Annotated in this window: 33 protein-coding genes and 1 pseudogene; 16 read left to right on the top strand and 18 right to left on the bottom strand. The window is 72.0% G+C overall.

The window, feature by feature from the left end; all coding sequences use genetic code 11:
• Both GFD30_RS21535 and GFD30_RS21530 read right to left on the bottom strand, forming a co-directional pair.
• Positions 1-422 (bottom strand): annotated as a pseudogene (locus GFD30_RS21535) (hypothetical protein); the annotation flags it as partial.
• A gap of 617 nt (positions 423-1,039) precedes the next feature.
• The gene (locus tag GFD30_RS21530; protein ID WP_153027230.1) at positions 1,040-1,999 is read right to left on the bottom strand and encodes an alpha/beta hydrolase; all 960 of its coding nucleotides are present in this window, start codon (positions 1,997-1,999) and stop codon (positions 1,040-1,042) included.
• A gap of 49 nt (positions 2,000-2,048) precedes the next feature.
• Here GFD30_RS21530 and GFD30_RS21525 point away from each other — a divergent pair, with 49 nt between their 5' ends.
• Complete coding sequence (locus GFD30_RS21525) at positions 2,049-2,432, top strand: MerR family transcriptional regulator (RefSeq protein WP_153027229.1); 384 nt, start codon at positions 2,049-2,051, stop codon at positions 2,430-2,432.
• 200 nt (positions 2,433-2,632) lie between these two features.
• On the opposite strand, the gene GFD30_RS21520 is transcribed toward GFD30_RS21525, so the two are convergent.
• The 5 genes from GFD30_RS21520 to GFD30_RS21500 all read right to left on the bottom strand — a co-directional run bounded on the left by GFD30_RS21520 (position 2,633) and on the right by GFD30_RS21500 (position 10,548).
• Positions 2,633-6,163 carry an ABC transporter ATP-binding protein gene (locus GFD30_RS21520; RefSeq protein WP_153027228.1) on the bottom strand — a complete coding sequence of 1,177 codons (3,531 nt, stop codon included), beginning with the start codon at positions 6,161-6,163 and terminating at the stop codon, positions 2,633-2,635.
• 184 nt (positions 6,164-6,347) lie between these two features.
• On the bottom strand, positions 6,348-7,391 hold the full coding sequence (locus GFD30_RS21515; protein WP_153027227.1) for a DUF4034 domain-containing protein: 1,044 nt from the start codon (positions 7,389-7,391) through the stop codon (positions 6,348-6,350).
• Positions 7,285-8,979: a M48 family metalloprotease gene (locus GFD30_RS21510; protein WP_153027226.1), complete on the bottom strand. Its 1,695-nt coding sequence runs from the start codon at positions 8,977-8,979 to the stop codon at positions 7,285-7,287. The genes GFD30_RS21515 and GFD30_RS21510 overlap by 107 nt, the downstream gene beginning before the upstream one ends.
• Positions 8,979-9,599, bottom strand: a complete 621-nt coding sequence (locus GFD30_RS21505; protein ID WP_153027225.1) for a hypothetical protein — start codon at positions 9,597-9,599, stop codon at positions 8,979-8,981. Before GFD30_RS21505 ends, GFD30_RS21510 begins: the two co-directional genes overlap by 1 nt.
• On the bottom strand, positions 9,535-10,548 hold the full coding sequence (locus GFD30_RS21500) for an EamA family transporter (RefSeq protein WP_153027224.1): 1,014 nt from the start codon (positions 10,546-10,548) through the stop codon (positions 9,535-9,537). The genes GFD30_RS21505 and GFD30_RS21500 overlap by 65 nt, the downstream gene beginning before the upstream one ends.
• Before the next feature lie 72 nt (positions 10,549-10,620).
• Here GFD30_RS21500 and GFD30_RS21495 point away from each other — a divergent pair, with 72 nt between their 5' ends.
• A complete protein-coding gene (locus tag GFD30_RS21495) occupies positions 10,621-11,535 on the top strand; it encodes a LysR family transcriptional regulator (protein WP_153027223.1) in 915 nt (304 codons plus the stop codon).
• 48 nt (positions 11,536-11,583) lie between these two features.
• On the opposite strand, the gene GFD30_RS21490 is transcribed toward GFD30_RS21495, so the two are convergent.
• Positions 11,584-12,327 (bottom strand): GAP family protein, encoded by a 744-nt coding sequence (locus GFD30_RS21490; protein WP_153027222.1) that lies wholly within the window; start codon positions 12,325-12,327, stop codon positions 11,584-11,586.
• 317 nt (positions 12,328-12,644) lie between these two features.
• On the opposite strand from GFD30_RS21490, the gene GFD30_RS21485 reads away from it, so the two are divergent.
• Positions 12,645-13,949, top strand: a complete 1,305-nt coding sequence (locus GFD30_RS21485) for a BNR-4 repeat-containing protein (RefSeq protein ID WP_322633479.1) — start codon at positions 12,645-12,647, stop codon at positions 13,947-13,949.
• Between the two features lie 97 nt (positions 13,950-14,046).
• On the opposite strand, the gene GFD30_RS21480 is transcribed toward GFD30_RS21485, so the two are convergent.
• A complete protein-coding gene (locus tag GFD30_RS21480; protein WP_153027221.1) occupies positions 14,047-16,293 on the bottom strand; it encodes a rhamnogalacturonan lyase family protein in 2,247 nt (748 codons plus the stop codon).
• Positions 16,294-16,681: 388 nt separating this feature from the next.
• Here GFD30_RS21480 and GFD30_RS21475 point away from each other — a divergent pair, with 388 nt between their 5' ends.
• The 3 genes from GFD30_RS21475 to GFD30_RS21465 all read left to right on the top strand — a co-directional run bounded on the left by GFD30_RS21475 (position 16,682) and on the right by GFD30_RS21465 (position 20,195).
• Complete coding sequence (locus GFD30_RS21475) at positions 16,682-18,340, top strand: serine hydrolase domain-containing protein (protein ID WP_153027220.1); 1,659 nt, start codon at positions 16,682-16,684, stop codon at positions 18,338-18,340.
• An 80-nt stretch (positions 18,341-18,420) separates the two neighbouring features.
• Positions 18,421-19,089 (top strand): response regulator transcription factor, encoded by a 669-nt coding sequence (locus tag GFD30_RS21470; protein ID WP_322633478.1) that lies wholly within the window; start codon positions 18,421-18,423, stop codon positions 19,087-19,089.
• Positions 19,086-20,195, top strand: a complete 1,110-nt coding sequence (locus tag GFD30_RS21465; protein ID WP_153027219.1) for a HAMP domain-containing sensor histidine kinase — start codon at positions 19,086-19,088, stop codon at positions 20,193-20,195. Before GFD30_RS21470 ends, GFD30_RS21465 begins: the two co-directional genes overlap by 4 nt.
• 292 nt (positions 20,196-20,487) lie before the next feature.
• Here GFD30_RS21465 and GFD30_RS21460 read toward each other — a convergent pair whose 3' ends face one another.
• The 6 genes from GFD30_RS21460 to GFD30_RS21435 all read right to left on the bottom strand — a co-directional run bounded on the left by GFD30_RS21460 (position 20,488) and on the right by GFD30_RS21435 (position 25,605).
• Entirely contained in the window at positions 20,488-21,507 is a 1,020-nt protein-coding gene (locus GFD30_RS21460; RefSeq protein WP_153027218.1) for a WXG100-like domain-containing protein, read from the bottom strand.
• A complete protein-coding gene (locus GFD30_RS21455; RefSeq protein WP_153027217.1) occupies positions 21,504-21,821 on the bottom strand; it encodes a type VII secretion target in 318 nt (105 codons plus the stop codon). Before GFD30_RS21455 ends, GFD30_RS21460 begins: the two co-directional genes overlap by 4 nt.
• Positions 21,818-22,174 (bottom strand): YbaB/EbfC family nucleoid-associated protein, encoded by a 357-nt coding sequence (locus GFD30_RS21450; protein ID WP_227996800.1) that lies wholly within the window; start codon positions 22,172-22,174, stop codon positions 21,818-21,820. Before GFD30_RS21450 ends, GFD30_RS21455 begins: the two co-directional genes overlap by 4 nt.
• 92 nt (positions 22,175-22,266) lie before the next feature.
• Positions 22,267-23,265: a 2-dehydropantoate 2-reductase gene (locus tag GFD30_RS21445; RefSeq protein ID WP_153027216.1), complete on the bottom strand. Its 999-nt coding sequence runs from the start codon at positions 23,263-23,265 to the stop codon at positions 22,267-22,269.
• A 99-nt stretch (positions 23,266-23,364) separates the two neighbouring features.
• The gene (locus GFD30_RS21440; RefSeq protein ID WP_153027215.1) at positions 23,365-23,529 is read right to left on the bottom strand and encodes a hypothetical protein; all 165 of its coding nucleotides are present in this window, start codon (positions 23,527-23,529) and stop codon (positions 23,365-23,367) included.
• A 117-nt stretch (positions 23,530-23,646) separates the two neighbouring features.
• Positions 23,647-25,605, bottom strand: coding sequence for a phosphatase PAP2 family protein (locus GFD30_RS21435; RefSeq protein ID WP_153027214.1), 1,959 nt, complete (start codon positions 25,603-25,605; stop codon positions 23,647-23,649).
• A gap of 308 nt (positions 25,606-25,913) precedes the next feature.
• On the opposite strand from GFD30_RS21435, the gene GFD30_RS21430 reads away from it, so the two are divergent.
• A complete protein-coding gene (locus tag GFD30_RS21430) occupies positions 25,914-27,695 on the top strand; it encodes a bifunctional metallophosphatase/5'-nucleotidase (protein ID WP_153027213.1) in 1,782 nt (593 codons plus the stop codon).
• Between the two features lie 154 nt (positions 27,696-27,849).
• Complete coding sequence (locus GFD30_RS21425; RefSeq protein ID WP_153027212.1) at positions 27,850-29,040, top strand: M20 metallopeptidase family protein; 1,191 nt, start codon at positions 27,850-27,852, stop codon at positions 29,038-29,040.
• Between the two features lie 64 nt (positions 29,041-29,104).
• On the opposite strand, the gene GFD30_RS21420 is transcribed toward GFD30_RS21425, so the two are convergent.
• Entirely contained in the window at positions 29,105-29,608 is a 504-nt protein-coding gene (locus GFD30_RS21420) for a gluconokinase (protein WP_153027211.1), read from the bottom strand.
• Positions 29,609-29,702: 94 nt separating this feature from the next.
• Between GFD30_RS21420 and GFD30_RS21415 the strand changes: the two genes are divergently transcribed.
• The 4 genes from GFD30_RS21415 to GFD30_RS21400 all read left to right on the top strand — a co-directional run bounded on the left by GFD30_RS21415 (position 29,703) and on the right by GFD30_RS21400 (position 34,505).
• On the top strand, positions 29,703-30,410 hold the full coding sequence (locus GFD30_RS21415) for a FadR/GntR family transcriptional regulator (RefSeq protein WP_153027210.1): 708 nt from the start codon (positions 29,703-29,705) through the stop codon (positions 30,408-30,410).
• Between the two features lie 287 nt (positions 30,411-30,697).
• Positions 30,698-31,732, top strand: a complete 1,035-nt coding sequence (locus GFD30_RS21410) for a hypothetical protein (protein WP_227996798.1) — start codon at positions 30,698-30,700, stop codon at positions 31,730-31,732.
• Positions 31,733-31,807: 75 nt separating this feature from the next.
• Complete coding sequence (locus tag GFD30_RS21405; protein ID WP_153027209.1) at positions 31,808-32,692, top strand: dienelactone hydrolase family protein; 885 nt, start codon at positions 31,808-31,810, stop codon at positions 32,690-32,692.
• A 133-nt stretch (positions 32,693-32,825) separates the two neighbouring features.
• The gene (locus GFD30_RS21400) at positions 32,826-34,505 is read left to right on the top strand and encodes a helix-turn-helix transcriptional regulator (RefSeq protein ID WP_153027208.1); all 1,680 of its coding nucleotides are present in this window, start codon (positions 32,826-32,828) and stop codon (positions 34,503-34,505) included.
• Between the two features lie 106 nt (positions 34,506-34,611).
• Here the strand turns inward: GFD30_RS21400 and aceB are convergent, their stop codons facing one another.
• Both aceB and aceA read right to left on the bottom strand, forming a co-directional pair.
• Positions 34,612-36,228, bottom strand: coding sequence for a malate synthase A (gene aceB / locus GFD30_RS21395; protein WP_322633477.1), 1,617 nt, complete (start codon positions 36,226-36,228; stop codon positions 34,612-34,614).
• A 79-nt stretch (positions 36,229-36,307) separates the two neighbouring features.
• Entirely contained in the window at positions 36,308-37,627 is a 1,320-nt protein-coding gene (aceA, locus tag GFD30_RS21390) for an isocitrate lyase (protein WP_153027207.1), read from the bottom strand.
• A gap of 131 nt (positions 37,628-37,758) precedes the next feature.
• On the opposite strand from aceA, the gene GFD30_RS21385 reads away from it, so the two are divergent.
• From GFD30_RS21385 to GFD30_RS21370, 4 genes are all read left to right on the top strand, one after another.
• Positions 37,759-39,273 carry a helix-turn-helix transcriptional regulator gene (locus GFD30_RS21385; RefSeq protein ID WP_153027206.1) on the top strand — a complete coding sequence of 505 codons (1,515 nt, stop codon included), beginning with the start codon at positions 37,759-37,761 and terminating at the stop codon, positions 39,271-39,273.
• A 182-nt stretch (positions 39,274-39,455) separates the two neighbouring features.
• Positions 39,456-39,710: a hypothetical protein gene (locus GFD30_RS21380; RefSeq protein WP_153027205.1), complete on the top strand. Its 255-nt coding sequence runs from the start codon at positions 39,456-39,458 to the stop codon at positions 39,708-39,710.
• 5 nt (positions 39,711-39,715) lie between these two features.
• Complete coding sequence (locus GFD30_RS21375; RefSeq protein ID WP_153027204.1) at positions 39,716-40,555, top strand: alpha/beta hydrolase; 840 nt, start codon at positions 39,716-39,718, stop codon at positions 40,553-40,555.
• Positions 40,556-40,753: 198 nt separating this feature from the next.
• On the top strand, positions 40,754-41,365 hold the full coding sequence (locus GFD30_RS21370) for a hypothetical protein (RefSeq protein WP_153027203.1): 612 nt from the start codon (positions 40,754-40,756) through the stop codon (positions 41,363-41,365).
• The last annotated feature ends 83 nt before the right edge of the window (positions 41,366-41,448 follow it).

Raw genomic sequence — 41,448 nt, 5'->3', positions numbered from 1 at the left:
TCGAAGGGGGAGGGGACCGGTGCCCGGAAGGGGGTGGGGGCGAACCGGCGCGCCGCGGGGGTCTTGTCCAGTTGCCGGACCGCGTAGGCGACCTGGTCGATCCTGGCCGCCCCGGTCACGGCGGCGTGGGTGAGGGCGGGGAACTTGGTGGCGAGGCGGGCGATGGCGGCGATGTCGGCCGCGGTCTGGCGGTGGAAGTCGAAGGCCGAGACCAGCCAGTCGCGCAGGGCCGAGAACCCGAAGCAGGTGCGGTGCAGGTTCGCCCGCTTCGCTGCGATCACCGCACCGAGCACGGTGGCGTGGTGGGCGTTGATCGCCGCCGCGGCCTCGTCCAGGGCGGTGCGGACCGCTGCCGCCTGCGCGGGTGCCTCGGTCCGGGAGGCGAGCGTTGCGGGGTTCGGGGCGGGGATCGCGGTGTCCACGGGGGTTCGCCTCCCTTCGGCTGTTCTCGAATGCGGTGCGGTTTTCCGTCAGCGTGTGCGAATCGTGTGAGTCAATAGTGACTCGATGTGACTGGTGGTGGCAACACCCGGTGGAGTGAACTTTGATGAGGGAGTTTCATCGGCGCGGGCCAAGATGCTTGTAGTGCAACAGGAACCGTGACCGGACCACGCCCGGACCGCTGCCACAATGGACCGGCATTGCCGCCGTCCGCCCCGGATCGGCACTGACCTCTCCGTCGCCGCCGCCCGAACCCGGAACACCACTGCCCCGGCCACCGCAACCGACCCTGCGACCGTCCCCGCCCCGCCGTCGCCGCCGCCCGAACCCCGAACACCGCGGCCCCGGCCACCGCAACCGACCCTGCGACCGTCCCACCCCCGCCGTCGCCGCCGCTTGAACCCCGATCACCACCATCCCGGCCATCGAATCCGGACGGCCCCCCAGTGACGCGAGAGCCGTCCGGCATGTCGGCACTGAAATGTGAAGATGCCGACAGCCGATCACCGGTCGCCGCCTTCCCAGACCGTTCTGGGTGATCCGCGGCGTTGCGACCGCGCGTTCCGGCTCCTCCTCACTTCCACTGTACGGACCGGATTCACCTGCTGAAGGCGGCGCGCAAAGCCGCAGCGGCGTCTTGGCGGGCCCGTTCGCTCTCATCGAAGCGGTGGCGGAGGAACTCATGGATCATGCCTGGATAGCGGATCGCCGCGACGGAAACGCCAGCATCGGCGAGCCGCGCGGCGTAAGCCTCGCCCTCGTCGCGAAGCGCATCGAACTCGGCGGTGATCACCAGTGCACTGGGAAGCCCTGCGAAATCGGAGGCGAGCAACGGCGATACCAGCGGGTTGAGTTTGTCCTCCCCGTCGCGCACGTAGAAGTCCATGAACCAGTCCTGCGCCGCGCGGGTGATGTTGCCGTACACGCCGGCGAACTCCCGGATGCTCCAACTCGTCCGGCGGAAGTCCACGTCGGGATAGATCAGCAACTGGAATACCAGGTCGGGCCCACCGCGCTCCCGCACCAAGTGCGTGACCACCGCAGCCAGATTCCCTCCGGCGCTGTCCCCGGCGACGGCCATCCGCGAAGCGTCCCCGCCGATCTCGGCCGCATGTTCCGCCGCCCAGCGAGTCGCGGCGAAGCACGCCTCCGGTGCCGCAGGAAACCGGTGCTCGGGGGCGAGTGGATAGTCGACCGACACGACGAGCGTTCCGGCGCCGTTGGCGATACTGCGGCACAGCCCGTCATGGGTGTCGAGGCTGCCGAGGACGAACCCGCCGCCATGGAAGAACATGGTGACCGGCAACCGCCCGGGCTCGGTGCCGAGCGGCGTGTAGATCCTGATCCTCAGCGGTCCTCGCCGGCTCGGGATCTCGGTGTCGCGGACCGCCTCGACCCGTTCCGGCTCGGCGAGCAGCGGGATCTGCCGCTGCAGCCCCAGCCGGGCCTGCTCGGGCGTGAACGTGTGCAGCGCACCGAATCCGGCCTTGGCGATACGGTCCAGATATGCCTGGACCTGCGGATGGAGCGCGGCCGGGACAAGATCGTTGTCAGTCATGGGACTATGGTTCATCTTGAACCACACTTCAAGTCAAGGGAACCACGGCATGGATCTGCTCGACATCGCCGACGTCGCCGAGCGCGCAGGGCTGACCCCGTCGGCACTCCGCTTCTATGAGCGGCGCGGCCTCATCGAATCCCACGGCCGGAACGGCATCCGTCGCACCTTCCACCCCGAGGTCTTGGGCCGGCTCGAGCTCATCCGCTGCGCCCGAGCGGTCGGATTCACCCTCGCCCAGATCGGACGCTTCCTCGAAGCGACCCCCGACGACACCGCGCTCCGCGAGCAACTGGCCGAGAAGTGCCGCCAGATCGACGTCGACATCGCACGCCTCACCCGCATGCGCGCCAGCTTGAGTCACGCCGTGAGCTGCAACCACAGCCCGATCAGCGCATGCCCCGAGTTCAAACTACGGCTCGAACAGCCCTGAGAGCCGGCCGCCTCCGACATCAATCCTTCGACGGGTGCTCGCCGCGTCTTCCGCGGGGGCGCGTCGTCCGTGCAGTTCCGCTGCGACTTGGCTCGCCGCGAGTTCGGTGAGTAGCCCGACCTCGCTCTCGCTCCCTGGGGGAGAGTCGGCGACGCAGCGAACACGTGAGCGGCAGAGGCGGGGCGTCGACTCTGGTTCACTCAGGAGCGGCCACGCGTCCAGAGGCTCCAGGCCCGTGCATACGGACCGTCGGCGTTCGCGAGGTCGTCGTGCGCGCCCTCTTCGACGATGCGGCCCTTCTCCATCACCACGATCCGGTCGGCGCGGGCGGCCTGATCGAGGCGGTGCGCCACCAGGAGTCCTGCGCGGCCTTCGAGGGCGGCGGCAGCGGCGTGGTCGAGGGCCGCCGAGTCGGCGCTTCCGGCTTCGGAAGTGGCCTCGTCGAGGACCGCGAGCGGCGGGTCGAGGAGCACCACCCGAGCCAGCGCGAGCGACTGCGCCTGGGCCGGGGTGAGCTCCACGCCGCGGTCGCCGATGCCGGTGTCGAGGCCGTCGGGCAGGTTCAGGAGGGATTCGGCGCCGACACGGCGGAGGACGGCTTCGAGTTCGTCGTCGGTCGCGTCGGGTTTGACGAGGTCGAGGTTCTCGCGGAGCGTCCCGTCGAAGACGTGGACCTCCTGGGTGACGAGCGCGGCCGAGCCGGCGACGGTCCCGGCCCCTGGGTCGAGGACGCCGGCGACGATCGCGGCGAGTGTGGACTTGCCGGCGCCGGAGGAGCCGACGAGGGCGACGGTCTCGGTTGGGCCGATGCGCAGCGAGACGTCGTCGACGACCGGGTGGCCGGGGAGGTATTCGAAGCGGATGCCCTTGGCGTCGGCCGCGGCTCCTTCCGGTTGGGGCCGTTCGGTGGCGGTGAACTTGTCGGCGTGGATGACGCCGACGATGCGGCGCATCGAGGCGAGCGAGGACTGGAGTTCGTCGACGACGAACATGAGTTCGTTGATGGGGCCGAAGAGGCGCAGGAAGAACAGCATCGCGGTGGTCGCGGCGCCGACACTGCCCTGGCCTTCGCGGACGAGCCAGAACCCGACGACGAGGATCGAGCTCATACCGAGGAATTCGGCGAGGTTGATGCGGGCGAAGAACCCGTTGACGACTGTGCGGGCGCGCACGGCCCAGATCGTGACGGCCCACGAAGCACGGGCGATGCGGGCGGCGTGGGCGCGGGAGAGGCCGAACGCGTGGACGGTCTCGATGCCGCGGAGCGAGGCGAGGAGGTGCTGGGCGCGTTCGGCCATGGCGGCGCGCTCGGCCTCGTAGATCTGCGGGGCGTTGCGGCGGTGCCAGCGCAGTGTGATGGCGTAGACGGGGATGACCAGGATCAGCGCGGTGACGGCGAAGCGCCAGTCGAGGACGGCGATGCCGACGACGGTGGTGGCGATGGTGAAGGCCGAGCCGGTGACGGCCGGGACGACATAGGGCGCGGCCTCGGCGATGACCGCGACGTCGTCTCCGGCGCGGCTGACAAGGTCGCCGGCGCCGGCGCGTTCGAGTGCGGCGCGCGGGAGGGCGAGGCCGCGGGCGACCATGCGTTCGCGGGTGGAGGCGAGGACGCGCTCGACCAGGCGGGTGGCGCCGACCTGGCCGAGGCCGTCGAACAGCGCGGCGAAGAGCGCCCCTGCGGCGATGGTGGCGGCGAGGAGCCAGATGCGTTCGGTGCCTTGCGTCTCGGCGACGGCGTCGACGAGCGCGCCGAGCGCCCACGGCGTGGCGAGCCCGGCCGCGGAGCCCGCGGTCAACAGGACGACGACCCCGACGACCTTCCAGGTGCCGCCTTTGAGCGCGAGCCGCACCTCGGAACGGACCTGCGCGGCAGTGGCGAGCGGGAGGGTCTCGCGGGTCTCACCGGTTGCTTTGTCGCTCATGCGGTCTCGCTTCGAGGATCGACGGTGGGCAGTTCGAGGCGGTAACTCACCGGCGTTCGCCTCCGCAAGGTCGCCGTCGGCCGGGTCGTCACGGACCGGGCCACCGTCCGCCGGGTCGTCGCCGGGTGTTTCCGGGCGCAGGTCGATGACGCGGTCGCAGACCGCCAGGAGTGCGGGCGCGTCGGTGATGAGCAGCGTCGAGCGGGTGCCGCGGGCGGCCCTGAGTCGTTCGGCGATGCGCGATTCGGTGACCGAGTCGACGGCGGTGGTCGGGTCCTGGAGGACCAGCAGCGGCGGCTCCTGGGCGAGGGCCCGGGCGAGGGCGATGCGCTGGCGCTGGCCGCCCGAAAGTCGCAGGCCGTCCTCGCCCACCTGGGTGTCGAGTCCGTCAGGGGCGGCCTCGATGATCTCGGCGCAGTCGGCGGCGTCGAGGGCGGCGTCGACCGCTTCGCGCCGGGCGGTGAGGAGGCCGACGTTGTCGAGGATGCTGCCGTCGAAGAGGGCGGCGTGGTGCGGGACGACGAGCACCGAGCGCCGGAGCGCTTCGAGCTCGTAGTCGCTGAACGGTCGCCCCTGCCAGGTGACCGCGCCGGCGTCGGGTTCGGCGCTGCCGGACAGGAGCGCGGCCAGGTCGGCCGCGGCGGCCGGGTCGGCGCGGAGGCCGACGCATTCGCCGGGGGCCACGTCGAGGTCCAGGCCGTCGAGGTGGCCGGTGCGGACGCCGGCGAGGCTGAGCTTGCCGTCGACGGCTTCGGGCTCGGCGTCGCCGTGGGCGGCTTCGTGCGGCGGGAGTTGGAGGATCGAGAGCACCCGCTCGGCGGAGGCGAGGGCGGCGGCCCAGATCGTGCCCGCGTTCTTGGAGAAGGATCCCAAGGGGCCCATGATGAACTGGGTCAGGCCGACGACGGTGATGAGCTGGCCGACGGTGAGGTCGCCGTTCCAGGCGCGCAGCCCCGCCACGAGCGCGAGCCCGGCCACGAACAGCCCGGAGGCGAGGTTCATGGAGCCGGTGTAGACGCCTTGGGCGCCGGCGGCGTGGAGGCTGCCGTCGAGGGCGTCGCGGCTGGCGCGACGGTACCGGTCGGCGGCCGCGGCCTGGGCGCCGAGGCCGGAGAGGACCCGGTACCCGGCGAGGAGGTCGGCGGCCTTGCCTGAGGCTTCGGCGGCGAGCGCGGACTGGTCGCGGCTGCGGCGGCGCAGGGGCCCGCCCGCGCGGTCCATGATGAGCAGCAGCAGCGGGACGCCGATGAGCACGATGAGCCCGAGCTCCCAGGACAAGACCATGAGCACGGTGCCGCACAGGATGACCGCGGCGAGCTCGCCGACGGGCCAGGCGGCGATGGAGACGGCTCTGGCGAGGTTGTTCACGTCGGAGGCGGCGATCGAGAGGGAGACGCCGGGGAGCCCGGCGCGGCCCTTGACGCCGGCGGGGTCCAGGAGCCGGTCGGCGACGAGGGTGCGCAGCCGGTGCTGGACTGCTTCGATGCCGAGCAGCCCGAAGCGGGACCCGAACCGGTAGCTGAAGGACAGGAGCGCGAAGTCGGCGCCGAGCAGGGCCACGCAGAGCGCGAGGCGTACGGGGTCGCCGGTGGCCACCGCCTGGTCGATCGCGAAGCCCATGATGACCGGCACGAGCGACTCGCCGATCTGGTGCATGACCAGCAGGATCGAGGCGGGGACGACCTGCCTGGGCGCGGCCGCCATCACCCGCAGCGTCAGGCGCCTCGGCGTGGTGTCGGCATCGATGCGGATGGGCCGCACGGGGATCGGCTCGGGGGGAGCCTGGAGCAGGACGGGGAGCCTCATGAGTTCCTGTCTGGGGACGCGGGCGTTCACCGGAATGTTAGGCAAGGCTAACTAAGACCGCAAGGTGAACCGGCCCACGTCGCCATCGAATCGACGGCGCGCGAAGGGAGACTGCTCGCGGGCCCGCGGCGGCCGTCAGACAATGCTCGGCGCGGGCAGGAGCCTCGCCGACCCGCTGCCGCCGTCAAGTGCGCACGGCGGCGCAGGCGCGGCGGCGGAAGGCGTCGAAGACGACGACCGCGTCGGGGCCGAAGTCCTCCCAGGGGCGGGCGGAGGCGTTCGTGCCGAGCTGGACGAACAGCGGCACGGCCTCCGCGCCGCGGCCGGAGTTGACGAGGGCGTACGCGGCCCAGTTCCGGTCGCTCGCGGCGTACACGCCGACGGCGGCGGCCGGTGACGCGAGTCCACGGAGGATCGTGTCGAGCGCGTGCCGCACCCGCGGGTCCTGCCAAACACCCTCGAAGTCGTCCTCGGCGTCGTACGCCGCCTGGAGGAGCAGGAACGCGAGCGTCGGTGACGCGGCGGCGGCCCGCTCGGCGAAGGCCAGCACCGGTTCGAACGAGACGGCCGACTCGGACCAGTACATGAGCGCGAACTCGTGCCCGGCGCGGTGCAGCGGATCGCGGGTCTGGAGCTCACGGAAGATCGATGTGAAGGTCTCGGCGCTGTAGCCGCGCCCGCGGGCGATGATGATCAGGGTGAGCCACGGCGTGGGGTCCTCCGGCGCGAGGGAGGCGGCCCGCTGCGCGACCTCTTCGCAGCGCATCTGGAGCGTGTGGAACGCCTCCTGCTGCCGGGCCGTGGCGTCGGGCCGGTTGCCGCGGAGTTTCCATGAGAGCCAGCACAGTCCGTGGGCCTCGACCACCGCGAGGTTCCGGTCCCGGCCGCCCACGGCGGCCTTCCACGCCTCGAGCCAGCGGACGTCGTCGGCGGCGGCCTCGCCGAGCGCGTGGACGGCGACCGCGCGCATGGCCCAGTCGCCGTAGCTGCGGTCGAGCAGGGCCGCGGCCGGGCGCCAGTCCCCCGCCCGCACCGCGTCCACCGCGGCGGCGACGGCCGGGACGGTCCGGCTCAGGTCCGTACTGAGGGCCTCCATCGGCGGCATCCCCCAGCGGGTGACGTCAACCGCGGGGATGTCCGGCAGGCCGGGGATGATCTCGGCGGGGTTGACGGTGGGGTCCACCTGCCGGATCAGGGCGATCAGCTCCTGCTGGCTGACGTCCTCCATGTACTGCTTCCACGACTGCCCGCGGCCTTTCGCCTCCTTGCGCATCGCCATGAGTACGCGGGTCTTCGCCCCTATGAGCAGTGCCAATGTTCTGTGGCCTTCCTTGTAGTCGTTCTACCGAGTCGATGAGGGCGCGCAGGCGCGAGGTGTCGGGCCGGTCGGCCACGGCGGCGTCGACCAGGGCCGCGAGCGGGTCCGCCAGGATCGAGCGCATGGCACCCGGGAACGGCCACGATTCGGCCCATTCGACGCCGCCGGCGGCGTCGATCCGCGCCGCCAGCGCACCCGTGAGTCCCTTATGGACGAGAACTCGGGCCCGCTCGCGCCGCACGCGGGGCGGGTCGCCCTGCGGGGCGTCCGGGTCGGTGCCGAGCTCCTCAAGCAGGCCGGCGTCGAGTGCGTCGAGCAGCGTCTCGACCGTCGGGGGCCGGCCGAGCGCGCGGGCGGCGTTGGCCGCGACGAGGGGCTCGGCGAGCGAGGCGAGGACGTGGAGGCGGACCAGGGCCGTCCAGTCCGCGCGGCGCATCGCGCGCGCCTCGGGTTCGAGGCCGTCGAGGAGGGCCGCGTCGAGCAGCCGCGCCGGGTCGCGCAGCAGCGAGCTCGCCTCCCCGGGCAGGATCCGCAGCTCGCCCGGGGCGGCCAGCGCTTCGACGGCGGCGATCCGCTCGTGCATCGGCGGATGCGTGTCGTACGGGTCCGGTTCGTCCGCCTCAATCGGCTCGTCGCCGAGGGAGGCGCGCAGGCTGCGGAAGCCCGCGAACGCGTCGGCGGGCAGGAATCCCTGATCCCAGGCGATGCGCAGGTGGTCGCGGCGGAACAGGTCCCAGGTCGCGGCGATCGAGGTGAGCGCCGCGAATGCGGCGGCGGTGGCCGCGGACCCGACCGCGGTCGCCGCGGCTTCGTCGGCCAGGCGCTCCTGGCGCCGGCTCAGGTTCGCCGAGCCGCGCACGACGAGCAGTCCGTAGTGGCGCAGCAGGAAGTGCATCGCCCGCTGGAGGTAGTCGTCGCGGTTGAGGACCGTGAGCGTGTGCACGAAGGCGCGCCGGCTGCGGTAGGCGGCGGCCGAGAAGCGGGTGTCGCGGGCGGCGTAGTGGCCGAGTTCGTGGCCGATGACCGCGGCGAGCTGCGGGGCGGTCATCTCGGCGACCAGCGGCGCGCCGATCGTCATGTGCCGGCGGGCGGCGACGAGCCCGAGCAGGCGGGTGTCCTCCATGACGGCGGCGTTCGCGTCGGCGGTCAGGAGGATGCGGTCGGGCGGGGCGGTGCCGACGGCGGCGGCGACGCCGCGGACGAGCGCCCACAGGTCGGGGTGCTCGTGCTCGTGGACCGGGACGCCGGGGAGCGGCTTGTCGCCCTTGAAGACCAGCACCCACAAGCCGCTGCCGAGGACCGCGGCGGTGGGCACGACACCGATCGCGATCTTGAGGGCCGAGAGGGTCGACACGGTGAACGCGTAGGCGTTGAACCAGATCAGCCCGGTCATGACGGCGAGCATCGCGGCCGGGACGGCGCCGGTCAGGACCAGGTGCGACGCGGTGCGCAGTCCCGGGAGCCGCTTCGCCTCGGGCCGCCGCGCAGCGGGCGTCATCACTGCTGTTCGGGCCGTTCGAGGCCCGCGCGGATCCGGCGGAGCGTCGCTTCGCGCGCGGCGGCGGCCTCGGGGTCGGCCCGCCTCCACAGGTCGTCGAGTTCTTCGTCGGCGGCCCGCCGGTTCGGGCGGCCGGCTTCGGCGGCGTCCCAGGCGAGCCGGTGCACCTCGTGCTCGCGCGAAGGGTCCCATGCGAGGACGGCCTCGACCCGGTCGGCGACCGAGCCGGCGGGGCGGGCGAGCGGGGCGGCCTCGGCGATCGTCTGCTGGGCGGTCCGGCCGCTCGTCAACCGGGTCTGGACGTGGGCGGCGCCGGCGATGAGCCCGCCGGAGACCACCGCGACGGCGATGCCGGAGCCGAGGCCGTAGGCGATGTTCAGGGCGACGCCGTTCGGCGCGGCGGCGGCGAACACCGCCGCCGTGGCGGCCATGCAGATGGCGTACCACCAGTATCCGAGCCGCTCGAGGGCCCGGAACCAGGCCGGTTTCGGTCCGGCGTACCCGTCGAGGGCCGCTTCGAGGCGTTCGACGGCCGCGCCGACTCCGACCGGTGCGTCAGGGGCGGTGATGATCACCTGCGCCGACTGCCGGGTCCGGATGAGCCAGCGGACGTCCGCCACGGGGGCCTCCTCGTCTGTCACCCCCATTCTGGGGCGCCGGGGGCTGGTTGCCGAGGCGGAATACCGGCGGGATACCGGCGGGAGTGCGCTTGCGGAGGCTCCCGAGCAGGACGCCGCTGACGACGAGGACGCCGCCGAGGGCCTCGGGGAGGGTCACGGTCTCGCCGAGGATCAGCCAGGCCGCGGTCATCCCGGTGACCGGCACCAGCATCGAGAACGGCGCCACGACCCCGGCGGGATGGCGCGACATGAGCCAGGTCCACAGGCCCGAGCCGAGGATCGTGCCGATCACGACGGTGTAGAGCAGGCCGACCACCGCGCCGGCCGCTTCCGGTGCGTCCCAGGACGTCAGCGACTCGGCGATCGGTGCGGGCCCTTCGACCAGGAGGGCCAGCGCGAGCATCGGCAGCGGCGGGACCACGGACATCCAGAGGGTCAGGTGGAGCGGGTTCGCGGCCCGGGCCTGGCGGTTGCAGATGTTGCCGATCGCCCAGCCCAGGGCGCCGGCGAGCGTGAGCAGGAATGGGATGACGCTGGCGTGCTCGGCGCGCTGCCAGCCGACGACGGCGAGGCCGCCGACCGCGACGAGGATGCCGATGAGTTGCGGGCCGCTCACGCGTTCGCGCAGGAAGGTGGCGCCCAGGAGCATCGTGAACGGTCCGGACGCCTGGAGGACCAGCGAGGCGAGGCCGGCGGGCATGCCGGCGGCCATGCCCCAGTAGAGGAACAGGAACTGGAGGGTCCCGAAGCCGAGCCCGTAGCCGATGAGCCAGCGAAGCGGCACGTCCGGGCGCTTGACGAGCAGGATCGTCGGGACGGCGATGAGCGCGAAGCGGAGCGCGACCAGGAACATCGGCGGGAAGTGCTGGAGCGAGGCGTCGATGGCGATGAAGTTGAGGCCCCACATGACGGCGACGGCCATGGCGAGGAGGACGTGGCGAACGGGCATGGGTCCAAGCATGGCCGCCCGGACTGTAAAGCACAAATGAAAATTACTTAAGGCACTGTGTAGTATCGCTTCATGGATGTGCGTCACCTGGAGTTGCTGCGCGAGCTGGCGCTGCGCGGCAGTGTCACCGAGGTCGCCCGGGCCACGCACCGGACGCCGTCGGCGGTCTCGCAGCAGTTGAAGGCGGCGCAGCGGGAGTTCGGGATGGTCCTGGCCGAGCCGTGGGGCCGGGGCCTGCGTCTGACCGAGGCGGGCCGGGTGCTCGCCGAGGGCGGCGCGAATGTGGCCGCCGCGCTGGAGCAGGTGCGGGCGCGGTGGGACTCGTTCCGCGGCGAGCCGTCCGGGGTGGTGACCGTTGCGGCGCTGCCGAGCGCGGCCACGTTCATGCTCGCGGCGGTGCTGCGCGAGGTCGAGGGGACTGCGATCGAGGTGCGGTGCAGCGACATCGACATCGCCGAGGCGGAGTACGCGGCGTTCGCCGCGGACAACGACATCGTGATCGCGCACAGCCTCACCGGGGTGCGAGCGGCGGGCGCGGCCGCCCAGACCGTGGTCCCGCTGGCGCGCGAGCCCCTCGACGTGGCGATGGCGGAGGACCATCCGCTCGCCGCGCGGGAGTCGGTGCGCGCCGAGGACCTGGTGGACTGCGAGTGGATCGGGGTGCCGAAGGGCTACCCGTTCGACACGGTGCTCGAATCGGTGGAGCGGGCGACCGGGGCGACTCTGCGGGTGACCCAGCGGATCCGCGACAACCGGCTCGTGGAGTCGCTGGTGGCCGGGAGCCGCCGGGTCGCGGTGCTGCCGCGGTTCACGACGCCGGTCGGGGCCGGCCTGGTGCTGCGCGAGATCGCCGACGTGCCGACGCGGCGGCACGTGGCGGCGATCCTGCGGACCGACCGGGCCGAGCGGCTGGCGGTCAAGCGGGTCCTCGACGCGTTCCGGCGGGTGGCCGCCGAGGTCGAACGGCGCCACCGGACCCGGGTCTAGCGGGTGCTCGAGCGGACCGACGGTTCGCAACCGCTCCGGACGGAACACCTAGCGGTTGAGGAGCTGCTCGAGGAGGCCGAGCCGCCAGGCCGCGTCGCGGGCGATGAGGAAGCCGACGATGCCGACGATCCAGCCGGTGGTCGAGGCCGCGTTCCTGGTCATCCAGTCGTTGATCTTGACCAGGAGCGGTTCGACCGCGCTGCGGGCGACGAGCCGGGCCGTCAGGAGCACGAGCGCGGGCAGGACCATGACGAGGCAGTACCCGGCCATGGTCGCGGTGGTGGCGGCGGTGCCGATGCCCGAGGCGGTGACGATGCCGATGGCCGCGAGGTAGGGCAGCATGGTCGCGACCTCGAGGGTGGCGGCGCCGAGGGCGAGGCCGACGAGCGGGAGCGCGCTGGTGCGGGTGCGGGTCGCCCCGGGTTCGGCGGTCTCGATGCCGAGGGCGCGCTCGCGCCAGCGGGCGACGCGGCCGCCGCCTTCCTTCGACTGCTTGGAATCGAAGCGGAAGCTGAGGACGAGGAGGCCGACGCCGACGGCGAGCTGGGCCCACATCGCGGGCCGGGTGTCCAGGAGCGCGCCGAGGTCGTCGGTGAACGCGGTCGCGCCGAGCACGATGGCCATGCCGACGGCGAAGTAGAAGACGGCGATGGTGCCGAGGTAGACGAGCATCCGGGCAGCCTTGACGCGGCCGGGCGCGAGGAGGAGCCAGATCGGGATGAGCAGCGTCCCGAAGCTCGTCGAGTCGATGAGCGCGAGGGCGGCCAGCGAGGCGGCCATGGCGAGGTCCATGGTCCGAGCGTAGGGATCCGGGGCGGGGCGGCGCGTCGGTCGCGGGATCGATCTTCGGAAGGGCGACTGCGCCTTTGGTGGCAATCCGAAGGTACGGACTGGCATCGGATAGCGCTTTCCGCTACAGTCGTCGGGGCCGGCAGCGCGCCGCCGGAGCGGCTGGGTCGCGAAACGGCACGGCCGTTTGAGCAGTCAGCATCGTCCGACCGGCGCAGTCCGGCCGCTGCCGTCGGACCGCGCAGCGCCGCCTCCAGCGGCGGTGCCGACCGACCGGCGCAGTGCCGGACGATGGCAGCGACGCCGATGAAGGGAACCTCGTGAACCGCAGCCCCGCAGCCCCGACCCTGACCGTCAACGACAACGGGGCCTGGTGCTGGTTCCAGGACGAGCGAGCGCTCGTCGACCCCGAGACGCAGACCCTCGTCGTCGGCTCGATCGCCGCACCCGAGGGCCCCGGCGGCGAGGCCCGCGCCGGGAACGTCGAGCTCGCCGTGGTCGACCTCCGGGCCGGCACCAGCGAGGTGGTGGTCCTGCACGAGCGGCTCGAAGCCGACGACCACGACGTGCCCGCGCTGCGGCGCCGCGCCGACGGCCGCTGGCTCGCCGTCTACACCAGGCACAAGACCGACGACCTGACCCGCTGGCGCGTCAGCGAACCCGGCGACCCGACCCGCTGGGGCCCCGAATCGGTGTTCGACTGGAGCGGCCTCACCGGCGGCGCCGGCGTCACCTACTCGAACCTGCGGTCCATGGGCGGGCGCCTGTACTGCTTCGCGCGCGCCGTGAACGACGACCAGTGCGCGCTCGTCTCCGACGACGACGGCGACACGTGGTCCTACGCGGGCAAGCTCTTCACCCGCCCGAAGGTCGGGTACGTCAACGGCTACACCCGCTACAGCGGCGACGGGAAGCGGATCGACCTGGTCACCACCGACCACCACCCGCGCGACTTCGACAACTCGATCTACCACGGCTACCTCGAAGGCGGGGCCCTGCACCGCAGCGACGGCACCGTGGTCGACCCCGAGGCCCTCACCGGCGACGCGCCGTCCCAAGTGGAGCTCACCCGGATCCTCGAGGCCGGGTCGCGGTGGGGCGGGGTGCGGATGTCGCACTGCTGGACCACCGACATCCGGCACGGCGAGGACGGCTCGGTCGCGGCGGTCCTGACCGCCCGCGCCGGCGAAGAGGAGCACCTCGAACGGCGCAAGGCCCACCCGGACCTGCGGTTCTTCTACGCCCGCATGGCACCCGGCGGCGAGTGGAGCGTCCGCGAGTTCGCGAAGGCCGGGCCGGGGCTCATGCCGCACGAGGAGGACTACACGGGCCTCGCCGCGATCGACCCGTACGACCTCGACTCGGTGTACGTCTCCACCCCGGTCGACCCGCGGGACGGCTCGGCCCTGGCCCGCCGCGAGATCTTCCACGCCCGCACCGCTGACGGCGGCGCCACGTGGACGTGGACTCCGGTCACCGAGGACTCCGAAGTGGACAACCTGCGCCCGATCGTCGCCCCCGGCGACCCCTCGCGCGTGCCGCTGCTGTGGTTCCGCGGTGAGATGACCGCCTCGCAGCACTACCGGTGCGAGATCGTCCTGCGCGACCTCCCGCGAGGCGAGTGACCCGCCGCCGAGACCTTCGGCGCCGACGGATCAGGTTCCGGGACGAGGAAACGGCCGAGGCCCCGGCGCTCGCGCCGGGGCCTCGGGATCGTGCTCGTTACGGGGTGCGAACGTCGGGCCAGGGGTAGCCGGTGACGTCCGATCCGATGTAGAAGGACGGGTGCGGCGGCTGGTTGTACGCCGTGTTCTGCCAGGCGATCGCCACGCGGTACTGCACGTCGTGCATCAGGGTCGCGATGCGCAGGCTCGTCTGGTGCGGGGTCGCGTAGATCCGCAGCGCGGAGCTGTCGCTCGTGCGCCACACGACCTCTTCACGCCAGTCCCCGAACAGGTCCGCCGACAGGCCCGGAGTGGACTTGGTGCCGTTGTTCGACGCCACGCCCGAACCGGACAGGAGCGTGCCCGACGGGTAGTTGGTGATCTGGGTGCCGTCGAGCAGTTCGCGCTCGCCGTCGCCGTCCCACCACGACAGGAAGTTGATCGAGCCGGGCTTGGTCCCGATGTTGGAACCGGAGGCGTTGAGCAGGCCGGACACGTTCGAGGACCAGTACTCCGAGCCCGGGTTCGAGGCGAGCACGTTCGCGCCGACGCCGCGGCCGTTGTCGCCGCTGGCACCGGTCTGGAACAGGATCTGCCCGTTCGAGCCGTTCAAGTGCGAGGCCGGCTGGTTGCTCGCCTCGTGCACCATGAACACCTCCTGGCCCGGGCGGCTGGGAACGTGGTCCGTCACGTGCTGGGCGTCGCCGTGCCCGAAGCGGGTGTTCCACAGCGGCTGGCCGTTCGAGCCGACCGCCATGGCCCCGTAGACCACGTCCTGGCTGCCGTCGCCGTTCAGGTCGGCGATCGAGAGGCTGTGCGCGCCTTGGCCGGCGTACTGGCTGCCCGCCGTGTTCGAGTCGAACGTCCAGCGGGTGGTCAGGTCGGTGCCGTTCCAGTCCACGGCCCAGATCACCGAGCGGGTGTAGTAGCCGCGCGCGAAGATCATCGAAGGCGTCGAACCGTCCAGATAGGCCGTTCCGGCGAGGAACCGGTCGACCCGGTTCCCGTAGTTGTCGCCCCAGGAGGAGACGTTGCCGCGCGGCGGGTTGTAGTTGACCGTGTCCATCGCGGCGCCGGTCTGGCCGTTGAAGACCGTCAGGTACTCGGGCCCGGCGAGGATGTAGCCGCTGGAGTTGCGGTGGTCGGCGCTGGAGGAGCCGATCACGGTGCCGGCGCCGTCGCGGGTGCCGTCGGCGGTCTTCATCGCGATCTCGGCCCGGCCGTCGCCGTCGTAGTCGAACACCTGAAACTGGGTGTAGTGCGCGCCCGCCCTGATGTTGCGGCCCAGGTCGATTCGCCACAGCCGGGTCCCGTCGAGCCGGTAGGCGTCCACATAGACGTTGCCGGTGTAGCCGGACTGCGAGTTGTCCTTGGCGTTGGTCGGGTCCCACTTGACGATGTACTCGTAGTCGCCGTCGCCGTCCAGGTCGCCGGTGCTCATGTCGTTGGCGACATACGTGTACGACTCGCCCGAGGGGGTGGTGCCTCCGGCCGGGCGCTGGATCGGGATGTTCACGTACCCGCTGGAGTTGAAGGTCGCCTCGACGCCCGAGGCGGCGCCCTCGGTGCCGTTCACGACCGCGCGCACGGTGTACTGCGAGCTCGAGGAGCCGCCGGTGTCGAGGTAGTTCGTCGCCCCCGTCAGCGGCGACGCGTTGAGCTTCGTGCCGTCGCGGTACACGTTGAACGACACATTGGACGGGTCGGTGCCGAGCAGCCGCCAGGACACGAGCCGCCCTGAGCCCGAGGGCACGACGGTGACGCCGCGGGTCAACTCCTCGACCTCGTAGCGGCCGTTCTGCTGGGGCGGGGCGCCGTCGGTGAGCTCGACGTAGTCGATGTTCGCCAGGCCCGCGGCCGTGGTGGCGGCGATCCGGATCGTGTTGCTTCCGGCGTTCACGGGGACGGTGACGGTCTTGGTCGTCCAGGTCGCCCAGGCGCCGGTCGCGGGGAACGCGCCGGCGGCCTGCACGGTGGCGCCGTTGACGACGATGTCGGCCGAGCGGGTGTCGGTGCCGCCGTGGGCGTACCGGATCGTCAGCGTCGCGCTGCCGGCGCTCGCCGCGTTGACCGTGTACTGGTTCGCCGCGCCGACGGCGTTGGTGGAGTTGCAGAACCCGCTGCCGGAGAACCCGGCGTGGTTCGAGTCGATCGTGCCTTCGCATGTCGCCGGGGCGGTCTCCGCCTCGTATCGGACGGTGGCCGCGTCAGCCCCGCTCATGAAGGCCGGGATGGCCGCGGCCGCGAGGGCGGCCGCCGCCAGGACCGACAGGCTGCGCAGCCGCCGGTTTCGGAATGTTCGCATCTTTGCTCCGCGGGTAGAGGTCGTGAGAGTGGAGTCCGCCGGGGTACGGCGGGGCGGCGCACCGCGGGAGTGCCGGGTCGACACGGTGCGTGTTCATTCAGACATAGAACTGAATCGATTCAATGCCTTTGGGAAGTATAAGGGGAACCCGCTTTCAAAGGCAATATCAGGAATCGATGTGTATAAATTTCCCGGCTTACCGGGGCTGCGGCTCGGCCCATGCGAGTTCGCCCCGGCGACCTCCCGGTCGAGCCCGGTCCACAGGGCGGGGTGATCCCCTGCTCGGTCTGGGCGGTCGCGACCAGGCGGGCGACCGCGAGGGCGCCCTCGGGTCGCTAGCCCGGCTCGTTTAAGCCCGGTTTACATTCGGGCGCTTACCGTCCGGGGCATGAGACGGATATCGACACTGTTCGCGGCCGCCCTCCTGGCCGTCCTTTCGGCCGCGGGGTGCGTCGCCACCGCCGAGCAGGGGCCCGGCCGCGCGCCGGACGCCTGCGGGGCCGACCTGATCAACGCGCTCGACCAGTGGGGCGAGGCCGGGTTCAGCGGTGCCGTGGCGGTCACCGGCGGCGGCATGGACTGCCGGGCCGCCTTCGGCAGCGCCGACGGCACCGCCCCGATCACCGACGAGACCGTGTTCGGCATCGGATCGGTCAGCAAGTCCTTCACGGCCGCCGCGGTCCTCGGCCTCGCGCACGACGGGGTCCTGTCGCTGGACGACACGGCCGGATCGCTCCTGCCCGGCCTGTCGGGCCCGGCCGCCGAGGCGACGGTGGAGCAGCTCCTGCTGCACACGAGCGGCATCGAAGGCGAGCACGGCACCGACCACGAACCGCTCGACCGCGACGAGGCGATCGCGGCGATCAGCGGCCTCGGGTCGGCGTTCGCGCCCGGCGAGGACTTCCTCTACTCGAACGCGGGGTACTCGCTGCTGGCGCTCATCGTCGACGAGGCGACCGGCTCCTACCGCGACCACATGGCCGAACAGGTCCTGGTGCTCGGCGGCGAGCCGTTCGGCGGGTTCTGGGACGGCGAGCCGGCCGCGCCCGGGCCGCGCGCGGTCGGCGAGGTCGACGGCGCTCCCGCGACCGAGAACGGCGGCTTCGCCGGGCCCCACTGGGCCATGGCCGGCAACGGCGACCTCGCGATGACCGCGGGCGACCTCGCCGAATGGACGAAGGCGCTCTTCGAAGGCGAGGTCGTCGACCCCGAGGCGGTCGAGGTGCTGGAGGCGACCCGTTTCGAGTACGGCGACGGCACGGCCGAGATCCCCGGCTGGGTGTCCGTCGGCGCCGAGGTCTTCGGGACCGAGCTCGTCACGGCGTCCGGCGGCGGCGGGGACACCGGGCACAACGCCGTCGCGTCATGGCTGCCGGAGTCGGGCGTGAGCATCGCCGTCGCCTCGAACACCGAGCGGATCAACGCCGGGCAGCTCGCGGAACTCATCGTCCCCGCCGTCGCGGCCGGGGAGCCGGTCCCGCTGCCCGAACCCCGCGCCGACGTCGATCCCGAAGAGCTGCAAGCGAGAGCGGGCGTCTACACGCTCGAGACCGGCGGCTCGTACACCGTGACCGCGACCGAGGACGGGCTCGAGGCCGCGGCCGAGGGCGCCGACGCGGTGGCCGCCATGTTCGCCTCCCCCGACTTCGGGGCCGAGGATGTCGCGGCCCACGAGGAGGCCGTGCTCGCGCTCCTCAACGGCGAGACCGCGATCGGACGTGAAGAGCTCGCGGCGGTCGAAGCGGAGTTCGGCGCCGTCCAAGGCGTCGAACCGGCCGGGACGGCCGGCGAGGACGAACTGCGCACCTACGTCGAGCTCGCGACCGCCGAGGGGACGGTGCTCGCCTGGTACGCGCTCGACGAGTACGGCGGCGTCGCCGCCCTTTCGCTCGACACCGAGCCGCCGACGTTTACGCTGGTGCCGACCGGTGAGGGCGAGTACCGCCGCGACCTGATCGGCGTCGACGAGGGCGTCCGGGTCGCCTTCGCGGAGGACCTGATGACCGTCACCGGTCCGGCCGGGACCGCCGAGGCCCGGCGCGGCTGAACCGCCGAACGGCACCGGGCCGCCGAACGGCGCTGATCCACTGAACGACACGAGCCGCTGAACGACAGAGGGGAGCCGGCGTGCGCATCCTGCTGGTCGAGGACGACCGCGACCTGGGCCCGGCCGTGGCCATGGGCCTGCGGAACGAGGCGTACGCCGTCGACCTCGCCGCGACCCGCGGCGAAGCCGAGGAATTGCTGTGCGCCAACGATTTCGACGTGGTGTGCCTCGACCTCGGGCTGCCCGACGGGGACGGTCTCGAGCTGCTGCGGCGGCTCGGGACCGACCCGCACCTGCGCCCGCCGCGGCGGGTCATCGTGCTCACCGCCCGCGACGCCGTGGACGACCGGGTGGCCGGGCTCGACTCGGGCGCCGACGACTACCTCGTCAAGCCCTTCGACTTCGCGGAGCTGGCGGCCCGGCTGCGGGCCCTGGCGCGGCGGGCCGACGTGCGCGAAGCGGTCCTCGCCGTCGGCGACCTGCGCCTGGACGCCGCCGCGCACCGGGCCTGGCGCGGCGGGACCGAACTCGAACTGACCGCGAGGGAGTTCTCGATGCTGCGCTACTTCATGCACCGCCCCGGCGAAGTGCTGTCCACTGAGGAGATCCTGGAGCATGTGTGGGACGCGCAGGCCGACCCGTTCACCGCGTCGGTCCGCGTGATCCTCAGCCGCCTGCGCCGCAAACTCGGCGAACCGGGGCCGATCGCGACCGTGGTCGGCGCCGGCTACCGGCTGGAGGCGCCGTGACGGCGCCCGTCCCGCGCGCCGGGACCGGCCGGCGGCCGCGCTCGATCCGCGACGCCGCCCGGTCCGCGCTGCGGTCGCTGCGGGTCCGGCTGGCGCTCACCGGTTTCCTCGCGAGCTACCTGCCGGTGCTCCTCGTCGTCGCGGTCCCGGCGATCACCCGGGAGGAGCACACCGAGATCGGGACCGACGGTGTCGAGCGGGCCGTCGCCCGCACCGACATCGACCCGACCATGTGGACGATGGTCACGGCCGCGGCGCTGCTGCCGGCCACGGCCGCGCTCGCGTGGTGGTGGTCCGGCCGGGCGGTGCGCCCGTTCGAGCGGGTCCGGGCCGCGGCCGAGCGGATCGAGGGCGCCGACCTGAGCCTGCGCGTCGGGGACGCGCAGGGGACGACCGAGGCCGTCGCGCTCGCGGCCGCGTTCGACTCCATGCTGGACCGGCTCGAGCGCTCGGCGCAGGTGCAGCGCCGGCTCGTCGAGGAGGCCAGCCATGAGCTGCGGACGCCGCTGGCGGTCCTGATCACCGGCACCGACGTGGTGCTGGCGCACCCGGAACCGGACCTCGAGCTGTACCGGGAGGGCCTGGAGCGCGGCCGCAGCGCCGCCCATCGGCTGCGGGACGTGGTCAACGAACTGCTGGTCGACGCCCGCGGGCGGGCCCGGGTGATCGAGGCGCGGCGGGTCGACCTGGTCGCCCTGGTGCGGGAGATCGCCGCCGACTTCGCATCGGCACCGGTGGCGCTCACCGTCTCCGGTGCGATGAGCGCCGAAGCCGCCGTGGACGGGCCGAGCGTGCGGCGCGCGGTGGCGAACCTCGTCGGGAACGCCGTCAAGCACGCGCCGGAGGGGACGGCGGTCGCGATCGAGGTGGCCGATACCGCGACCGCGTTCACGGTCACCGTGTCCGACGAGGGCCCCGGCATCCCCGAGGCCGACCGCGAGAAGGTGTTCGAACGCTTCTGGCGCGGCGACCGGGCCCCCGGCACGGGCCTCGGCCTGCCGATCGCCCGCCAGATCGCCAAGGCCCACGGCGGCGACGTCGAGCTCCTTGAGAGCGCGGCCGGCGCACGGTTCCGCCTGACGCTGCCGAAGGGCCCGGCCGCTTAACGGTTTCGTCCTGTGTGGACTGAAGTCGGTTGCCGCGTCTCCGGCCCTCGAACGCGCAGCGGCAGGCAATCCCGCCTGACGCTGCCGAAGGGTGCAGCGGTCCGCTGACCGCGGTCTCGCGTGGACTGAAGCCACCGCCGCGCCTCGAGCTCCTTGAACGCCTAGCGGAGGTCGGTGCCGCCTGACGCCGCCGAGCCGTCGCGAAGCCGGGGCCCAGAGGCCCCGGCCGCCGCGCGGCCGCGGTGTCAAGGGGGGCTTGGCAATGCGGTTCGCAGTGCGGTTCGCGGGCCCGTCACGGGCCGCCGTTGGCCTGGCGCTCCTGCTCCATCTGGCTGATCATGTTCTCGCCCTGGGCGGTCGAGTTCGCCGTGTACTTGACGGTCTTCATCTTGTCGATCGGGTTCTTCCAGCTGTTCTTGAGCGGGTCGACCGACTTCGCGAGCGGGCCGTGGGAGAGGTTGCGCAGGCCCTGGGCCCCGTCCATGACCTTCCCGCCGCCGCGCATCAGCCCCGTCGAGGTGCCCTTGAGGAGCTGGTCGGTCGCGCCGTCGAGGGCCTTCTTGAGGCCGGTCGACTGGCCGCCGAACTTGCGGAGGGAGGCGACCCAGCGGCCGAGCTTCGACATGAGCTGGCCGAGCTTGCCGACCAGGTTCGCGAAGACGGACACGGCCCGCGAGACGACCCGGGCGATCGCGGCGGCGATGGTCGCGCCGAAGGTGAAGCCGGCGGTGGCGAGCGCGGCGAGGATGTAGAGGATCACCTCGGCGATGAAGTTGGAGATGATCTCCAGGAACATGGTCCGGAAGATCGCCACCAGGACGCCCGCGCCGGTGATGAGGTTCGCGGTCCACTTGGCGCCCTCGGCGGCGCCGTTGATGACCTCGCCGAACGCGGCGGCGCTCTGGCGGTACGCCTCGGCGTCCTGGCCGTCCCAGTCGGCGGTGGACTCGAGCTCGGTGGCCCAGGCCGTGGCGGCGTCGTGCAGCGCCATGGAGATGTTGTTCCAGGTCAGCGCCAGGCCCTCGATGGCGTTGGGGTTCCCGGCGAGCCAGTCGAGGGGTTCGCGCAGGAACGAGATGTGCTCGAACATCCAGGAGATGCCGGCCTGCACGAGGTGCTTGAAGGGGTTGGAGATGAACGAGAGCACGTCGAGGCCGAGCGAGAACGTGGACGCGGCGATGTCGCCGACGTCGACCTGGCCCTGGGTGATCGCGTTCCCGTACGCCTGGCCGGCCTTGGAGATGCCGTAGAAGATCTTGGCGCTCTGGGGGAAGGTGGTGGGGGTCTCGCTTGCGATGAGCGGGTTGGTCACCGGTTCAGCTCTTTCTGGAGTGCGTCGAACACGGCCGCGACTTCCTCGTCCACGGTCTGGTAGCTCTGCGCGGTGGCCTGGAGGGCCATCGTGAAGCCGGTGCCGAGGTCGTCGATCGAGTCCAGGGTCTCGGATCCGTCGTCGAGGAACAGGTCCAGCGCGGGAGGGATGAGCTGGGCGAAGACGATGCCGTAGGCGTTCTCGTCGCCGAGGCGGACCGTCTTGGCGGCGTCGGCGGCCTGGACGACCATCGGCATGGGGCCGTTGATGAGCCGCGAGGCGTGGTCGCGGAGGGCCTGGGGGTCGACCTTCATGAGGCGTCCCGCTGGGGGTTGGCGAATCCGGCGATGACGCTCATCGCCTCGGAGTCCTCGCCCAGGAGCGTGGACATGATCTCGGTGGTCTTGCGGCCGGCCTCTTCGATGGCCTGGTTGTAGGTGGAGAGGACCAGGTCGGCGAGGCCGGTGCCGGAGAGGCCGCGCGCCTGGGGCGAGAAGCGCAGGCCGGTGAGGGTGCCGCCGGCGTTGACGGTGACGGTGACGATCTCGTCCTCGTCGGCGACGGTGACGGCGGATTCGGCGAGGAGCTCCTCGGCGCGGCCGGCGCGCTCCTGGATGACGGCGACGCGGGACTCCAGGTCCTGCATGATCTCTTCTGGCGTGCGCAAATCGTCCTCCGTGTTCGGTTGTGCCGTTGGTGCGGATGTCAAGCTAGCCAACGAGAGTGAACCAGAGGTGGCGCTGTATTGAACGGGTGCGCTCAGTCAGGACGCGCGATGGCCGCGAGCAGTTCGGGTCCGCTCCAGTCGCGTCTGCCGCCGCGCTCGGCTTCGTGAACGAGGGCGGTCAGGCGCTCGTTGACGGGGGCGGTGGTGCCGTGTTCGGCGGCGAGGGCGGCGATCTCGCCGTTCAGGTAGTCCACTTCGGTGGGCTTGCCGGCCTCGAGGTCGTCCCAAGTGGAGGATCTGGCGTGGGGGTCGATGGCGAGCATCGCGGCGGCGAGGCGGGTGAACAGGGCGTCGGGCAGGCCGAGGACGACCGGCAGCAGCCGCGGGTCGGCCCCGGCGGTCTTGGCCGGGCGGATCCCCGCGGCCCGGTACGCGTCGAGCGCCTCGCGCTGCGCGCGTGCGAGCACGCGCCGGTAGGCGCGCTGCGACAGCTCGGTGCGCAGCGGCAGGCCCGAGAGCGCGTTGATCGGGTTGTTGAGGTTGAGCAGCAGCTTCCCGGCCTGGACGCCGACCAGGTCCTCGTGCAGCGCGAGCGGCACGCCGGCCCGCGCGAAGTCGGCGAGGTGCGCGTCGAGTGCGGGGTGGGCCTGGACTTCGACGCGGCCGTCGGTCCCCCGGTGGACCCGGCCTTCGCCTTGGTGGACCACGTTGAACGCGACCATCCCAGGGACGACCTCGGCTTCGGGGAGGCCCGCTCGGAGGACCCGCGGGTTCCGCAGTCCGTTCTGGAGGCTCACGACCGGTGTTCCGGGCCGCAGCAGCGGCGCGAGCTGATCCGCGGCTTCGGCGGTCGCCCCGGACTTGACGGTGACGAGCACGAGGTCCGCTCCGGCGGCCGCCTCGGGCGTCGTCTCGTAGCGCGGCGCCTCGATGCGCTCCTTCGCCCCGTCGAGATCGGTGATCGTCAACCCGTGCGCGCGCACTTCTCCGGCGACGCGCTCGCGCCCGACGAACACCACGTCGACCCCGGCCGCGGCGAGCCGCCCGCCGACATAGCACCCGATGCTCCCGGCCCCGTACACGCAGATCATCCCCGGATCCTACGACGAGCCGCGCCGCGTGTCGCTTACCAGCGTTCCTCGGGCCCCGGCCGCGACCGTCCGGGGCCGGACTCCGGGCTCACTCGGCGCTCAATCGGCTGCACCCCGGTCCAGGAACGCATCGGCGAGGTAGTCGTTCACGAACTGGTCGGTCACGGTCCTGCGCTCGGTCAGACGCGCAAGCCGCAGCGAGGCGGCGAAGGCCGCCAGTGCGCCGAAGAAGGCGCTGGCGGCCGCTAACACGATGTCGCGCATGAGCGGTCTGCTCCTGGGAGTGGTGATTCCGGCCTGTCTTGAAGGGTAGCAACGGTCGGCCGCCGCGCGGGTACGCGGAACGGCCCGGGGCCTTCGCCGCGGGCCGTCCTCGCGCCGTCAGGCCGCTTCGATGCGGATCTTCAGCTTCTTGCTGGTGTACTCCGGAACCGCGGTGAAGCCGTCGAGGTCGAGCGTCATCGCGGCGAACTCGCCGTCGATGCGCTTGGCCTCGATCACCGTGAGGGACTCGCCCGCGACCGGCGGGTGCTGGACGTCGAGCGCGATCTCGAGCGCGGCGCCCGGCTCGAGGTCGAGGGTCTTCGCCACCTTGAGGACGGCGGAACCGCTGTCGCCCACGGTGATCCGCAGGGCGGCGCCGGCGAGGCGGAGGCCGCGTTCGAGCTTCACGCGGCCCGCGGCCGGGTCGAGTTCGAGGACGCCGCCCTCGGCGGCGACGTCGCCCGCGCCGAGCCCGGTCGCCGACAGGACCCGCAGCACCCCGTCCTGGACCACCACCCCGCCCTCGAAGCCGTTGTCGCCGGCCAGCGCGAGCGATCCGGTGCCGGCCTTCGTGAGCGAGCCGGGACCGCCGATGTCGCCCCGCCACACGTCGCTCGCCGAGAACCCGCCTTCGCTCGCGTCCATCGTCACGGTCACGTCGTCGTCGAAGCGGCCGTAGCCGTCGGCGGCGGCGAACAGGTCGAGGCGGCCCCACTGCTCGGGGCCCTCCATGAGGGCGTACCCGGCGGGGAGGGCCGTGGTGCGCAGCACTTCTCGGCGCTGGTCGGCATCGAGATAGGGCAGTCTGGTCTCCAGGATCGCCTCCGCTCCCTTGGGGACGGTCATCTCGGCGTCCGCGTCGTCGTCGCGGTCGAGGACGTAGGTGAGGCGCTCGGTCCAGGCCGCCTTGCCGGCGGCGCGGTCGGCGTACGGGTCGGTGTCGGCCCCCTCGCGGTGGGCCCACGCGAACAGGTCGTCGGCCCCGGTCCGGGCCGTGAAGTAGGCGCGGGCCTGGTCGCGGGCGGCGGCGCGCAGCTCGGCGTAGGCGTCGTCGTAGAGGACGGCGGCGGCCAGCGCGGTCGCGAGGATGCGCCCGCCCATGACGTCGACCGGCGAGTGCATCCCGGCGGTGATCCGCGACTGGGCGACGTCGCTCGCGCGCACCAGCATCTCCTGGAACCGCTCGGGCACCGCGTACGCGTACGCGATCGCCGCCAGGTACGCGGCGTTGGCGTGCCCGGAGGGGAAGCCGCCGTCGTCGGCCGGGCTCGCGCTGCGCTGGCGCAGGAGCTGCGGTGACACGGCCACGTCGGTGTCGTAGGCGGGCAGGCCGAGGACGGGGATGCCGCCGGTGGGGACCACTTCGGAGTCCTCGTTCATGCGCCACGGCCGCGGGTACTGGAACGCGAGCTTCGAGGGGTTCGAGGAGGCGTGCGGGCCGCGCAGGGCGTTGACGAGCTCGGCGACCTTCCCGAGGTCGGAGGCCGTCGAGCCGGGCCCGGTGGCGGCGCCGTCGGGGGCGCCGGGGGGCACGGCGTCGCTGATCGTCCCGGCCGGGACGCCGTCGGGGGCGCCGGTGACGGCGGTGACGGCCTTCGCTCCGGTCTTGTAGAGCGCTGCGAGCGGGCCGAGCCCGGCGATGACGCTGTGGCTCTGGTGCTGGCGGTCGAAGACGAACGCCTGCTTGGCGTCCGCCTCGGTTCGGTTACCGGTCACTTCGGCGCAGTACTCGAGGTTCGACTTGAGCGCTCCAGTATCGGCGGGCGCCCCGGTGTTCCAGGCGTCGCCGGTCTCCCACAGCTCCTGGAACCCCGAGAGGATCCGCACGGCGGCGTTGGTCTCGGGCGTCAGGTTCGCGGTGGTGTTGGTGGTGTAGTCGTCGACGAACGCCGCGCCCGACCATTCGTAGCGGGCGCCGCCCGTGCGGGACGCGACGACGCCGGAGGCGACCGGGTCGGTCGAGGACGGCGCGGCGGCGGCCGCCTCGCCCGCCGCGGGCGCGGCCATGAGCCCGGCCAGGGCGGCGGAGCCGATCAGGAGCCGGCGGCGGCCGAGCGTGAGCTGTTGGTCTTCCATATGGTGTTCCACTTTCGGGGAGAGCGGCCGGGAGGAAGCGGCCCGACGCGGTGCCGGGCCGCGGCGACGGGGATCGCCTTCGGGACGATCACCGCCGGGACGAAGCCTCGCCAGCGCAGGTGAACGGCCGGTGGCGGACAAGGGTCATGAGGCGGCACGACCGGCGGCGGTTCGGCGGCTCCGGCCGATTCGTTGCGGCATCGACACCCGTCGTTCAAGATGGGGTCATGGGATGACACCCGAGGTCAGGTGCAATACTCCACGGACCTCTCGCGTTTCCCCAGGTGCTGAGTTAGGAGCAACCCCGAATGCCAGTCAACCGCAGAACCCTCCTCGGCGCATCGGCCGCCGCGGGGGCGGCCGCCGCCGCGCTCACCGCCTCGCCCGCCTCGGCGAAGCAGTCCGCGAAGCGCTACTCGTTCACCGTCATGGGCACCACCGACCTCCACGGGAACGTCTTCAACTGGGACTACTTCAAGGACGCCGCCTACACCGACGCCGCCGGCAACACCCGCGGCCTCGCCCGCGTCGCCACCCTCGTCGAGCAGGTCCGCGACGAGGTCGGCCGCGAGAACACCATCCTCATCGACGCCGGCGACACCATCCAGGGCACGCCCCTGGCCTACTACTACGCGCGCGTCGACCCCATCGCCCAGGACGGCGGCCCCGTCCACCCCATGGCCCAGGCCATGAACGCCATCGACTACGACGCCGCCGCACTCGGCAACCACGAGTTCAACTACGGCCTCGACACCCTCCGCAAATTCGAGTCCCAGCTCCACTTCCCCCTCCTGGGCGCCAACGTCATCGACACCGAGACCGGCCGCCCCGCCTTCCCGCCCTACCACATCACGCGCCTGCGCACCCCGCGCGGACGCGACGTCAAAGTCGGCATCCTCGGCCTGTGCACACCCGGCGTCACCATCTGGGACAAGGCCATCGTCGACGGCGTCCTCGAGTTCCCCGGCCTCGAGACCGAAGCCGCCCACTGGGTCGCGCACCTGCGCGAGGAAGAGGGCGTCGACGTCGTCGTCATCTCCGCCCACTCGGGCACCTCCGGCACCTCCGCCTACGACACCTCCACCGGCCTCGGCATCGAGAACGCCTCCAAGATCGTCGCCGAGACCGTCCCCGGCATCGACGCGATCCTCGTCGGCCACGCCCACATCGAGATCCCCGAGACCCGCGTCGCCGGCCCCGACGGCGGCGAAGTCGTCCTCTCCGAGCCCCTCTGCTACGGCCAGCGCCTCACCCGCTTCGACTTCGACCTGGTGTGGAAGCACGGCAAGTGGACCGTCGAATCCATCGGCGCCTCCGTCCTCAACTCGAACACCGTCGAGGAGCACGAGCGGATCACCGAGATCCTCACCGACGAGCACGGCGAGGTCGTCGCGTACGTCAACCAGGTCGTCGGCCAGGCGGCCATCGACCTCGACACCGCCGAGGCCCGCTACAAGGACGAGCCCATCATCGACCTCATCACGAAGGTCCAGGAGGACACGGTCAAGGCCGCGCTGGCCGGGACCGAGCACGCGGACCTGCCGGTGGTCTCGCAGGCGTCGCCGTTCTCGCGGACCTCGCTGATCCCGGCGGGCGACGTGCGGATCAAAGACCTGTCGAGCCTGTACATCTACGACAACACGCTGGTCGCCAAGCTCTTGACGGGCGCCCAGATCCGGGACTACCTGGAGTACTCGGCGGCGTACTTCGTGCAGACCGCGGCCGGGGCGGCCATGGACCCGGACGCGATCACCAATGCGGGCAACCGGCCAGACTACAACTACGACTACGTCTCGGGCTTCACCTACGAGATCGACATCGCGAAGCCGGCCGGGTCGCGGATCGCGAACCTCAGGCACGCGGGCGCCGACGTGGACGACGCGCAGCGGTTCGTGTTCGCGGTCAACAACTACCGCGCGAACGGCGGCGGGAACTTCCCGCACGTGGCCGCGGCCCAGGAGCTGTGGAGCGAGTCGATCGAGATCCGCACCCGCATCATCGAGTGGGTCACCGCGAAGGGCGCCCTCGACCCGGCCGAGTTCGCGTCGGTGGACTGGGTGCTTACCCGCGACGGCGTGCCGGTGTTCTAGGGCCCGTCCCGGCCGGGAACCGCTGCGGTCGGCGGACGGCCCGGGGCGGGGCCCCGGGCCGTCCGCGTGCGCGCCGCCGGGCGTGGCAGTATTGCCACCACCAGGCGTACTGACCGCCCGGCTAGCATTGAGACCCCGATATGCAGGAGCGCACATGGACTTCCGGGAAGAGGCCGCCGCCATCCGAGGCGACCTGATCGCGCTGCGCCGCGAACTCCACCAGATCCCCGAGATCGGGCTCGACCTGCCCAAGACGCAGGCGGCCGTCCTCCGAGCGCTGGAGGGCCTGCCGCTCGAGATCACCTTGGGGCAGACGTCCACCGCCGTCACCGCGGTCCTCCGCGGCGGCCGGCCCGGGCCCGCGGTACTGCTGCGCGGCGACATGGACGCCCTCCCGGTCACCGAGGAGAACGACGCCGAGTACGTCTCCCGGCACGCCGGCACGATGCACGCGTGCGGGCACGACCTCCACACCGCGGGGCTCGTCGGTGCGGCGAGACTGCTTGCGGCCCATAAAAATGAACTCGCCGGGGACGTCGTGTTCATGTTCCAGCCCGGCGAGGAGGGCTGGGACGGCGCCGGCCACATGATCGCCGAGGGCGTCCTCGAGGCCGCCGGCCGCAAGGTCGACGCCGCCTACGGGCTGCACGTCATCTCGGACATGGTGCCGCGCGGCGTGTTCACCACCAAGCCGGGCCCGATGATGGCCGCGTCGTCGGGGCTGTTCGTGACCGTGGTCGGCAAGGGCGGGCACGGCTCGCGCCCGCACACCACGCTCGACCCGATCCCGGTGGCCGCCGAGATCGTCACCGCGCTGCAGAACCTCATCACCCGCCGGTTCAGCGTGTTCGAGCCGATCGTCATCACCGTCGGCACCTTCCACGCCGGGACCCGGCACAACATCATCCCCGACGACGCGACGTTCGAGGCCACGGTCAGGACCTTCTCCGAGGAGGCGCTCGCGCAGGTCGAGAAGGAGTCGGTGCAGCTCGCCGAGGCCATCGCGACCGCGCACGGCCTCACCGCCGAAGTGCGGTTCGTGCGGGAGTACCCGGCGACGATCAACGACGCCGACGAGGCCGCGTTCGTCGCCGAGACGGTGAAGGACCTGTTCGGCGAGGACCGGTACACCGAGATGCCCGACCCGGTCATGGGCTCGGAGGACTTCTCGCGGGTCCTGGAGGCGGTGCCCGGGAGCTACATGTTCTACGGCGCCACCGTGAAGGAGGACCTGAGCGAGGCGGCCTCGAACCACTCGCCGCGGGCCGCGTTCGACGACTCGGTGCTCGCCGACGGCGCGGCGCTCCTCGCGGAGCTGGCCGTGCGCCGCATGAACCGCGGCTAGGGGCACTGAGAGCGGCACTGACGGGAGAGGCGGGCCGGGCGCCCGCCTCTGTCCCTTTCCGGGCCTAGAGATCGAAGGCGGCGATGACCTCGGTGGCGATGTCCTCGGGGGTGTCGGACACGTCGACGGCGATGCCGTCCTCGTCCTCGCCGAGCGGCTCGAGGGCCGCGAACTGGGAGTCCAGGAGCGCCGGGGGCATGAAGTGGCCGCTGCGGTGGGCGAGCCGGGCGGCGATGAGCTCACGCGTGCCGTCGAGGTGGACGAAGCGGACGCGGGCGCCGGCCTCGCGCAGGAGGTCCCGGTAGGAGCGTTTGAGGGCCGAGCAGGTGACGACCGTGGAGCGTCCGGCGGCGTCCTCGGCGCTGATCCAGTCGCGCACGCGCCGCAGCCACGGCTCGCGGTCGGCGTCGGTGAGCGGCACGCCCGCGCTCATCTTGGCGATGTTCGCCTCGGTGTGGAGCTCGTCGCCTTCGGCGAACGGCCAGCCCAGCCGCCGGGCGAGCTCATGCGCGACCGTGGTCTTGCCCGATCCCGACACACCCATGACCACCAGGCAGGTCGTCGCCATCTGCACCGCTCCCCATTGAAAGGTAATACTTTTGAATCGGAAAGGTAACACCATTCATGACGTGGTGCAACCCGTCCCCCGCTAGGATGCCGTCATGGGCGATCGGCGAAACCAACCGGGCACGGGCCTCCACGACCCCGTGCTCGACAAGCTCGGTCTCGCGATCGCCTCCGGCGAACTGCCCGAAGGGCACGTGCTCAACCTCGACGGCATCCAGGAGCGGTTCGGCGTCTCCCGCACCGTCGCCCGCGAGGCCATGCGGGTCCTGGAGTCCATGGGCCTGGTCCGCTCCCGCCGCCGCGTCGGCATCACCGTGCGCCCCATCGCCGAATGGAACGTCTTCGACCCCAAGGTCATCTGGTGGCGCCTCGCCGGACCGGGCCGCAACGCCCAGCTCCGCACCCTCACCGAGATGCGCGTCGCCGTCGAGCCCGTCGCCGCCGCCGCGGCCGCCCGCGCCGCCGCGCCCGGCCAGCGCGCCCGCATCGTCGAACTCGCCGCCGTCCTGCGCCGGCTCGGCGAGGCGGGCGACCTCGCCGAGTTCATGGAACGCGACGTCGAGTTCCACGCGCTCCTCCTGCGCGCCAGCGGCAATGAGATGTTCGGCGCACTCGCCGACGCCGTCGGCGCGGTCCTGCGCGGCCGCACCCAGCTCGGCCTCATGCCCCACCGGCCGGTCCCCGAGGCCCTCGACCTGCACGAGGCCGTCGCCGCCGCAGTCGCCTCCGGCCGCGCCGACGACGCCGAGACCGCCATGCGGGCGCTACTGACGGAAGTCCGACAGGCCGTGATCCCCGGCTGAGGTTTGCCGAGTGCGCATCGGAGGCAACTGACAGGAAAGCTGAGAGCGCCTTCCCATCAAAAGGATCACTCGGAGCCCGCCATGAGCACACCCACCCGGCCACTCCCGCGGTACCGGGCCCCACGCCGCCTCCCCGGCCCCAGACTGCGGAGCCGCGGCGTGTTTGGGCGGCGACACGGCGTTTCACCTGGTCTGAACAGAGAAGTACACGCAGTAACCGATTAGCATGAGCCCCAACACCACCACGGCTCACAAGGCCGCGACTCCCTCCGCAGATCGGACTAGCCATGCCCGAGTTCGCACCCGTGCGATTGCCGCACTACGAAGGCCGTGACTCCGGCCCCCGCTCGCTCCTCGACGACGTCGCCGCCTGGGTCGAATCCGAACCCATGGCCGCCCTCCTGCACCGCTTCGGCGGCTCGCTCCCGGGGGCCGGCACCGCGACCGACCTGGCGTACCTCGAAGCGTTCTCCGCCGTCCACTGGGACTTCCGGGCCGGACGCGAGCGCCACGAGACCGCGCCGCAGCCGCTCGGCCCCGAGCAGGAGCTCGCCGTCACCGAAGCGGCCCTGGCCCTCGGGCTCGGACCGGAGCTCAAGCCGCGGCTCGAGCACTACACGCACGTCCTCGTCCTCGGGGGGCTCGTCTCGTCGTGCCTGTTCCGGACCCGCTTCGCCGCGGAGCTGCTCGCCGCCGGGACGGGCGCCGACAACGTCACCGGCGTCGGCGGCTTCCGCCCGCTCGGCACCGCCGACCACGAGTCGGCCGCCCTGAGCGGACTCCACTGCGGCGCCTTCGAGGTCGACGCGATCGAGGCGAGCCTCAAGCGCGCCTTCGGCATCGAGGGCGAGCCGCGCATCGACGCGGGCGGCGACCCCCACCGCGAGCCGGGCCGGTCGTGGAAGGTGGCGTCCTACGAGGCCGGGCCGGTGACCGTGCGGGCCGTCGCGGCCCCGTCCTCGGCGCCCGACCGGCGCCGCGCCGACACCGTGGACACCTGCCGGTTCTGGGCCGACGAGGTCGTCGACCTGACGCCCGGCGACAGCGTCCTGGTCGTGACCTCCGCGCCCTACACGGCGTTCCAGCACTGCGACGCGATCGCCCACATGGGACTGCCGTACGGCTGCACGATCGACACCGTCGGCGTCGACCCCGCCACGCTCCCCGAGCCGCACTTCCGCAAGCGGCACAGTGCGAGCGGGTACCTGCAGGAGATCCGCTCGGCGATCCGGTCCATGCGCCGCCTCCACTACGCGGCCGCCACGGCCGAGGCGGAGTTCGCGATCGAGTCGGCGCGGGCCTTAATCGAAGACGACCGGTGATTTCACCGATGCGCGCCGCCGTCCACCAGTAGATATTTACGTCCATCACTTGATGACTCACGTCAAGGAGGACGTATGAAGGCTATCAAGCAGCGGCGGCTCCTCGCCGCCGTCTTCTCCGCACTGCTGTCGGCCGCGGTCGGCATCGCCGTCGCAGTCGCCCCGAATCCGGCTGCGGCGCAGGACAACCCGTACGAGCGCGGCCCCGACCCGACGAACTCGAGCATCGAGGCCGTCCGCGGCCACTACTCGGTGTCGACCACGAGCGTCTCCTCGCTCGTGAGCGGGTTCGGCGGCGGCACGATCTACTACCCGACCACCACCGCGGACGGCACGTTCGGCGCCGTGGTCGTCGTCCCCGGGTTCACCGCCCTGGAGTCCTCGATCGCCTGGCTCGGACCGCGCATCGCCTCGCAGGGCTTCGTGGTCTTCACGATCGACACCGAGACCACCCTCGACCAGCCCGGACAACGCGCCGACCAGGCCCTGGCCGCCCTCGACTACCTCACCGACCGCAGCAGCGTCCGCACCCGCGTCGACGAGGACCGCCTCGCCGTCATGGGCCACTCCATGGGCGGCGGCGGCTCGCTCGAAGCCGCCCGCGAGAACCCGGACCTCCAGGCGATCATCCCGATGACCCCGTGGCACACCACGAAGACGTGGTCCACCGTCAGCACGCCGACCCTGATCTTCGGCGCCGAGAACGACTCGGTCGCCCCGGTCGGCTCCCACAGCGAGCCGTTCTACAACACCGTCCCCAGCTCGGCCGAGAAGATGTACATCGAGCTGAACGGCGCGAGCCACTTCGCGCCCAACACCTCCAACACCACGATCGCGAAGTACGCGATCTCGTGGCTCAAGCGGTTCGTCGACGACGACACCCGCTACACGCAGTTCCTCTGCCCCGTCCCCACCGGATCCGCGATCCAGGAGTCGCGAGGGACCTGCCCGCTCGGATAGGAACCGGCCTCCCGGACGCGACCCGTCCGGGAGGCGTCCGAGCACCCCGGGATCGGACGGCGGCACCGGTCGCCGTCCGATCCGCACGCTTCACCCCTTCCAAACCGACTGGTCGGTTTTGTACGATGGACGGATGGGACGGCGCGCACCGGAGCACCCCGCCCGGGCCGCGGCGCCCGCGCGGCCCACCGGCCCGCCTCCACCGGCCGGAGCCGACGCTCTCCCTGGTCCCCGCGACCGCGACCACCGCACCGACGCCCCGCTGCCCGCGACGCTTCGGCGCCTCGACGACGGGAGCCTCGCCCTCGTCGTCACCCCGGCCGACGCCCGCCTCCTCGACGGGGCCGGCCGATCCGGCACCACGGTGACCGTCCGGATCGCCGACGGCGGCAACGAGGACGCGGCCCGGGCCGCGCTCGCACGCGGGCACCGGATCCTCGCCGACGGACCACTCGGAGACGCGTACGCCGCGTTCACCCTCGCCGGCGCCCTCGCCGCGGAACCCGGACTCGCGCTCACCGCCCACACCGCCGCGGCCGACACCGCCTGGGCCGCAGGCGACCGCGCCGCCTGCGAGAGCGCCATCGGGGCCGCGCTCGCCACCGCGCGCCTCGTCTCGGACAGCAGGCGGTCGCAGCTCGGCGACTACCTCCGCGGCCTCGCCGCGCTCCTGCGGGAAGCGCCCGAGGACGCGATCGGCCACCTCCGGCGCGTCGCCGCCTGCGGAGACGACGCCCCCGACGCCCTCCACCGCGCCGCCGCCGCGGCGCTGATCCTCGGCGACGCCGACACCGCGTGCCGGATCGGCTTGCGCGCCTTGGCGGTCGCACACGACCGCGACCGGCCCGACCTCACCGCGACCGCCCTCGAATACCTCGCCTACGCCGAGATGCGCGCCGGCCGCCACGCCCGGGCCCGCGCCCACGCGCGCGACGGCCTCGCCGCCGCACGCCGCGCCGGACACGCGAACACCGCCGCCCACCACCACGCGGTCCTGGCCATGAGCGCCTCAGTCGAAGGCGACACCGCCGACGTGGAGACCCAGGCCGGCGCGGCCCTCGCGACCGCCCGCCGCTGCGGCCTCGGCCAGACCGGGGCCCTCGCCGAATGGGCCCTCGCCCGGTCCGACCTCGCCCGCGGCGCCCCCGACGCGGCCGCCGCGCGCCTCGCCGGCCTCGTCCGGCAAGGGCACTTCGCGGTCCGGCCCCTCCTGCTCCCCTGCTTCGCCGAGGCGGCCGCGCTCTCGGGCCGCGAACCCGACTCGCGGACGGCGGTCGAGGAGCTGCGCCGCTGGGCCGCTTCGGGACTCGACCCGGCCGCCGGAGCCCAGCTCGCCCGCGTCGAAGCGCTCACCGCCGCGCCCGGCACCGCGCCGGAGGCGGTCGACGCCCGCTTCCGCCGCGCGATCAGCCTGCACCCCAACGGCGCGGGCGACTTCGAGCGCGCCCGGTCCCAGCTCCACTACGGCAAATGGCTCCGCCGCCGGCGCCGCCCGCTGCTCGCCCGCGCGGTCCTGCGCGACGCCCTCCACGGCTTCGAACGCTGCGGCGCGGTCCTCTGGGCCGACCAGGCCCGCCAGGAACTGCGCGCCACCGGCGGGCCCAGCGGCGCCGAACCCGGGGCGCTCGCCGCGCTCACCCCGCAGCAGCTCCGGATCGCCCGGCTCGTCGCGACCGGGGCCACCAACCGCGAGGTCGCCCGGTCGCTCTCGCTCAGCGTCCGCACCGTCGACCACCACCTGCGCAACGTCTTCGCGGCCCTGGGCGTGCGCTCGCGCGTCGAACTCGCGCGGCTGGTCGCCGAAACGCCTTGACCCCCCAGGGAATCGGAAGCTCTTACATCGATAGCGATATATCTCTCTAGAGAAAAGCGGCCGACCCCGCGCGCCAGCAGGCGGGGTCGGCCGGGAGGACCGGACCTCAGATGAGGAACCGGGTGTACGCGGGCAGGGTGAGGAACGTCGGATAGTCCTCCCCCAGCGCGCACTCGGTGAAGACCGACAAGGCGTCCTCGAAGCGGTCGCCGTCGAAGCGCTGGAGCGCCCCGAACTCGTCCGCCAGGAGCTCCTGGACCCATTCGCGGGTGACGATGCGGCCGTCGGCGGTCCTGGAGCCCGCGTTGATCCACTGCCAGATCTGCGAGCGCGAGATCTCGGCGGTGGCCGCGTCCTCCATGAGGTTGTCGATCGCCGCGGCGCCGACGCCGCGCAGCCAGGACTCGATGTAGCGCACGCCCACGTTGAGGTTCTTGCGGATGCCGGCCTCGGTGATGTCCCCCGGCGTGGAGGCGACGTCGAGGAGCGCGGCCGCGTCCGGGACGACGTCCTCGCGCTGCCGGTCGATCTGGTTCGGCAGGCCGCCGAGCGCCTCGTCGAACACGGCCATGGCGACCGGCACCAGATCGGGGTGGGCGACCCAGGAGCCGTCGAAGCCGTCGTCGGCCTCGCGGGTCTTGTCGGCGCGGACCTTCTCGAGCGCGACCGCGTTGGCCTCGGGGTCGCGGCGGCTGGGGATGAACGCGGCCATCCCGCCGATCGCGGAGGCGCTGCGCCGGTGGCAGGTGCGCACCAGCAGCTCGGTGTAGGCGCGCATGAACGGCGCGGTCATCGTCACCTGGTCCCGGTCCGGGAGCACGAAGCGGGGACCCCGCTCGCGGAAGTTCTTGATGACCGAGAAGATGTAGTCCCAGCGTCCGGCGTTGAGGCCGGACGAGTGGCGGCGCAGCTCGTAGAGGATCTCCTCCATCTCGAACGCGGCGGTGATCGTCTCGATGAGGACGGTGGCCCTGATCGTGCCGCGCGGGATCCCGACCAGGTCCTGGGCGGTGTCGAAGACGTCGTTCCACAGCCGCGCCTCGAGATGCGACTCGAGCTTCGGCAGGTAGAAGTAGGGCCCGCGGCCCAGTTCGAGGAGCCGGTGCGCGTTGTGGAAGAAGTAGAGCCCGAAGTCCACGAGGGACCCGGCGACGGGCAGGCCGTCGACGCGCAGGTGCAGCTCGGCGAGGTGCCAGCCGCGCGGGCGCACGATGATCGTGGGCAGGTCGGTGAGGGCCGAGCCCTTGAGGCGGTACTCCTTGCCCTGGTCGCTGGTGAAGTCGATGCGCCGCTCGATGGCGTCGCGCAGGTTCACCTGCGAGTCGATGACGTTGTGCCAGTTCGGGGTCGAGGAGTCCTCGAGGTCGGCCATCCAGCATTTCGCGCCGGAGTTGAGGGCGTTGATCGTCATCTTCCGGTCGCAGGGGCCGGTGATCTCGACGCGGCGGTCCTCGAGCCCGGGTGCGAGGGTGGCGACGCTCCACGAGAAGTCGTCGCGGACCTCGGCGGTCTCGGGCAGGAAGCCCGGGTCGCACCCGTTGGCGATGCTGGTCCGGCGCGCCTGCCGGGCCTGGAGGATCTCCTGCCGGCGGGGCGCGAACTTCCGGTGCAGGGCGGCGATGAACGACAGCGCTTCGGGCGTGAGGATCTCGTCCTCGCGCTCGACGCTGGGCCCGTTGACCGTGATGCCCGAGTCAGTGCGGGTCTGTTGGGCTGTGACCACTGGTTTCTCTCCTTATGTGGCTGGGCGGAGCCTTTTTTCGAACGGAAGGCTCCGCCCCGGCGGACTGGTCGCTGGGCAGCTAGTGGAATTGTCCCTGCTCGGTGGACCCCGTGAGTGCGAGAGTCTCGGATTTCGGGTTGAGCGCCGACGTGACGAGGTCGAAGTAGCCGGTGCCGACCTCCCGCTGGTGCTTGGTGGCGGTGTAGCCGCGCTCCTCGGCGGCGAACTCGCGTTCCTGCAGGTCCACGTAGGCGGTCATGCCTTCGCGGGCGTAGCCGTGGGCGAGGTCGAACATCGAGTGGTTGAGCGCGTGGAACCCGGCGAGGGTGATGAACTGGAACGTGAAGCCCATCGAGCCGAGTTCGCGCTGGAACTTCGCGATCGTGCCGTCGTCGAGGTGGCGCTTCCAGTTGAACGACGGCGAGCAGTTGTAGGCGAGCATCTGGTCGGGGTGCTCGGCCTTGATCGCCTCGGCGAAGGTGCGGGCGGCCTCGAGGTCGGGCGTGCCGGTCTCCATCCACAGCAGGTCGGCGTACGGCGCGTAGGCGAGGCCGCGGGCGATGCACGCCTGGATGCCGTTGGCGACCCGGTAGTAGCCCTCGGCGGTGCGCTCGCCGGTGAGGAACGGGCGGTCGCGCTCGTCCACGTCGGAGGTCAGCAGGGTCGCGGCCTCGGCGTCGGTGCGGGCCACGATCACCGTGGGGACGCCTTCGACGTCGGCGGCGAGCCGCGCGGCATTCAGGGTCCGGATGTGCTGCCCGGTCGGGATGAGGACCTTGCCGCCGAGGTGGCCGCACTTCTTCTCCGAGGCGAGCTGGTCCTCCCAGTGGACGCCGGCCGCGCCGGCGGCGATCATCGCCTTCATGAGCTCGAAGGCGTTGAGCGGCCCGCCGAAGCCGGCCTCGGCGTCGGCGACGATCGGCACGAGCCAGTCGTCGACGGACTGGACGCCCTCGGCGGCCTCGATCTGGTCGGCCCGCAGCAGCGCGTTGTTGATGCGCCGCACCACCTGCGGGACCGAGTTGGCCGGGTAGAGCGACTGGTCGGGGTAGGTCTGGCCGGCCAGGTTGGCGTCGGCGGCGACCTGCCAGCCCGACAGGTAGATCGCGTGGAGCCCGGCCTTGACCTGTTCGACGGCCTGGCCGCCGGTCATGGCGCCGAGCGCGTGGGTGTACCCGCCGGTGGCGGCGTCCTCGGTGAGCCGGGTCCAGAGGCGCTCCGCGCCGCGGCGGGCGAGGGTGTGCTCCTCGGTGACGCGGCCGCGCAGGCGGACCACGTCAGCGGCGCTGTAGTCGCGGACGGTGTTCGCCCACCGCGGATCCGAGTCCCACTCGATGGCGAGGCGCTCTGCGGCGAGGTTCGTGTCGGTCGCTTGAGGGTCGCGGTGGCTGTCGGACATCGTCGGCTCCGAGAAGTCGGGACCGCAATCAGCGGTCGTTACTTGCAGGTAACAGCAATCTTTCATTGTTCTCAGGCGTGCGTGGCCGGTTTCCACTGGAAAGAATCGCGTTTCTTCGCAATACTGAGGAAATGACGAACCTGCCGCCGCCCGCCGCCGAGACCCCGCACCGCCCGTGGGGCGCCGCCGAGGCCGCCGAACTCGCCGCCGACGACGTGTCCGTGGACCTGATCAGCCTCGGGAAGCAGATCCGGCACCTGCGCAAACAGCGCGAGCTGAGCCTCGAGGAACTCGGCGCGACCGTCGGCGCCGCGCCTTCGCAGCTCTCGCTCATCGAGAACGGCAAGAAGGAGCCCAAGCTCTCGATGCTACGGGCCCTGGCGAAGGCGTTCGGCGTTTCTTCCGACCAGCTGCTCGGCGCCGAGCCGCCGAACCGCCGCGTGGCCCTGGAGATCGAGCTGGAGCGGGCCCAGCGCAGCGGCCAGTACCAGTCGCTCGGGCTGCCTTCGGTGAAACCGTCCTCGCGGATCCCGACCGAGGCCCTCGAAGCGCTCGTCGGGCTGCACCGCGAGGTCGCACGGCAGATCAACCTCCACACCGCCACGCCCGAAGAAGCCCGCCGCGCGAACACCGAACTGCGCCGGCGCATGCGCGACAAGGACAACTACTTCGCCGACATCGAGGCCGAGGCCCGCACGCTGCTGAGCAAAGTGGACTACTCGGGCGGGCCGCTCTCGCAGCACCAGATCGCCGACCTGGCCGCGCACCTGCGGTTCACGCTGCACCACGTGGACGACCTGCCGCACTCGACCCGCTCGGTCACCGACCTCAAGCACCGGCGGATCTACCTGACGCAGGTCGGCACCGGCTCGCACGACCCGCGCACGGTCCTGCTCCAGGCCCTGGCGAGCTTCGTGCTCCAGCACGAGGTGCCTCGCACGTACCTGGAGTTCCTGGGCCAGCGCGTCGCCACGAACTACCTCGCGGCGGCGCTGCTGATCCCCGAGTCGAGCGCGGTGGCGTTCCTGCGGGGGGCCATGGCGGACAAGGAGATCGCGGTCGAGGACCTGCGCGACAACTTCGCGGTGTCCTATGAGGCCGCGGCGCACCGGTTCACGAACCTGGCGACCCACCACCTGGGGATCCGGACGCACTTCCAGAAGGTCCACAAGTCGGGGATCATCTTCAAGGCGTACGAGAACGACGACGTCGCCTTCCCGGCCGACCCGACCGGCGCGATCGAGGGGCAGCCGGTCTGCCGGTACTGGACGAGCCGGCAGGTCTTCGACGTGCCCGACAAGTTCAACGCGTTCAACCAGTACACCGACACCGCGACCGGGACGTACTGGTGCACCGCCAGGACCGAGCGCAGCGCCGACGGGCTGTTCTCGCTCTCGATCGGCGTGCCGTACGAGTCGGCGAAGTGGTTCCGCGGCAAGGAGACCAAGGCCCGCTCGATTTCCCGCTGCCCCGACCCGGACTGCTGCCGGAACCCGCCGCGGGACCTGGCCAAGGCCTGGGCCGGCCGGGTCTGGCCCACGGCCCGCGCCGCCAGCTCGCAGCTCGCCGCGATGCCCCTCGGCTCCTTCCCGGGCGTCGACGAGACGGAGGTCTACCAGTTCCTGGAACGCCACTCGAAGCGCTGAGGGCACGAATCGGCCGTGACGCCCGCGTCGGGGCGGGGGCGACCCAGGAGCCGATGTCGTCGCCCTGGACGCCGTAGCGCGCGTATCCGAGCCGGTCCATGGCCCCGCCTTCGCGCCAACGGGAGCTGCCAGGCGGCGACGCGGCGGCGTTCCTGTCGGAGCGGTTCCCGGCGGCGTGGCCGGTGCACGTCCGGGTCCGGTTCGCGGCCCCGGCCGAGCGGATCGCGGCGGGCATCTCGGCCGCCGACGGGGTGGTGGAGGCGATCGACGAGGACCGCCGCCTGCTCGTGCTCGGCGGGTCCGATCCGCTGACCATGGCTGCGTTCTTGTGCATGTTCGACGTCGATTTCGAGCTCCTCGACGCAGGGCCGGTGCCGGACGCATTGCACACCGTCGAGAACCGGTGCCGCAAAGCATCGAAGTCTTTGCAATCATGAGCGCCATGACACCGACGTTCGTCCTCATCCACGGCTCCAACGCCAATTCCTTCTCCTGGGCGCCGCTGCAGCGGGAGCTGGCCCTGCTCGGCCACCGCTCGCTCGCGGTGGACCTGCCGGGCCACGGCTTCGCGGCGGGGTTCCCGTCCGCGTACCAGACCCAGGACGCGGCGGAGCTCGGCGTGGCGGCGTCGAACCTCGAGGGCATCGGCCTCCAGGACAACATCGACCACCTCGTCGCGGTCCTGGAGCGCGCGAGGCGGAACGGCCCGGTCGTCGCGGTGGCGCACAGCCGCGGCGGCGTGACGCTCACGGCCGTCGCGAACCGCCGCCCCGAGCTGTTCGACCGGATCGTGTACGCCTCCGCGTGGTGCTGCGTCGACCACACGCCCGGGGAGTACGTCGCCCGGCCCGAGAACGCCGGCAGCGTCCTCGACCAGGTCATGGGCGTGGCCGCCGCGAACCCGGCCCGCCTGGGCGCGGTCCGCATGAACTGGCGCACCGCCGACCCGGTGCTCCTGGGCGCCCTCAAGGAGGCGATGCTCGCCGACGGCACCGACGACGAGTTCCGCGTCTTCCTCAGCACGCTCACTCCGGACGAGAGCCTCGACGCGGGCGGCCCCGAGGACCGCGCGAACGCCGACACGTGGGGGCGGATCCCGCGCAGCTACGTCCGGTTGACGCAGGACAAGTCGATCCCGATCGAGCTGCAGGACCTCTTCATCAAGGAGGCCGACGCCCTCACCCCGGACAACGTCTTCGACGTGCACACCCTCGAGTCCAGCCACGCGGGCGTCCTCGTCCGCCCCGAGCGCTTCGCCGCCGTCCTCGCGGGCCTCGCGTAGCGCCTGACCGGGACGGACGGCCCGTGGCACACCGCGTGCCATCTTTCCGGCCGGTTCGGCGCCGCAAAAGCCGCCGAACCGGCCGTTAGCCGCCAACCGGCCACCGGAGCCCCAGCTCCGCACCGACGCATGTACCCACGGTCAACACGCGGCGACTCCATACTGAGGCGGCAATCCACCCTTTCCCCAAGGAGTGCCATGAGCCTCGTCAAACGCCTCATGATCGCGGTGACGCTCGCCGTCTCCGCGGTCTTCTTCATCCCCGCCCCCGCGCAGGCCGGCGGCCACTGGATCGAGATCTGCTTCCCCGACACCGCCACCATCGACCCCTTCGACGAGAAGTGCTGGATCATCGAGATCCCCGTCGAGGTGAACTGGAAGTACTGGCCGCCGGACTGCGACGTCTGCCTGCCGTCCTTCGACTTCTGGCGGGACAAGATCAACCCGGCCACGCGCCTGGAGTTCAACGAGCGCCTCGGCAAGGGCCTCGGCCTCCTCGCCGAATCGCACCTCACCGACGACGAGAAGCTCGCCGAGCAGTTCCGCGCCGAGGCCGGAGGCCAGTTCCTCGCCGCCGCCGAGGTCGTCGGGCAGTACGAGATCGCCCTCGACAACTTCAGCTGGCTCGACCCCGTGAACGGCAAGGTCCTCGAGAGCCCCCAGCCCGAACCCGCGCTCGCGGCCGGGAACGCCATCGCCGAAGGCGTCACGATCCTCCAGAACACCCTCGGCAAGGAGCCCGACATCGAAGGCGCGCTGGCGCAGTTCGACAAGGCCTATGAGGGCCTGACGGGACTGGCCGCGGGGTGACGACCGCGCGGACCGCGATGCGCTGTGCCGTCCGAGACGCCGCCGGCGCTGAGCCGAACTCACCCCGCACCCGTTCCGCCGCA

The organism is Glycomyces albidus (assembly GCF_009451885.1).
Taxonomy (GTDB): domain Bacteria; phylum Actinomycetota; class Actinomycetes; order Mycobacteriales; family Micromonosporaceae; genus Glycomyces; species Glycomyces albidus.
Note: the sequence above shows the minus strand (reverse complement) of the source record. Positions and strands in the feature narration are given on the sequence as shown.

Excerpts from the sequence above, each read along its gene's own strand:
- GFD30_RS21415 (WP_153027210.1), top strand. The coding sequence starts at position 29,703 with ATGGGCGATCGGCGAAACCAACCGGGCACGGGCCTCCACGACCCCGTG.
- GFD30_RS21430 (WP_153027213.1), top strand. The coding sequence starts at position 25,914 with ATGCCAGTCAACCGCAGAACCCTCCTCGGCGCATCGGCCGCCGCGGGG.
- GFD30_RS21435 (WP_153027214.1), bottom strand. The coding sequence starts at position 25,605 with ATGGAAGACCAACAGCTCACGCTCGGCCGCCGCCGGCTCCTGATCGGC.
- GFD30_RS21370 (WP_153027203.1), top strand. The coding sequence starts at position 40,754 with ATGAGCCTCGTCAAACGCCTCATGATCGCGGTGACGCTCGCCGTCTCC.
- GFD30_RS21490 (WP_153027222.1), bottom strand. The coding sequence starts at position 12,327 with ATGGACCTCGCCATGGCCGCCTCGCTGGCCGCCCTCGCGCTCATCGAC.
- GFD30_RS21440 (WP_153027215.1), bottom strand. The coding sequence starts at position 23,529 with ATGCGCGACATCGTGTTAGCGGCCGCCAGCGCCTTCTTCGGCGCACTG.
- GFD30_RS21530 (WP_153027230.1), bottom strand. The coding sequence starts at position 1,999 with ATGACTGACAACGATCTTGTCCCGGCCGCGCTCCATCCGCAGGTCCAG.
- GFD30_RS21375 (WP_153027204.1), top strand. The coding sequence starts at position 39,716 with ATGACACCGACGTTCGTCCTCATCCACGGCTCCAACGCCAATTCCTTC.
- GFD30_RS21500 (WP_153027224.1), bottom strand. The coding sequence starts at position 10,548 with ATGCCCGTTCGCCACGTCCTCCTCGCCATGGCCGTCGCCGTCATGTGG.
- GFD30_RS21445 (WP_153027216.1), bottom strand. The coding sequence starts at position 23,265 with ATGATCTGCGTGTACGGGGCCGGGAGCATCGGGTGCTATGTCGGCGGG.
- GFD30_RS21385 (WP_153027206.1), top strand. The coding sequence starts at position 37,759 with ATGACGAACCTGCCGCCGCCCGCCGCCGAGACCCCGCACCGCCCGTGG.
- GFD30_RS21525 (WP_153027229.1), top strand. The coding sequence starts at position 2,049 with ATGGATCTGCTCGACATCGCCGACGTCGCCGAGCGCGCAGGGCTGACC.
- GFD30_RS21425 (WP_153027212.1), top strand. The coding sequence starts at position 27,850 with ATGGACTTCCGGGAAGAGGCCGCCGCCATCCGAGGCGACCTGATCGCG.
- aceA (WP_153027207.1), bottom strand. The coding sequence starts at position 37,627 with ATGTCCGACAGCCACCGCGACCCTCAAGCGACCGACACGAACCTCGCC.
- GFD30_RS21480 (WP_153027221.1), bottom strand. The coding sequence starts at position 16,293 with ATGCGAACATTCCGAAACCGGCGGCTGCGCAGCCTGTCGGTCCTGGCG.
- GFD30_RS21495 (WP_153027223.1), top strand. The coding sequence starts at position 10,621 with ATGGATGTGCGTCACCTGGAGTTGCTGCGCGAGCTGGCGCTGCGCGGC.
- GFD30_RS21515 (WP_153027227.1), bottom strand. The coding sequence starts at position 7,391 with ATGGAGGACGTCAGCCAGCAGGAGCTGATCGCCCTGATCCGGCAGGTG.
- GFD30_RS21405 (WP_153027209.1), top strand. The coding sequence starts at position 31,808 with ATGAAGGCTATCAAGCAGCGGCGGCTCCTCGCCGCCGTCTTCTCCGCA.
- GFD30_RS21400 (WP_153027208.1), top strand. The coding sequence starts at position 32,826 with ATGGGACGGCGCGCACCGGAGCACCCCGCCCGGGCCGCGGCGCCCGCG.
- GFD30_RS21410 (WP_227996798.1), top strand. The coding sequence starts at position 30,698 with ATGCCCGAGTTCGCACCCGTGCGATTGCCGCACTACGAAGGCCGTGAC.
- GFD30_RS21520 (WP_153027228.1), bottom strand. The coding sequence starts at position 6,163 with ATGAGGCTCCCCGTCCTGCTCCAGGCTCCCCCCGAGCCGATCCCCGTG.
- GFD30_RS21510 (WP_153027226.1), bottom strand. The coding sequence starts at position 8,979 with ATGACGCCCGCTGCGCGGCGGCCCGAGGCGAAGCGGCTCCCGGGACTG.
- GFD30_RS21420 (WP_153027211.1), bottom strand. The coding sequence starts at position 29,608 with ATGGCGACGACCTGCCTGGTGGTCATGGGTGTGTCGGGATCGGGCAAG.
- GFD30_RS21455 (WP_153027217.1), bottom strand. The coding sequence starts at position 21,821 with ATGAAGGTCGACCCCCAGGCCCTCCGCGACCACGCCTCGCGGCTCATC.
- GFD30_RS21475 (WP_153027220.1), top strand. The coding sequence starts at position 16,682 with ATGAGACGGATATCGACACTGTTCGCGGCCGCCCTCCTGGCCGTCCTT.